At 59.4% G+C, this 55,668-nt stretch carries 59 protein-coding genes (1 of these 59 only partly in view); 28 read left to right on the top strand and 31 right to left on the bottom strand.

The window, feature by feature from the left end:
* The 4 genes from B2P82_RS02735 to B2P82_RS02720 all read right to left on the bottom strand — a co-directional run.
* A protein-coding gene (locus B2P82_RS02735; protein ID WP_290494979.1) for a hypothetical protein crosses the window boundary here: on the bottom strand, positions 1-262 show its beginning. Its footprint begins 425 nt before the window's first position; the window shows 262 of its 687 coding nt (coding positions 1-262); the start codon lies at positions 260-262; its stop codon lies off the left edge, out of view.
* Positions 263-392: 130 nt separating this feature from the next.
* Complete coding sequence (locus tag B2P82_RS02730) at positions 393-887, bottom strand: MarR family winged helix-turn-helix transcriptional regulator (protein WP_233347660.1); 495 nt, start codon at positions 885-887, stop codon at positions 393-395.
* Between the two features lie 190 nt (positions 888-1,077).
* Positions 1,078-1,779, bottom strand: a complete 702-nt coding sequence (locus B2P82_RS02725; RefSeq protein WP_206992666.1) for a DUF805 domain-containing protein — start codon at positions 1,777-1,779, stop codon at positions 1,078-1,080.
* A 61-nt stretch (positions 1,780-1,840) separates the two neighbouring features.
* Positions 1,841-2,905 (bottom strand): enoyl-CoA hydratase/isomerase family protein, encoded by a 1,065-nt coding sequence (locus B2P82_RS02720; RefSeq protein WP_290494977.1) that lies wholly within the window; start codon positions 2,903-2,905, stop codon positions 1,841-1,843.
* Between the two features lie 184 nt (positions 2,906-3,089).
* Between B2P82_RS02720 and B2P82_RS02715 the strand changes: the two genes are divergently transcribed.
* The gene (locus tag B2P82_RS02715) at positions 3,090-3,350 is read left to right on the top strand and encodes a hypothetical protein (RefSeq protein WP_290494975.1); all 261 of its coding nucleotides are present in this window, start codon (positions 3,090-3,092) and stop codon (positions 3,348-3,350) included.
* 59 nt (positions 3,351-3,409) lie between these two features.
* Here the strand turns inward: B2P82_RS02715 and B2P82_RS02710 are convergent, their stop codons facing one another.
* The 3 genes from B2P82_RS02710 to B2P82_RS02700 all read right to left on the bottom strand — a co-directional run bounded on the left by B2P82_RS02710 (position 3,410) and on the right by B2P82_RS02700 (position 7,784).
* Entirely contained in the window at positions 3,410-5,914 is a 2,505-nt protein-coding gene (locus B2P82_RS02710) for a zinc-dependent metalloprotease (RefSeq protein ID WP_290494973.1), read from the bottom strand.
* A gap of 108 nt (positions 5,915-6,022) precedes the next feature.
* Complete coding sequence (locus tag B2P82_RS02705; protein WP_206992662.1) at positions 6,023-6,496, bottom strand: hypothetical protein; 474 nt, start codon at positions 6,494-6,496, stop codon at positions 6,023-6,025.
* 148 nt (positions 6,497-6,644) lie between these two features.
* Positions 6,645-7,784 carry an acyl-CoA dehydrogenase family protein gene (locus B2P82_RS02700; protein ID WP_290494971.1) on the bottom strand — a complete coding sequence of 380 codons (1,140 nt, stop codon included), beginning with the start codon at positions 7,782-7,784 and terminating at the stop codon, positions 6,645-6,647.
* Positions 7,785-7,844: 60 nt separating this feature from the next.
* On the opposite strand from B2P82_RS02700, the gene B2P82_RS02695 reads away from it, so the two are divergent.
* Together B2P82_RS02695 and hemB are read left to right on the top strand one after the other, a co-directional pair.
* On the top strand, positions 7,845-8,387 hold the full coding sequence (locus tag B2P82_RS02695) for a GNAT family N-acetyltransferase (protein ID WP_290478981.1): 543 nt from the start codon (positions 7,845-7,847) through the stop codon (positions 8,385-8,387).
* A gap of 30 nt (positions 8,388-8,417) precedes the next feature.
* Positions 8,418-9,413, top strand: a complete 996-nt coding sequence (hemB, locus tag B2P82_RS02690) for a porphobilinogen synthase (RefSeq protein WP_290494968.1) — start codon at positions 8,418-8,420, stop codon at positions 9,411-9,413.
* An 83-nt stretch (positions 9,414-9,496) separates the two neighbouring features.
* Here hemB and B2P82_RS02685 read toward each other — a convergent pair whose 3' ends face one another.
* Positions 9,497-10,387 carry a LysR family transcriptional regulator gene (locus B2P82_RS02685; RefSeq protein WP_290482300.1) on the bottom strand — a complete coding sequence of 297 codons (891 nt, stop codon included), beginning with the start codon at positions 10,385-10,387 and terminating at the stop codon, positions 9,497-9,499.
* 95 nt (positions 10,388-10,482) lie between these two features.
* On the opposite strand from B2P82_RS02685, the gene B2P82_RS02680 reads away from it, so the two are divergent.
* On the top strand, positions 10,483-10,839 hold the full coding sequence (locus tag B2P82_RS02680) for a cupin domain-containing protein (protein WP_206992658.1): 357 nt from the start codon (positions 10,483-10,485) through the stop codon (positions 10,837-10,839).
* Positions 10,840-10,904: 65 nt separating this feature from the next.
* Here the strand turns inward: B2P82_RS02680 and B2P82_RS02675 are convergent, their stop codons facing one another.
* Positions 10,905-11,510: a TetR/AcrR family transcriptional regulator gene (locus B2P82_RS02675; RefSeq protein WP_290478984.1), complete on the bottom strand. Its 606-nt coding sequence runs from the start codon at positions 11,508-11,510 to the stop codon at positions 10,905-10,907.
* Between the two features lie 68 nt (positions 11,511-11,578).
* Between B2P82_RS02675 and B2P82_RS02670 the strand changes: the two genes are divergently transcribed.
* Positions 11,579-12,436, top strand: a complete 858-nt coding sequence (locus B2P82_RS02670; RefSeq protein WP_290494966.1) for a metal-dependent hydrolase — start codon at positions 11,579-11,581, stop codon at positions 12,434-12,436.
* Positions 12,437-12,440: 4 nt separating this feature from the next.
* Here the strand turns inward: B2P82_RS02670 and B2P82_RS02665 are convergent, their stop codons facing one another.
* Positions 12,441-13,043 (bottom strand): TetR/AcrR family transcriptional regulator, encoded by a 603-nt coding sequence (locus B2P82_RS02665; RefSeq protein ID WP_290483634.1) that lies wholly within the window; start codon positions 13,041-13,043, stop codon positions 12,441-12,443.
* A gap of 159 nt (positions 13,044-13,202) precedes the next feature.
* Between B2P82_RS02665 and B2P82_RS02660 the strand changes: the two genes are divergently transcribed.
* The 3 genes from B2P82_RS02660 to B2P82_RS02650 all read left to right on the top strand — a co-directional run bounded on the left by B2P82_RS02660 (position 13,203) and on the right by B2P82_RS02650 (position 14,830).
* Complete coding sequence (locus B2P82_RS02660; RefSeq protein WP_206992654.1) at positions 13,203-13,757, top strand: carboxymuconolactone decarboxylase family protein; 555 nt, start codon at positions 13,203-13,205, stop codon at positions 13,755-13,757.
* A 104-nt stretch (positions 13,758-13,861) separates the two neighbouring features.
* Complete coding sequence (locus tag B2P82_RS02655; RefSeq protein WP_206992653.1) at positions 13,862-14,347, top strand: flavodoxin family protein; 486 nt, start codon at positions 13,862-13,864, stop codon at positions 14,345-14,347.
* Between the two features lie 120 nt (positions 14,348-14,467).
* A complete protein-coding gene (locus B2P82_RS02650) occupies positions 14,468-14,830 on the top strand; it encodes a hypothetical protein (RefSeq protein WP_206992652.1) in 363 nt (120 codons plus the stop codon).
* 138 nt (positions 14,831-14,968) lie between these two features.
* Here B2P82_RS02650 and B2P82_RS02645 read toward each other — a convergent pair whose 3' ends face one another.
* The 5 genes from B2P82_RS02645 to B2P82_RS02625 form a co-directional block, all read right to left on the bottom strand.
* The gene (locus tag B2P82_RS02645) at positions 14,969-15,406 is read right to left on the bottom strand and encodes an FKBP-type peptidyl-prolyl cis-trans isomerase (RefSeq protein ID WP_034813971.1); all 438 of its coding nucleotides are present in this window, start codon (positions 15,404-15,406) and stop codon (positions 14,969-14,971) included.
* Between the two features lie 152 nt (positions 15,407-15,558).
* Positions 15,559-16,935: an NAD-dependent succinate-semialdehyde dehydrogenase gene (locus B2P82_RS02640; RefSeq protein ID WP_290494964.1), complete on the bottom strand. Its 1,377-nt coding sequence runs from the start codon at positions 16,933-16,935 to the stop codon at positions 15,559-15,561.
* 87 nt (positions 16,936-17,022) lie between these two features.
* The gene (locus tag B2P82_RS02635; protein WP_290494962.1) at positions 17,023-17,457 is read right to left on the bottom strand and encodes a DUF1801 domain-containing protein; all 435 of its coding nucleotides are present in this window, start codon (positions 17,455-17,457) and stop codon (positions 17,023-17,025) included.
* Positions 17,458-17,481: 24 nt separating this feature from the next.
* On the bottom strand, positions 17,482-18,483 hold the full coding sequence (locus tag B2P82_RS02630; RefSeq protein ID WP_206992649.1) for a TIGR00341 family protein: 1,002 nt from the start codon (positions 18,481-18,483) through the stop codon (positions 17,482-17,484).
* Between the two features lie 6 nt (positions 18,484-18,489).
* A complete protein-coding gene (locus B2P82_RS02625; RefSeq protein ID WP_290494960.1) occupies positions 18,490-19,350 on the bottom strand; it encodes an NAD(P)-dependent oxidoreductase in 861 nt (286 codons plus the stop codon).
* A 132-nt stretch (positions 19,351-19,482) separates the two neighbouring features.
* On the opposite strand from B2P82_RS02625, the gene B2P82_RS02620 reads away from it, so the two are divergent.
* The 7 genes from B2P82_RS02620 to B2P82_RS02590 are packed head-to-tail and all read left to right on the top strand — an operon-like array spanning position 19,483 to position 27,395.
* Positions 19,483-20,172, top strand: coding sequence for a flagellar motor protein MotB (locus tag B2P82_RS02620; RefSeq protein ID WP_290478991.1), 690 nt, complete (start codon positions 19,483-19,485; stop codon positions 20,170-20,172).
* Positions 20,173-20,217: 45 nt separating this feature from the next.
* Positions 20,218-22,062, top strand: coding sequence for an SLC13 family permease (locus B2P82_RS02615; RefSeq protein ID WP_290494958.1), 1,845 nt, complete (start codon positions 20,218-20,220; stop codon positions 22,060-22,062).
* Between the two features lie 16 nt (positions 22,063-22,078).
* Entirely contained in the window at positions 22,079-22,837 is a 759-nt protein-coding gene (locus tag B2P82_RS02610; protein WP_206992646.1) for an arginyltransferase, read from the top strand.
* Between the two features lie 50 nt (positions 22,838-22,887).
* Positions 22,888-23,997 carry a TRAP transporter substrate-binding protein gene (locus B2P82_RS02605; protein ID WP_290494956.1) on the top strand — a complete coding sequence of 370 codons (1,110 nt, stop codon included), beginning with the start codon at positions 22,888-22,890 and terminating at the stop codon, positions 23,995-23,997.
* Positions 23,998-24,015: 18 nt separating this feature from the next.
* The gene (locus B2P82_RS02600) at positions 24,016-24,681 is read left to right on the top strand and encodes a TRAP transporter small permease subunit (RefSeq protein ID WP_290494954.1); all 666 of its coding nucleotides are present in this window, start codon (positions 24,016-24,018) and stop codon (positions 24,679-24,681) included.
* Positions 24,671-26,257 carry a TRAP transporter large permease gene (locus B2P82_RS02595; protein ID WP_290494951.1) on the top strand — a complete coding sequence of 529 codons (1,587 nt, stop codon included), beginning with the start codon at positions 24,671-24,673 and terminating at the stop codon, positions 26,255-26,257. Before B2P82_RS02600 ends, B2P82_RS02595 begins: the two co-directional genes overlap by 11 nt.
* 1 nt (position 26,258) lies before the next feature.
* Entirely contained in the window at positions 26,259-27,395 is a 1,137-nt protein-coding gene (locus B2P82_RS02590; RefSeq protein ID WP_290494949.1) for a pyridoxal phosphate-dependent aminotransferase, read from the top strand.
* Here B2P82_RS02590 and B2P82_RS02585 read toward each other — a convergent pair.
* From B2P82_RS02585 to B2P82_RS02575, 3 genes are all read right to left on the bottom strand, one after another.
* Complete coding sequence (locus tag B2P82_RS02585; RefSeq protein ID WP_034813982.1) at positions 27,380-27,703, bottom strand: hypothetical protein; 324 nt, start codon at positions 27,701-27,703, stop codon at positions 27,380-27,382. The two genes, B2P82_RS02590 and B2P82_RS02585, sit on opposite strands and share 16 nt — an antisense overlap.
* A 35-nt stretch (positions 27,704-27,738) precedes the next feature.
* Positions 27,739-28,302: a LemA family protein gene (locus tag B2P82_RS02580; protein WP_206992641.1), complete on the bottom strand. Its 564-nt coding sequence runs from the start codon at positions 28,300-28,302 to the stop codon at positions 27,739-27,741.
* Positions 28,303-28,378: 76 nt separating this feature from the next.
* On the bottom strand, positions 28,379-28,714 hold the full coding sequence (locus B2P82_RS02575) for an ArsR/SmtB family transcription factor (RefSeq protein WP_034813984.1): 336 nt from the start codon (positions 28,712-28,714) through the stop codon (positions 28,379-28,381).
* Between the two features lie 54 nt (positions 28,715-28,768).
* Here B2P82_RS02575 and B2P82_RS02570 point away from each other — a divergent pair, with 54 nt between their 5' ends.
* From B2P82_RS02570 to B2P82_RS02555, 4 genes are all read left to right on the top strand, one after another.
* Positions 28,769-29,215: an SRPBCC family protein gene (locus B2P82_RS02570; protein WP_290494946.1), complete on the top strand. Its 447-nt coding sequence runs from the start codon at positions 28,769-28,771 to the stop codon at positions 29,213-29,215.
* Positions 29,216-29,293: 78 nt separating this feature from the next.
* Complete coding sequence (locus B2P82_RS02565; protein ID WP_414652003.1) at positions 29,294-30,001, top strand: VIT1/CCC1 transporter family protein; 708 nt, start codon at positions 29,294-29,296, stop codon at positions 29,999-30,001.
* 95 nt (positions 30,002-30,096) lie between these two features.
* Positions 30,097-30,852: an SIR2 family NAD-dependent protein deacylase gene (locus B2P82_RS02560; RefSeq protein WP_349679720.1), complete on the top strand. Its 756-nt coding sequence runs from the start codon at positions 30,097-30,099 to the stop codon at positions 30,850-30,852.
* A 118-nt stretch (positions 30,853-30,970) separates the two neighbouring features.
* Positions 30,971-31,954, top strand: a complete 984-nt coding sequence (locus tag B2P82_RS02555; protein ID WP_290494940.1) for a hypothetical protein — start codon at positions 30,971-30,973, stop codon at positions 31,952-31,954.
* 1 nt (position 31,955) lies between these two features.
* On the opposite strand, the gene B2P82_RS02550 is transcribed toward B2P82_RS02555, so the two are convergent.
* Both B2P82_RS02550 and parC read right to left on the bottom strand, forming a co-directional pair.
* Positions 31,956-32,561 (bottom strand): hypothetical protein, encoded by a 606-nt coding sequence (locus B2P82_RS02550; RefSeq protein WP_290494938.1) that lies wholly within the window; start codon positions 32,559-32,561, stop codon positions 31,956-31,958.
* 93 nt (positions 32,562-32,654) lie between these two features.
* The gene (gene parC / locus B2P82_RS02545; protein ID WP_290494936.1) at positions 32,655-34,889 is read right to left on the bottom strand and encodes a DNA topoisomerase IV subunit A; all 2,235 of its coding nucleotides are present in this window, start codon (positions 34,887-34,889) and stop codon (positions 32,655-32,657) included.
* A gap of 127 nt (positions 34,890-35,016) precedes the next feature.
* Between parC and B2P82_RS02540 the strand changes: the two genes are divergently transcribed.
* Entirely contained in the window at positions 35,017-35,700 is a 684-nt protein-coding gene (locus tag B2P82_RS02540; RefSeq protein WP_290494934.1) for an extensin-like domain-containing protein, read from the top strand.
* Positions 35,701-35,716: 16 nt separating this feature from the next.
* On the opposite strand, the gene B2P82_RS02535 is transcribed toward B2P82_RS02540, so the two are convergent.
* The gene (locus tag B2P82_RS02535) at positions 35,717-35,902 is read right to left on the bottom strand and encodes a hypothetical protein (protein WP_290494932.1); all 186 of its coding nucleotides are present in this window, start codon (positions 35,900-35,902) and stop codon (positions 35,717-35,719) included.
* Positions 35,903-36,049: 147 nt separating this feature from the next.
* Between B2P82_RS02535 and B2P82_RS02530 the strand changes: the two genes are divergently transcribed.
* Entirely contained in the window at positions 36,050-36,664 is a 615-nt protein-coding gene (locus B2P82_RS02530; RefSeq protein ID WP_290494930.1) for a glutathione S-transferase family protein, read from the top strand.
* Here B2P82_RS02530 and recO read toward each other — a convergent pair.
* From recO to rpoZ, 8 genes are read right to left on the bottom strand one after another with little or no spacing between them, the layout of a single operon-like run.
* Entirely contained in the window at positions 36,661-37,392 is a 732-nt protein-coding gene (gene recO / locus B2P82_RS02525; protein WP_206992633.1) for a DNA repair protein RecO, read from the bottom strand. The two genes, B2P82_RS02530 and recO, sit on opposite strands and share 4 nt — an antisense overlap.
* Positions 37,389-38,336, bottom strand: a complete 948-nt coding sequence (gene era / locus B2P82_RS02520) for a GTPase Era (RefSeq protein ID WP_290479000.1) — start codon at positions 38,334-38,336, stop codon at positions 37,389-37,391. Before era ends, recO begins: the two co-directional genes overlap by 4 nt.
* A complete protein-coding gene (gene rnc / locus B2P82_RS02515) occupies positions 38,333-39,088 on the bottom strand; it encodes a ribonuclease III (RefSeq protein ID WP_290494928.1) in 756 nt (251 codons plus the stop codon). The genes era and rnc overlap by 4 nt, the downstream gene beginning before the upstream one ends.
* Positions 39,085-39,495 (bottom strand): holo-ACP synthase, encoded by a 411-nt coding sequence (gene acpS / locus B2P82_RS02510; protein ID WP_206992630.1) that lies wholly within the window; start codon positions 39,493-39,495, stop codon positions 39,085-39,087. The genes rnc and acpS overlap by 4 nt, the downstream gene beginning before the upstream one ends.
* Complete coding sequence (locus B2P82_RS02505) at positions 39,492-40,235, bottom strand: pyridoxine 5'-phosphate synthase (protein ID WP_290494926.1); 744 nt, start codon at positions 40,233-40,235, stop codon at positions 39,492-39,494. The genes acpS and B2P82_RS02505 overlap by 4 nt, the downstream gene beginning before the upstream one ends.
* Positions 40,235-40,816 (bottom strand): orotate phosphoribosyltransferase, encoded by a 582-nt coding sequence (pyrE, locus tag B2P82_RS02500; RefSeq protein ID WP_290485226.1) that lies wholly within the window; start codon positions 40,814-40,816, stop codon positions 40,235-40,237. Before pyrE ends, B2P82_RS02505 begins: the two co-directional genes overlap by 1 nt.
* On the bottom strand, positions 40,806-43,064 hold the full coding sequence (locus tag B2P82_RS02495) for a RelA/SpoT family protein (protein WP_290494924.1): 2,259 nt from the start codon (positions 43,062-43,064) through the stop codon (positions 40,806-40,808). Before B2P82_RS02495 ends, pyrE begins: the two co-directional genes overlap by 11 nt.
* A gap of 8 nt (positions 43,065-43,072) precedes the next feature.
* The gene (rpoZ, locus tag B2P82_RS02490; RefSeq protein WP_034814002.1) at positions 43,073-43,423 is read right to left on the bottom strand and encodes a DNA-directed RNA polymerase subunit omega; all 351 of its coding nucleotides are present in this window, start codon (positions 43,421-43,423) and stop codon (positions 43,073-43,075) included.
* Between the two features lie 154 nt (positions 43,424-43,577).
* On the opposite strand from rpoZ, the gene B2P82_RS02485 reads away from it, so the two are divergent.
* From B2P82_RS02485 to B2P82_RS02455, 7 genes are all read left to right on the top strand, one after another.
* Positions 43,578-45,044, top strand: coding sequence for a M20 metallopeptidase family protein (locus tag B2P82_RS02485; protein ID WP_290494922.1), 1,467 nt, complete (start codon positions 43,578-43,580; stop codon positions 45,042-45,044).
* 588 nt (positions 45,045-45,632) lie between these two features.
* The gene (locus B2P82_RS02480; protein WP_290494920.1) at positions 45,633-46,652 is read left to right on the top strand and encodes a DUF2804 domain-containing protein; all 1,020 of its coding nucleotides are present in this window, start codon (positions 45,633-45,635) and stop codon (positions 46,650-46,652) included.
* Positions 46,653-46,975: 323 nt separating this feature from the next.
* The gene (nadA, locus tag B2P82_RS02475) at positions 46,976-48,118 is read left to right on the top strand and encodes a quinolinate synthase NadA (protein WP_290485228.1); all 1,143 of its coding nucleotides are present in this window, start codon (positions 46,976-46,978) and stop codon (positions 48,116-48,118) included.
* A gap of 67 nt (positions 48,119-48,185) precedes the next feature.
* Positions 48,186-48,653: a hypothetical protein gene (locus B2P82_RS02470; RefSeq protein ID WP_290494918.1), complete on the top strand. Its 468-nt coding sequence runs from the start codon at positions 48,186-48,188 to the stop codon at positions 48,651-48,653.
* Positions 48,654-48,656: 3 nt separating this feature from the next.
* On the top strand, positions 48,657-50,195 hold the full coding sequence (locus B2P82_RS02465) for an L-aspartate oxidase (protein WP_290494916.1): 1,539 nt from the start codon (positions 48,657-48,659) through the stop codon (positions 50,193-50,195).
* Entirely contained in the window at positions 50,192-51,049 is an 858-nt protein-coding gene (gene nadC, locus B2P82_RS02460) for a carboxylating nicotinate-nucleotide diphosphorylase (RefSeq protein WP_290494914.1), read from the top strand. Before B2P82_RS02465 ends, nadC begins: the two co-directional genes overlap by 4 nt.
* 50 nt (positions 51,050-51,099) lie before the next feature.
* Complete coding sequence (locus B2P82_RS02455; protein WP_290494912.1) at positions 51,100-51,909, top strand: SDR family oxidoreductase; 810 nt, start codon at positions 51,100-51,102, stop codon at positions 51,907-51,909.
* 6 nt (positions 51,910-51,915) lie between these two features.
* On the opposite strand, the gene B2P82_RS02450 is transcribed toward B2P82_RS02455, so the two are convergent.
* Entirely contained in the window at positions 51,916-52,995 is a 1,080-nt protein-coding gene (locus B2P82_RS02450) for a cell wall hydrolase (RefSeq protein ID WP_290494910.1), read from the bottom strand.
* A 424-nt stretch (positions 52,996-53,419) separates the two neighbouring features.
* The coding region (ppdK, locus tag B2P82_RS02445) for a pyruvate, phosphate dikinase (protein ID WP_290494908.1) at positions 53,420-55,668 on the bottom strand (2,249 nt) is incomplete at its 5' end.

Raw genomic sequence — 55,668 nt, 5'->3', positions numbered from 1 at the left:
GACGCAGCGTGGCGCGCCAGAACTCCTTGTTGAACTGGCTACCGACCTCATAGGCCACCGCCTCTGATTTTGCGGTAACCGTCCAGTTCGGTGCGAAGCCATGCTCGCCGTAGAGCGAAACCCGGTTTCCACGGACGCCTTCCAGCTCCTCTTCAGTGCCGACGGCCTCGGCATACCAACCTTCATGCGGTTGGGACCAAGGCCCTGCCGAAGCGGGTGCGGCCCATGCCAGCCCGAGAAAAAGAACCCCAAATCCCCTCATCGCAGAGAAACCTAGTGAAGAAATCTGGGGTTGAAAACCATTTTCTGTCTCGCGTGGAATCCATGAAAATGAAAAAGCCCCCGCCAAATTGGCGAGGGCTTTTTTTTAGTCGTCCATGTAATCCGCGCGCTTAGAGGCGGAACCGGATCTGGTCGGACCAGAAGCGCTCAAGGCGCGAAATGGTCTTGTTCAGTTGCGACAGGTCATCCGGACGCACGCTGGCCGTTGGCTCAAGCGCGCCGGCCTGCTTCTCGAAGAGGGCCTCGACCCGTTTGCGAACCTTCAGACCGCGCTCGGTCAGGCTGAGCGTGACGGTGCGCTTGTCATCTTCGGAGCGGGTCTGGATCAGATAGCCGCCTTCCTGGAGTTTCTTGACGTTGTAGGAGAGGCTGGTGCCAGCAAAGGCGCCACGAGCCCGAAGAACAGATGCGGGGGCTTCGCCTTCGCCAATTTCATAAAGCAACAATGCCTGAACACCGGTCAGCGACCTCTCGCCGCCGCGCTCCAGATCGTCCTTCACAACATCATGAAGACGACGGTGCGCCTGCTCAAGCAAAGACAAAGACTTCAGGAAAGACTCGCCCAACGAATTGTTCGCAGTATCCTGCGCTTCTGCAATCATCATTTTCATCACCACTCAACTATTCACTCAACTTTTGTTGTAGTTTGAGTAGAAATACACGAGCAATCCTAATGAATTGATAAGCATGCCCTTTTCTCAAGAGTAAAAGGTTAATATCCACGCGAATACATTAACCGTTACTATTACGTAACGATTTGGGCCTGCCAGACTTGGATATCATGAAAGTATTCGCTCAAGCGAACGTGTCGACCGTGCCGCGAATGCCGTATTTCGGACTAGGCCCATGCACGTTCGGCTCTGCACGACTGTCGATCAGCATGAATACGAAAACGATCAGGCCGCCGACATAGGGAATCAAGTTCAGCAGGTACATCCAGCCGGACAGATCCTGATCATGAAAGCGCCGTACGGTGACAGCTATACCCGGAATGATTGTATAAAGTATCCAAAGCGCGGTGAAGAGAGGGAGAAAGTATCCCTCGGAGTCGTCGACGCCAAATATTGATAGGGTGAGGATCGTGTCGACAACAAACGCCAAGATGAGCGCAAGTATCGAAAACAATATGTATCCCCAATACTCTTGGCGGCGTGCGCGGCCATTGAACTTGAAATAGCTGGATGACAGACATCTGAGAAAGTACGTCCAGATACCGTCACTCTTGACTGCCATGGGCTGCGCATAGGGTGCAGCCCCCGCATACCCCTGACTAACGGGCTGCGGCGGAACTGGCTGTGTAGAGGGTTGTCCGGTAGCCTGGAGCAAATAGATATCGCGCGCCTCGTCACCCATACCGACGAAATCGACAACATGTCCCTGGACGAGCCGATTGTTGTCCCGCACCTGTGCCTGGGAGAAATTGTAGCGCACACCATCGTCTCCGAGGATGAGGCCTAGCCCCTCCACAGAGTCAGCCTTCAATACTTGTCCGCGCATACATGCTCCTGAATCGCCCCAACTTTGAGTGTGGCCACTATTTCAAGGCCTTGGCTCGCGCTCAATCCCCAAAGGTCAACTCATCGTCGCCCAAAGGCTCGAAATATCTCGCCACGTCCGCATCGCTGACCTCTTCCAGCGTGGCCGGCTTCCATTTCGGAGCATTGTCCTTGTCGATAATGACCGCGCGAACGCCTTCAAGGAAGTCATGACTTTGCACTTTGCGCCAGCCAACGCGGTATTCCATCCGCATGTTCTCTTCAAAGTTATCAAGTTTGGCGCCATCTCGAACCTGACGAAGAGCAACCTTCACAGTCTCTGGGGACTTCGTTCGAATGGTCGCCGCCTGCTCGGATGCCCACTCATTGTCAGCCGCGTCCAACGCAGCAACAATCTCCTCGGCGGTGTCCTTTGCAAAGCAATCATCAATCAAATCGCTATGCGCCGCAAAGCTGCCCACTGGCACAGGATGGGTCATGCCGCGCAGGATCTCGTTCAGCATCTCGGCGGCACCGACGGAAAAATCCGCACCTTCGATCTGCTTTTTCAGGTTCGGCACCAATTCCGATGGCAGGAAATGCGTCGCCACCCGGGCCGCAACGACATCTGCGCCCTTCAAACGCGCCCCCGTCAGCGCCAACCATGTACCAAGATAGCCCGACAGGCGCGGCAGGAACCAGCCACCCCCCACGTCCGGGAACAGGCCGATCCCGGTCTCCGGCATGGCGAACAGCGTGCGCTCGGTCGCAACCCGGTGAGAGCCATGCACAGACAGGCCGACCCCTCCGCCCATGGTCACACCATCCATGATCGCCAGCACCGGCTTGGGAAAGGTCTTCAGCGCGGCATTCATCCGATATTCGACATTGAAGAAAGCGCGCGCCTCGCTCGCATCCCCCGCGCCGCTATCGGCCAGCATGCGAATGTCACCGCCAGCGCAGAACCCGCGCGTTTCTTCTTCATGGTCGATCATGACCAAATGAACGGTCGGGTCTGCCGCCCAGCGTTCCAAGGCGGCCAAGATGGTGTCGCACATAGGTGCGTTCAGCGCATGCAACGCCTTTGGCCGCGTCAGCGTAACTCGTCCCACACCGCGATGGGTCTCCACCGATACGTCATTCGACATGCTTTATCCCTTTGTCTCAGGCGCTTTACGCCGATCATTATCTGTTTCGTCTACCCCTACATTCGACGCCTCGCGGATCAAGCCCGACTCGTGCGTCAGGACGTTAACAGTCCGCAAATCCCGATTGGAAATTCCTGGCAATACCAAACCGCGAATGTTTACTCGTTGAGACTATTCTTCGCCTATGAGACAGACCGACCTTCCCGGCGCAGAGCTGCGCGGACGCCGCACTCCGGTGATCGCCAAAGGTATTCTGAAACTGGGTCTCTTGCGCTCGGTGCCGTGCGATATTCGCAACATTTCATCCGGCGGAGTCCGCTTTGCGACCCGCAAGGAAATCAATCTGCCAGAAACCTTCTCGATCCGTCTGCCCAACAGTAAACAACCGCGCCTGTGTCAGCGGCGTTGGCAACTCGGTCGCGAGACCGGTGTCGAGTTTATCTGATCCATTCCCTTTGTAGCGGCAGGGTGAGGAGGCAGGAACTTCTCAAATGACCCCTCCGCCTAGCGTGGTAACAGCGCCGTATCGCAATGCCAGCAAGCTTCGGCGCTGCCTGCGCCAATGGGGCTGCCGGGCGGGATATCGACTTCAGGTGTGGACGGCATGACGGGTAGAGATGGCCTGTCGAGATGGGCTGTAATACGACGGGAGAGCTCGTCCCGCACTGCCACATCCGCTGGATCAGCTCGCCGCGAACGGGACACAATCCGGCGCGCCAGAGCGCTGAGATATGCATTGGTCTGGATCACCGTTTCAGGCGTCGCATTTGTGTTTGCGGCAAGGTCTATCAGTACGGAAACGTACCGCACTTGCTCGCGCCGCAGGATACTCGCCTGACGTGGCGTGTCAGCATCTTTGAACAGCGCCTCCTCCACTTCGCGCAAGACATCACCATAGCTCAGCGCGTTCGCGTCGCGGCGTTCAGTCTCGATCAGGCGTGCAACGCGCTGGGGATGCAGCAAGGCGCCCAAGGTTTGTGAGGCCGATGTGTCAGCGGCTGTCAGAAGATCAAACATCGCCCCGGTTTCGCCTGGGAAATATTCCGCCCCCGCGCCCGCCCCACGGAACGACACCAGCGGCGGCGTCAACAGGTCGAGCGTCCGGTCTGGCAGATCAAGCACGGCCGGATCCAGCGTTGCCACCAGCGCACTGAGCGCGCCGCGTTGCTGATCTGCCGGCACAGGCGCTCCGCCAATATTGGCCTGCCCCGTTTCGGCATAGTGGAAATCATAACCGCCGATCATCTTCGCCGCTGCGTTCACCTGATAACGATGATAAAGATAGACCGGCACGATCACCGCCCGCAGACGCGAGGTCGGCTCGCCTGGCTGCAGCGCGCCGAGGCCGAACCGTTCAAGCGCTACTTTCCGTACCCGCATCACCTCCGTCAGGGAGGCGACAGGGTCTGTGCCATTGTCCCAGACGCTCGCATAGGGATGCGCGGTACCCACGCCACGCCCCTGCGGATCATCGATGTATCGCAGTCCGCTTCCCCAGGCCGATTCCAACAGTTCGTCTCCTGCAGCATTCTCGTCCGTGCCATCAGGATATTGCCGGTAGAGCCACATTGCAGACACTATGTCCCACTCACCGATTCCGACATCATAGGCAGCTGAGAAATCCAGCTCCCCATTCTGGCCGACCCAAACAAGCGGTGCCGGATAATCCATCACCGACGCGCGCTCATTCGAGGACGCCGCAAAATTGTGGGCAAAGCCAAGCGTGTGGCCAACTTCATGCGCAGCCAATTGGCGAATACGGGACAGAGCGATCTGGACAGGATCATCCGCCGCGCCAGTGCCGGTCTTTGATGCGCCCGCCAGTCCTTCAAAAATCATCCTGTCCTGGCGCACACGCTGACTACCCAGAATAACGTTGGCTTTCAGCATTTCACCCGTACGCGGATCGGTCAGTCCACCACCATAGGACCAGCCGCGGGTCTGGCGGTGCACCCACTGGATCACATTATAGCGGACATCAAGTGGATGGGCGCCTTCGGGCAGGACTTGCACGCGATAGGAGTCCGGAAAACCAGCTGCCTCGAACACTTCGGCCCACCAGGATGCCCCTTCAATCAGGGCGGCACGGATTTCCTCTGGCGCACCGGAATCGACATAGAAGACAATCGGCTCTTTTGCGGGGCTGCTCGCGGCAGTGGGGTCCTGCTTTTCCAGCCGAAAGCGGCGTGCGAAGGACTGCCCGACCTGTCCGCTCAGGGGCGCGGAAAAATCATAGTAGCCGACGTCAATCGCACCGCTGCGTGGATCGAACATGCGGGGCGTGTAGCCGTCATCCGGCAAGCGCACGAGCGATGTGTGCTGCACCAGCGTCACAGAGCGCGCATCGGCTGCCGTGGCCCAGACTTCCGCTTTCGGTTCGTCACTGCTCAGCGTCAGAAAGGCGTCAAACTCGACATTGTCCGGAAAGGCCAGCGCCGCCGAAACGTCCGGCATGGACAAGTCCTTCGATATCTGGAACGCGCCGCCCTTGGGATGCTGTTTCAGCCGCGCGCGCACATCCATCGTGTCGCGCGTCAGATAGGACGACAGGTCCACCAACAATTCGCCCTCCGGTCCGGTGCCGAGAATTTCACCCGACCAGACAAAGCTGCGCGCAAAGGAATCCCGCACGGCTTTGCGCTCCAGCGGATTGTCGGCGCTGGCGCGATAGGTCCAGTTCTCGATCTCCGCGATGACCTTGTCGCCTACCTTGCGGAAGGCCACGATCTCACCGGCATTGGCGCGGCCCCGGTCCAGCCCGATCGGATTGGACCCGAGTCCCGCCGTCAGCCCCGTCGCCTGGATCGCGCGCAGGGCAACGCCCTCCGCGTCCGGCGCAGGCAGCGCGACCAGAACGCGCCCGCCATCCGCATCCAGGTAGAGGTCAACAAATCCCTCCTTGTGAACAAGCGATCCGGTTTCCTCGGCCCAATTCCCAGACTGCGCCCACGCCAGTGGAAGGACGAGCGTCGCCACCATCGCCAAAACCAGACTCTTCAATCCCCGCACAAGCGCACCTCTTCCGATCAGCTGAACCACAGCCGCACGGTGCCGCATATCGGATTGAGGTTCAATCGCTTTCCGGGCTGACAGCCCGTCAGGGCTCAATGTGCCACCTTACCCGTCACAAGTCTGGGTATCGCGCATGATGCCGACCTTGGTGACCTTGCCGCTCTTGTTGTCGACGCCGAAATAGATGTCGCTATAGTCGTACAGCGTCTCATCGCCCTTGGTGACCACGCATTTCGGCTTGCCATAGGCCCCACGCGCCAGGATTTGCTCCGCGCCGGTCCCCACACCGATATCCGTGCGATACCGCGGGTCACGCGCGATGATCCAATAGACATTTTCATCCGCTGCGATGATGAGTCCATCGTAGGTGTAAGTCGTTGCCCGCGTGCCTTCGATCGGCGTTGTGTGGCGCGGCGTACCCATCACGGCGAACAGTTCGATCAGGCTCATACCCAACTCGACCTCGCCGACGCGCTCACCCCGGACGATTTGATTGTCATTCAGATTGGGCGGCGCACTGGCGCACGCGCCCAGCACAGCGAATCCGGCCACAATCGACAGCTTACGGACCATACGCATCGCCAGTCCTCCTTCTCTTGCACTCTACCAGAATGAAAGAACAGCGCAGCCACCGCCGCTTGTCCAGATACGGACGGCATGAAAACCTTCCCCGCACCCGCGAAAACGCTATAAATATCGGTAATGTTTGAGAAATTGCCCGAAAGGCCTAATCCTTGAGCATGTCCCGCGAGATGATGACGCGCATGATCTCGTTCGTACCCTCCAGAATCTGGTGCACGCGCAAATCGCGCACGATCCGTTCAACACCATAATCGGCGAGGTAGCCGTATCCGCCGTGTATCTGCAGGGCGTCGTTCGCAACCTTGAACGCAGTATCCGTGACAAAGCGCTTGGCCATCGCGCACCAACGTGTCGCGTCCGGCGACTTGCCGTCCAGTCGTCCGGCCGCCTCGTACAGCATGACCCTTGCGGCCTGAAGCTCGGTTTCCATATCCGCCAGCTTGAACGCCGTGTTCTGGAAGGTCGCAATCGCCTTGCCGAACTGTTCGCGCTCTTTCGCGTAGGCCACCGCCTTGTCGAGCGCGAGTTGCGCACCGCCGAGGGCACACGCCGCAATATTCAGCCGCCCGCCATCCAGCCCTGCCATCGCAAATCGGAAGCCGTGACCTTCCTCGCCAATTCGGTTTGCCGCCGGCACGCGAACGCCGTCCAGCATCACCTGCCGCGTGGGCTGGCTCTTCCAGCCCATCTTGCGCTCATTCGCCCCAAAGCTCAGCCCCGGCGTGTCCTTCTCGATAATGAAGGCCGACACGCCCTTGGCGCCGTCGTCGGAAGTGCGCGCCATCAAGACGTAAACGTCAGACGTGCCCGCGCCGGAGATGAATTGTTTCGTGCCGGAGATGACATAATCATCGCCATCCTTCACTGCGCGCGTCTTCAGGCTGGCAGCATCCGATCCCGCACCGGGTTCGGTCAGGCAATATGATGCGATCAACTCCATACGCGTCAGCCGCGGCACCCACGCCTGGCGCTGCGCGTCCGATCCGAACGTGTCGATCATCCAACTGGCCATATTGTGAATGGAAATGAATGCCGCCGTAGAGACATCCCCATAGGACAACTGCTCGAAGATCATGGCCGCATCGGTGCGCGTCAGAGCGCTGCCGCCAACTTCTTCAGAGACATAAATGCCCGCAAAGCCAAGCTCGGCCGCCTGCTTGATAACATCGACCGGGAAGTGGCTGTCTCGGTCCCATGCTTCCGAATGCGGCAGCAATTGCTCCTCGGCAAATTTGCGAGCCATGTCCCGGATCATCAATTGTTCGTCGGAAAACAAAGCACTCATTGTTAATTCCCCGTTTTTTGGCGTAAGAGGTTTCCACGGGAATTGAATGGGCAGCGCGCAATGTCAATGCAACACGCCAGCACACGCTATGGAATCGATGATGCGGACGCGTCAGAAGTCGGCGTGTTGGCCGAAGTGGACCGCGCCGCCAGCGCCCTGTTTGCTCCAACCGGCCTATTGTCCGCAGAAGCCCTGAAAGACCATGTACCCATCGACATCCTTGCCAGCGCTGCAGAGAATGGCGACCTGTTCACCGCGCGGCTGGACACCGGCGCGCCGGTAGGATTCGCGCTGGTCTCCCTGCGCGGCGGCATGCTCTATCTTGACCAGATCAGCGTCCATCCGGATCAGGGCCAGCGCGGCATTGGCGCGGCTCTGCTGACCCGTGTGATCGACGAAGCGAAGCGTCGCAAGCTGCGCCGCGTTGCGCTGTCCACTTTCCGCGACCTGCCCTGGAACGCGCCGTTCTACGCCAAGCATGGCTTTCGCGAGATCAGACGCAGTGATATGGCCGAGTGGATGCTGGAACTGGAACGTATCCAGGCCGAAGAACTCGACGTTTCCAAACGCTGTTTCATGGTGCGTAAAATTGGCTGGTTGTAGCCATCCGGATTTTGGACCAATGAGGCTCACATGACCCAATTCCCCCAAGCCTTCCCCGCCACCCGCATGCGCCGCTTGCGCCAGGCCCCATGGATCCGTTCGCTCGCTGGCGAAAACGTGCTGACGCCCGCTGATTTGATCTGGGCCGTCTTCGTCCATGATGGCGAAGATCGCATGCCCGTCGGCTCCTTGCCCGGCATTGATCGGCTGAGCGTCAAGGACGCCGCCAAGGCCGCCATTCGCGCGCGAGAGCTTGGCATTCCGGCCATCGCGCTGTTTCCCTATATTGGCGCAGACGGCAAGGACGAGACCGGCTCCGGCGCGCTGGACCCGGACGGGCTCGTGCCGCGCGCCCTGAAGGCGATGAAGGATGCTGCGCCCGAAGTCGGCCTGATCACGGATGTGGCGCTCGACGCCTATACCAGCCACGGGCATGACGGCCTGCTGGACGAGGACGGTACCATCCCGAATGATGCGACCACGGAAAAACTGGTTCAGCAGGCGCTGGTCCATGTCGGCGCGGGCGCCGATATCGTCGCCCCGTCAGACATGATGGATGGCCGCATCGGCGCGATCCGTTCGGCATTTGAGGAAGAAGGCTTCACCAACCAGATGATCCTCGCCTATGCCGCCAAATATGCCAGCGGCTTTTACGGCCCCTATCGCGACGCCATCGGCTCAGCCGCCGCGCTGAAGGGCGACAAGAAAACCTATCAGCAAGACCCGGCCAATTCAGACGAAGCCCTGCGCGAGGTCGCGCTCGATCTGGCCGAAGGCGCCGACATGGTCATGGTCAAGCCCGGCCTTCCGTATCTGGACATTGTGCAACGCGTCAGCTCCGCCTTCGGTGTGCCGACCATCGCCTACCAGGTCTCGGGCGAATACGCCCAGATCAAGGCCGCCGCCCAGAATGGCTGGATCGACGGCGACCGCGTCATGATGGAGTCGCTCATGTGCTTCAAACGCGCCGGCGCGAGCGGCGTGATCACCTATTTTGCTGAAGAGGCGGCGGTAGAGCTCGGATGATCAAGCCCGTACCTACCGCTGTCCGGCAGCACCTGCTCAGAGCAGTCACGGTACGCAACGAATTTTCAATGCAAGTTGCCGCGTCAGATTTCTTCACGCAGGAACTGCATGAAGGCCTCCACTTTGTGAGGTACATAGCGCCTTGACGGATGAACCATCCAGGCTGCCGTTCCGAATTGATTTGCGGCGCACTCGAAATCGGGAAACAGGTCTACCAGATCACCAGCTTCCAGCTCCGGCTTGCAGAGCCAATCTGGTAACAATGTTGGCCCCAACCCGGCCAGAGCGCATTGGGTCATCGTCAGACCATGCGAGACGAGTAGCCGTCCATTGACCGGAACTTCAAAAGCTTCGCCTGCGGCGTCACGAAACAGCCAGTGCGTGCGATATCCGGGGAGCGGAAACAGGACACACTCACGCTCTGACAAATCTCTTGGGTGAAGCAGCCCGCCATTGCGCTGGATATAAGACGGGCTCGCACAGATTTGAAATTTTCGCGGAACCAGTTTGGTGGCGCACATCTCGCCGTCCGGTTCGGGACCGAACCGAATCCCGAGATCGATCTGATCGGCGACGAGATCGACTTGTGAATCAGTCAGTACCAGTTCGAGTGACAGCGCCGGATAACGGTCCATGAACTTCTTGAGAAGCGGCGCGATTACGCGCTGCCCCAGCGACGTACAGGCTGTGATCCGCAGCAGGCCCTGAGGCTCTGTCGCCAGATCCTGCGCTTTCTGCCGCGCGTGATCGAGATCTTCGATAAGGTTTCTTATCTGCTCAAAATAGCTCTGACCAGCTTCCGTCGGTGCCAGCTTTCGCCGACTTCGCTGAAATAGTCGAAATCCCAACTCTTCTTCCAGTCCGGCAATCGCGCGGGACACTGATGATGGGTCGACGTCTCGGTAGCGGGCCGCATTGGCGAAACTGCCAAGCTTCATCACATCGACAAAGGTTTGAAGCGCCGTGATCTGCATGATGCAATTCCTGCATGAATATGATGCAACTGGCTAGGTTTATCTCGATAACTGCACGATCCATACTTTGCGCCTCAATGCTAGGAGCGCTTCGTATGTCAGTGAAATTTCACCATCAGTTCTTTTCGTCGCTTTCCGAGGTCATGGAAGACGTGCAACGAAATGGAACCTGGCCCACAACCTTCGTGTCTCCACCATCGGCTGGGTTGGACCCACATTGGCATTCCGAAGAAGTGCACGCCTACATCATGGAGGGGGAAACAGACTTCCTGGACGCGGGGACAGGTGTCCGCACAACCGTCGTGGCAGGCGACAAGGTCATCGTACCGGCCCGAACCCTGCACGCAGAAGGCGCGGTGAAAGATAAGGTCGTTTACATACTGGCCCTACCCGAAGCGCTGGATTCGGAGAGCTTCCTGAAAATGCGAGAACCGAACGACCTGCAATCGTAGTCCACCTTGTTGTCTGCCCGCCCGCGCTCGTGCTTCGACTTCGCTCAGCATGAGTGCTCACCTCTTTACCCCGCCAGCTTTTCGAAATAGCTCATCAGCATCTGCAGGGTCAGCTCCCGTGCGCGTTCGGGGGGCTTGTCGATCAGTGTGCCGAGGGACGGGCCGAACAGGCCGGTGCCGAGAGCGAGGGTCACGCTCATCAGGATCATGTCCTCGGCAAGCTCTGAGGGGATGCCGCCCTGCGAGATCTTTTTCTGCGCCACTTCCTGAACCGCCTCGCGCACCACGGTCAGGCGGCTGGTCTCATCCGTCAGTTCCAGCCAGGCAGCCAGCCGCGCCGCGCCGCGCGACTCCAGCGCATCAAACAAGGTCTTCAGGCCTATGGCGCGCGCCTCTGCCGGGGCATCGGCGGGAATTTCGATTGCCATGATCGCGTCCACGAGATCGGCAATCATCCGCTCCATGAGGGCCTGCTGAACGGCGTCGATGGATCCGAAATGATGCAGCACGGTGGCATTCGCCACGCCCGCCGCCTTTGCCACATCCGCAAGGCGCAGCGTCTGCGGCCCCTGTTCGACCAGCAGCGTCTCCGCCGCTGCAAGGATATTGGCGCGCGATTCCTCCGGCGTTCGACGGATTCTGGGCGAGGGTTCTTTTTTCTTTATTGACATTTTTGTCAGTAGTGTTACCTGTTGCGACAAGACGATTGCCAGTTCTGTACCAGAAAGCAGTAAACACAATGACGCGCAAACGCACCCCCGAAGACATCACCATTGAACCGCGCGACCTGCGCTTTGACATGTCCGCCGCCGATGATGGCCGCCCCTGGCTGGACGGCAACCCCGTCGCCACCGCCGTTTACAATGCCATGTCGCTGACCTTCCCGGACGGCGAACGCATGTTCATGGATGCGGTGAAAGCCTATCGCGGCGAGGTTTCGGGCAAGCTGGCCGAGGATGTGAAGGATTTCATCACGCAGGAAGCCATCCATTCGCGCGAGCATCACCTGCTGAACAACAAGATCGACCGCGAAAAATATCCCGTTGCAGAGATTGAGGCGGAGATCCTGGAGCGGGTCAATTTCGGCCGCGCCGGCGGACCGATGCGTATGCTGATGGCCACGATCTGCCTCGAGCACTTCACCTCCATGATGGCCGATCTGATGTTCGATGCCGAGATCGATGGTGTGGCGATGTTCAGCAAGACAGACCCGGCGCTGGAGCGCCTCTGGCGCTGGCATGCGATGGAAGAGACTGAGCACAAGGCCGTTGCCTACGATGTCTTTCTGGAGGTCACCAAGGGCTGGTCACCGCTGAAATGCTATTTCCGGCGCAGCCTGTCCATGTTGCTGATCACGAAACACTTCACTGCCAATATCGCCAATTTCTCCGCCAAGCTGCTGGAAGCCGACGGCTATACACGCGAAGAGGCCGACCGCGCCGTGAAGCAATTCCTCTGGAAGAAACCGGCCCTGTTCGGACGCGGCTGGAAGGTCTGGCTGTCCTGGTTCAAGCCCGGCTTCCACCCATGGGACCATGACAATCGTCACGCCATGGATGACTGGAAAGAGGCGCTCACGCCCGTCCCGGCAGAATGATCCGTTAGCTGGCGGTCTCTTCCGCCAGCCGATCGAACGGCTCTACCAAATCCTCGACAAACCCGGCCAACTCTTCGCCGGACAGACCTCGTTGTAACTCGACCTGCAATGATGTCAGTGCCGCTTGGTATCGTCGTGCCAGACGCGCGGTGTCTGCCGCGTCCGGAAATTCGCCTACGGCCCGCGCAGCGGAGAACCCCGCTTCGAACTCGCCCTTCATCCAGTCCAGATAGTCTCGCGCAGGATCGGCAATCTCGGAATCCGTCGTTGTCGCCTCCAGCAATGTCTTGAGTAGCAGGCAGGCATGCACCCGCACGCTGGATCCATCCTCTGCATAGGCGCGCAGAAAGCTGGTCAGGCCATGCAGAGGCGAAGCTGCCTCTGCCATGTGCGCGCGAAACCCGGCTTGCATCTTCTCGAAGTATCGCTCCATCGCCGCAAGGAACAGGGCCTGCTTGCTCTTGAACGCGGCATAGATGCTACCCGGCCGCATATTCAGGGCGTTTTCGAGATCCTTGAGCGAGGTCGCATGATAGCCCTTCGCCCAGAACAGGCGAATGGCGGCTTCCAGCGCGGCATCACGATCATAGGCAGGCATACGTGTCATGTTCTCAAGATAGGGCCGCAAACCGGTCTTGTCTCGCCTTTCCGCTCACATTTGAGTGATCGCTCAAAAAAGATCTTGGTTTCACAGCGCGGCCTCCCAGATGAGGTGGGCCCCGACGAACGGGCACACAATCATCCAATGCAAGGAGCCCCCCCCCGGATGACCGAATTTACCCGCCACACCGAAGACACCGCCCCCGCAGAAAGCCGCGAGATACTCGCCGGCGCCAAGAAAAGCATGGGCATCGTCCCGAACCTCTACGCCGTCATGGCCGAGGCACCGGGCCTGCTGAAAGCCTACAAGGAACTGGGTGATCTGTTCCAGGCATCCAGCTTCGACAAGGATGAGCTGACCGTTGTCTGGCAGGCCATCAATGTCGAGCATAACTGCCACTATTGTGTCCCGGCCCACACCGCCATCGCGGGCAGCATGGGTGTCAGCCAAGACATTACTGATGCCCTGCGCAACGAAACGCCCCTGCCAAGCGACAAGCTCGAAGCGCTCCGCACCTTCACGCTCAGCGTCGTGCGCAATCGCGGCAATGTCGATGACGCCGCCGTGCAGGCTTTCCTTGATGCGGGCTACACCCAGCGCCAGATCCTCGAAGTCGTGCTGGGCGTCTCCCAGAAGACCATCTCGAACTACACCAATCATCTGGCGCAGACGCCGGTGGATGCGCCATTCGCAAAATTTGAATGGCACAAGGCCGGTTAACCCGCCGCCTTGACCTGGCCGGTGCGGTCCCCCTCCCGCACCGGCCCCTTTGTTCCTGGCCTCATGCCCCTTGCCCCACAGCGCAACGCTTGGAATGTAGGGGCATGACCAAGCTTCTCATCATCTATCATTCCCGCACCGGCGGCACGCGCCAGATGGCCGAGGCCGCCGCAGGCGCTGCACGCGACGAAACCGACACATTGCTGAAGCGGGCGGAAGACACCGGCCCAGAAGACCTGCTGACCGCTGAGGGTTATCTCTTCGCAGCGCCGGAAAACCTCGCGGCCTTGTCGGGCGAAATGAAGGAATTCTTCGACCGCTGCTACTATCCCGTCCTCGGCGAGATCGAAGGCCGGCCCTATGGCCTGATGATCTGCGCCGGTTCGGATGGCGAGAACGCAGCGCGTCAGGCGGCCCGCATTGCCACCGGATGGCGGCTGAAACAGGTCCAACCACCCCTGATCATCTGCACGCACGCCCAGACGGAAGCGGAAATCCTCGCGGAAAAGACGATGCCCGAAGAAGACCTCGCCAAATGCCGCGAGCTTGGGGCTGCCCTCGGCGCAGGGATCGAGATGGGGGTTTTCTGACTGCCGCTGTGCCCGTCCAAGGCTCCTGCTATCCCCCAAACCAGCCGCACAAACCCTTGAAATTGCTGGCGATCAAAAAACTTTATCCCACCCCTCCGTGCTCGGCCTATAATGCACGTCATGACAGACCCGCGTCACGCCCGCTATTATGCCTTTGTCTGGCCACTCTTCTGGCCCTGGCTCTGGCTGAATCTGCGCCGGCTTGAAGCCTGGCAGGAGGAGACCGGGCGCACTGTGCTGCTGCGCATTGACCGCTTCGGCAACATCTACATAACGGCGATGGCGGATGCGCCCAACCCACAGCGCTATCAATACACCGCGCCGGTGATGCCGGCATGGGAGCGCCCGTTACGCTGGAGCGATCTGCCCGAAAATCTCGTCACGGGCCTGGTCCCGCTCGCAAAATGCTGTGTGGCAGCGGTGACACAGGCGAAAGCCGTCACCATCTCAGGAACCTCACCTGTTGCTCCCGACACATCCTGATACGGATGACCTGACCAAATTCAAATCGACCCAACCGGAAGGCCACCGCCTCGCCTGCCATTCCTGCTGCCTGAAACGAAAAACGGCGGACACCCACTCTGGGTACCCGCCGCTTTGAATTCGAGAACTCGGAAGAAATTAGGCAGCTTCGCCGATCTTTACCAGTTCGATGTTGAAGGTCAGGTCTTCGCCGGCCAATGGATGGTTGGCGTCCAGCGTTACAGATTCCTCTTCAACGGCAGCCACTGTCACAGGGATCACTTGCCCGTCCTGGGTCTGCATCTGAAGGCGTGAGCCAACTTCCAGCGGAATCTCCGCCGGAATATCTGCGCGAGGCACATCCTGGCGCATGGCCGGGTTCATCTGACCATAGGCGTCATCACACGCAACATTAACGGTCTTCTTGTCGCCAACGGTCATGCCCGGAATGGCAGAGTCGAGGCCAGGTATGATTTGGCCGGATCCGACTTCGAATGTCAGCGGCTCGCGCCCTTCTGAACTGTCGAATGTGGTGCCGTCATTGAGGGTGCCGGTGTAATGGATGTGTACGGTATCGCCCGTTTTCACTTGCGTCATGGTCTCGCTCCAATCGTGGTGGGTGGAATTTCAGAGGCCGCGTCGCGCGCACGGGTGCTCCGTTGAACTGAGGCCATACCTAGGGCTTCTGAGACATATGTAAACCCGCCAAGCAGCAAATGGCCCGGCGGCGTGCCGGGCCAGTACATTGATCAGTATACGAAAACTGCTTTGACGTTGACGAATTCCTTCATGCCAAAGCCGCCATGTTCCCGGCCAAATCCGGAATCCTTCACGCCCCCAAACGGCATGTTTGGAGCGGCAATGCCAAACCCGTTGATCCTCACCATGCCGGTGTCGAAATGATTACAGGCCAGCTCAATCGCGCGGTCTTCATTGCGCGAGAAAATGCCGCCGCCAAGGCCATACCGGCTGTCATTGGCAATCCGCATCGCATCGTCATCATCCTTGGCGCGGATCACCGAAGCCACGGGACCGAACAATTCGTCGTCATAGGCGGGCTGGCCCGGCGCCACATCGGTCAACACGGTCGAGGGATAATAGGCGCCCTGCATGTCAGGGATTTCACCGCCACAGCGAATGGTCGCGCCTTTTTCAACACTGTCCTTGACCTGGTCATGCAGAGTTTCACGCAGGTCAGCGCGGGCCATTGGCCCCAGATCACTGTCTTCGGCAAACGGGTCGCCGAGTTTGATGTCCGCCATTGCCTTCACGAATTTCTCGGTGAACTCATCATAGACTTCCTCAGTCACAATGAAGCGCTTGGCGTTCACGCAAGTTTCGCCGTTGTTGAACAGCCGCCCTTTCACGCATGTCTCGACGGCGAGGTCCACATCGGCATCTTCCAGCACCAGATAAGCGTCGTTCGAGCCAAGCTCCAGCACAGTCTTCTTCAACGCCTTGCCGGCTTTCTCACCCACCACGCGGCCGGCGCCGTCACTGCCGGTCAGGGTCACACCGCGTACAAGGTCATTCTCGATCACGGCATCGGACTGGTCATGCGAGATCAACAGAACGGTGAAGAGATGTTTCGGCAGGCCTGCAGCTTCATAGATATCGCGCAGCATCAATCCACTGCCCGTACAGGTCTCAGCGTGCTTCAGCAGAACACCGTTGCCCGCCATGAGGTTGGAGATGGAATAGCGGATCGCCTGATAGAGCGGGAAGTTCCATGGCTGGATGCCATAGACGATGCCAATCGGGGAATAGGTCACGATGCCTTTGCGACCCGACATGATATCGCGTTCTTCACTGGCCAGCTCTTTCGGGCCCTGCTCAGCAGTATAGTCGCAAATCCCGGCGCACAGTTTCACTTCTTCCTGCCCATCGCGATAGAGCTTTCCCATCTCCTTGGTCATAAGCTCGGCATAGTCATCGACATGCTTGCGCAACTCATCGCCGATGGCCTTGATGACTTTCGCGCGGTCTTCGAGACCGCGCTGGCGCCAGTCTTGGTAGGCAGCGTGGCACTGCTCGATAGCGAGCGCCATCTCGTCATCACTCATGCGGGGATAGGTCTTCAGCGTCTCGCCGGTGGCCGGGTTGATCGTCTTGAGAAGGTCGGTCATGCAGGGGGATCTCCAATCTTGCTTTCACAAGTTAAACGACCCGCCCCGCTGGCAGTTCCGATCACATTCCCGTTAGATACAGCCAGATTATTCCGGCCACGTATCGTAATTCTCTTTCATGTAAGAGAATCCATCCTCGACGATCTCGCGCAGGACCTCCATGTCGATGTCAGCGAGCTTGTTGATGTAAAGACAGCTCTTGCCGACCTTGTGCTTGCCCAGCCGGGCGAGCTTGTCGCTCATATCGCGATATCCCGGCATGATATACAGGACGAGATTGGCTTTGCGCGGCGAGAATCCGGTGATCAGCATGTCGCCTTCGCGACCGCTGTCATACTTGTAATGATAGCGGCCATACCCCACCAGGCTCGGTCCCCACATCCGGGGTGTATAGCCCGTGACTTCCTCGAACCAGCCCAGCAATTTTTCGCCATCAGCGCGGCGCGTGGGATGCTCGACCGCCGCGACGAATTCCGTTGGCGAAACTGGGGTCGGCTTGGTCTTGTTGTCCGGTTTGGCCATGTGCCCCTCCCTGACCGGACGAGCCTAGCCGACCGACACCTCAGCGCCAAGGTCCAGCCAAAGGATCAATGCGGTGGCAGCGGCCAGCAGCAGGATCGAAAGTCCCGCATTGATCCACACGGCCCGGTCGGCATTCTTCTGGTCTATCCAGGCACGCGGCCGGATCTTCCGCAGCCGGAACACGATCAAGGCCGCCAGAACCAGGGCCACCACATTCAGAGACAGGAGCAAGCCTGCCCGCAATGCCAGTGTCCAGTGACCTGCTCCCACAAAAAGACCCAGCGCCGCACCCGGCGGCAGCAAGGCAGCGGCGACCATCACGCCGACCAAAGCCGAGGCCTGCCCGCGCGTCAGGGACAGGGCCGCCGCACCACCAGCCGCCATGGCAAGAGCCAGCCCGTCCAGACGCACTTCAGCGCGTGACATCAGCTCCCGGCTTTGCAGGTCAATCTGGAGTACAAACGACAATAGCCATGCACAGACAAGCGCGATCGCGATTCCGGAACCCAGCGTGATCGAGGCCCGCTTCAGCAGTTTGAAATCGCCCAGCGCAGCGCCCATCGAAAAACCAAGTACAGGCCCCAACAGAGGCGCGATCACCATGGCGCCGATCACAGCGGCGATGCCGTCAGAGTTCAGGCCAATCGCCGCCACAATGGTCGACAGCACGACCATGATGATGAAATCCCGGTCCAGCCGCGCACCTGTGGAAACATCGGAATAGATCTCTTCCCGCGTCGCCTGAACCCGTTTGTCGGCCTTCTGGTCCGTCGCCTCTTCAATGTTTGGCGCAGTCGCCTCCACCGGAAGCACGGTGATCCGGAAATCATCGCACGTATCCAGCGCGGTCTGGATGTTGTCGATCAGTGACTGGCCACTGCCTTCCCGCATGAAGACAGAGATCAGCTTGCGATCCTTGCGCTCAGTGTCCTGAACATAATAATCGATCGGGTCGGCCGCTTTCACCGCCCGGATTACGGTATCGTAGCGTTCGTCATTCGGCAGGTGAACTTCCAACAGGCGCATGATTATCTACCCGCGCTTCAAGCGTGCGATCAGGCTGGACGTGTCCCAGCGCTGGCCACCCATGGCCTGAACATCTGCGTAATACTGGTCGACCGTCGCCGTCAGCGGCAGGCTCGCTCCGTTCTCCCTCGCGGCTTCCAAAGTGATACGCAAATCCTTGCGCATCCAATCGACCGCAAAGCCATGTTCGAAGTGGCCTTCGACCATCGTTTTCCAGCGGTTCTCCATTTGCCAGCTCTGGGCGGCCCCGCCGCTGATCGCTGCGATCACTTTCTCCGCGTCGAGCCCGGCCTTCTCGGCAAAGTGCAGGCCCTCCGACAAGCCCTGGACGATGCCGGCAATACATATCTGGTTGACCGACTTGGCCAGCTGGCCCGCGCCACTCTCACCGATCAGCGTCATATTCTTGCCGTAGGCCGCTATAACCGGTTCGGCAGAATTGAATGCCTTCTCCTCGCCGCCACACATGATGGTCAGCTTGCCATTGACCGCACCGGCCTCGCCGCCGCTGATCGGCGCATCCAGAAAGCGCGCGCCCTTCATACGGCAGCGCTCATCCAGTTCGCGCGCAAGATCCGCTGACGCGGTTGTATGGTCTACCACGATCATGCCCGCGCCGAGGCTGGGCTCCAACTGGTCGAAGACGGCACGAACATCCGGATCATCGCCCAGGCACAGGAAAACATATTCAGCGCCGAAAGCTGCGGCCGCCGGGTCCTTTGCGACCTCGCCCTTGTGCTGGGCGGTCCAATCCAGGCTCTTGGCCTCTGTCCGGTTCCAGACAGTAACTTGATGGCCCTTGGCCGCCAGATGCCCCGCCATATGGAAGCCCATCACCCCCAAGCCAAGAAACGCCGTTTTCGCCATGCCAGATCTCCGTGTGTCCTGCGGACCCAATTAGATTGAATTTCAGGGAAATCACACCCTTTGTTCTCAACGCCCATAAACCAAGACCTGCTACAAACCGGGTTCCTGTCAGAATGAAGGAACACGAAGCGCATGGCGATTGCCACCACTCATACGCAACGCTTTCCGGGCAGAAGGCCCGCTGCGCCCCGTCGCAAGATGGGGACATGGAAGATGGCTTATGCCGACTTCCTGACCGCGCTGATGGCCTTTTTCCTTATGCTCTGGCTGGTCAGTGGCGTCTCCCCGGATTCGCGGAGCATGATCGCCGACTACTTCACAGGCAAAGACACGGCCGCCGCAAACGGTCCGCTGGTGGAAATTCGCCAGTCCGAGACGTTTCGCCTTTACGAGACGCTGCGAACAGACGAGTCGCTCGCTGCCGCCGGAAACAATCTGCAACTAATTCAGGCACCAGACGGCATTCGTCTCAACCTGGTTGATACCGATGCCCGCCCCTTGTTTGCCAGCGAAAGCGGCGCCCTGACCGAAGCGGGCGAAGCGCTGACCCTTCAGCTTGGCCAGGCCATTTCTGGCCTTGCAGGGCCAATCACCATTGAGGGCCACACGGACGCATTTCCCTCGCTGGACGCGAATCGCACCAATTGGGACATCTCTTCGGAGCGCGCGAATGCTGCGCGGCGCATCCTCGCCTCGGCAGGCGTTTCCACTGATCGTGTACGCGCCGTAACAGGTTTGGCCGACACCAGACCTCTCAATCCGGGTGAACCGCACTTGTCAGCCAATCGCCGGATAAGCATATTGCTACATTCTGACGGCTAGTCGTTCTGGCGACGTGTCGGGGCGTGCTGATGAACCGGAGCCGTAATGCTATCTGAATTCGTCCAAACTTGGCCGATGTGGGCGAGCCTCGCCATCGTCTGCGCCGCGATCACGTTCTACATGCTCGACCGGTGGTCGATGGAGTTCGTGTCGGTTTGCGTGATGGCAGCCCTGCTGCTGGTTTTCATCATTCCCGGTGCACGCGGGGTCGACGGCGAAGCCATCAGCGCGGCAGACCTGTTGTCAGGCTTTGGCAACCCGGCCCTCATCACCATCATGGCATTGCTCGTGGTCGGCCAGGGACTGTTCCAGACCGGAGCGCTGGAAGGGCCGACCAAGGCCTTGCTCGCGGGATATGACAAGCGGCCCGTCTCAACTCTGATTCTGGCCTTCCTTGCGGTCTTCGTGACCAGCGCATTCGTCAACAACACGCCCATCGTCATCATGTTCCTGCCCGTGATGACCGCCATCGCCATGCGTATGAACGCGCCGCAGTCGCGCCTGATGATGCCGCTTAGCTTTGCGTCGATCTTCGCCGGCATGACCACGCTGATCGGTACATCGACAAACCTGCTGGCGGCCGAATCCTATGACCGGATCACCGGCCAGCAACTCGGTTTCTTCGACCAGACCCCTATGGGCCTGATCCTTGCGGCCGCCGGCCTGCTCTACATCCTGATCTTTTCCAAATTCCTTTTGCCGAACCGGCGCGGTCTTTCCGATGACATCGTCCAGCCCTCCGGCAAACAATTCGTCGCTCAGATCGAAGTGACACATGGCCATTTCCTGCTTGGCAAGAAGCCAGTCGCAGGCATGTTCGCTGACCTGCCCGACATGACCGTCCGCATGATCCAGCGTGGTGAACGGGCGATCCTGCCACCCTATGAGGATATCAGCCTGCAAGTTGGAGATCTGGTCATCATTGCCGCGACACGCGCCGCGCTCCAGAACGTGCTGGCGCGCCAACCGGATTTCCTGCAGCAGGTCTGGCAGGCGTCAGGCGCTGGCCTTGAGGATTTCTCGCGCCCCGGCTCGCTGGCCCTCACCGAGGCCGTCATCGCCCCCGGCTCGCGCATGGTGGGCCGGACGGTCGAAATGCTCGGCTTTCGCCGCCTGACCCGCGCCGTGACGCTTGGTATCCAGCGCCGCAGCCGAATGATTCGGACGAAGCTTGGCGAAATCCGGCTGGAATCCGGTGATACGCTGCTTTTGTGTGGCCCGGTCGAAGCGTTTCGTGAGCTGCGCTCAAGCCGCGATCTGATCCTTCTGGAATGGTCCCAAACCGAAATCCCGCTCACAACCAAAGCGCTGGCAGCGCGGGTGATTGCCATCTCCATGGTGATCCTCGCGGCGACGGGCTTTGTGTCGATCCTGCACGCATCCGTTCTGGCCGCCGTCGCCATGCTGATCGCGGGCTGCCTGAACACACGCCAAGCCAGCCGGGCACTCGATCTGCGCATTTTTCTCGTGATTGGTGCGGCGCTGGCCATGGGCATGGCCCTGGAAAAGACCGGCGCGGCTGACCTGATCGCCCATTCGGTCGTCAATCTGGCTTCGCCCTATGGCACGCTGGCCGTCCTGTCGGCGATCTTTCTCGCGGTCGCCTTGCTGACCAATCTCCTGTCCAATGCGGCGACAGCCATCCTGTTTTCGCCAATCGCCTTGTCAGCCGCCGCGGAGCTGAAGGTCGAAGACCCGTTACCCTTCTTGCTGGCGGTTATTTATGGCGCCAATTGCTGCTTCGCGACGCCGATTGCATACCAGACCAACATGCTGGTCATGGGTCCCGGGCACTACAAGTTCGGGGACTTCATGAAGTTTGGGGGGCCGTTGGTGATCATACTTTGGGTCGTCTTTACCATATTCGCCCCTTGGCGGTTCGATTTGTAAGTGTATCGTCGCACTTATGAAGTTCACTGACTCCCAGATCCTGCCCCCGGGGCTCGAGCGCTCGCTTCGGTTCTACGTGACCAATCCGAGCCCTTGCCCCTATCTGCCGGGCAAGAAAGAGCGGAAAGCGTTTACCAATCTGGCCATCGGGGAAGCAGATCTCGTCCACAACTCCTTGAGCCAGGCCGGGTTTCGGCGCAGTCAGACGATCGCATATCGCCCGGCTTGCCCGCGCTGCAATGCCTGTCGCAGCGTGCGCGTGCCAACGCGGGATTTCGAACTGTCACGCAATGACCGGCGCACCCTGAACCGCAATGCTTCTCTGATCCGCCGCCCGGTCGAGGCCCAGCCGAGCCGCGAGCAATACCGGCTGCTGAAATCCTATGTGAAAACCCGTCATGATGGCGCCGGCATGTCCGACATGTCTTATCGGGATTACAGCGCCATGGTTGGCGGCAGCCCGGTGCAAAGCCTGATCTTCGAATATCGCGATGGCGTGGAAGAGGACGCGCCTCTGGTCGCCGCCTCGATCACAGATGTGCTCCGGGATGGCTTTTCGATGGTCTACACGTTCTTTGATCCGGAGCTGACCTCAAGGGGACTCGGCCATTACCTCATCCTCGATCACATTTTGCACGCGCAGGATCTGGGCCTGCCGCACGTGTATCTTGGCTACTGGGTGAAGGGCAGCCAGAAGATGGACTACAAGCGGCGCTACAAGCCGCTCGAAGTGCTTGATGGCGACGTGTGGCGTCCGCTGGGCGACGATGAATGACACGGTTTAGCCTTTAGCCCGGCCAAGACCGGGGAGGCATGGGGAGATAGATGATCCATAGACGCAACCTGCTGGGTGCAGGCGCACTCGGCCTTGCCGGCGCTGCTGCTGCTTTTGCCAATCCCGAAAAGACGGCCGATCTCGCTGCGCCTGCAATTGCGCGCAATCGACGCCGATTCAACATGGTCACCACCTGGCCCAAGGGCCTGCCGGGGCTTGGCGAAGCGGCCGAGCGCGTAGCCCAGCGCATCCAGCAAATGTCCGAAGGCCTGATGGAAGTGAAGGTCTATGCGGCCGGCGAACTCGTCCCGCCTTTTGAGTGCTTCGATGCCGTCTCGAATGGCTCGGCCGACATGTATCATGGCGCCGAATACTACTGGACGGCCAAGTCCAGCGCCTATCCGTTTTTCACCGCTGTTCCCTTCGGAATGACCGCACAGGAACTTATGGGCTGGATTGATTTCGGCGGCGGCCAGAAATTATGGGATGAACTGTCAGCCCAATTCGGAATCAAATCCATCCAGGCCGCAAATACCGGCCATCAGATGGGCGGCTGGTTCCGCAAGGAAATCAACACGCTGGATGATCTTGTCGGACTCAAGATGCGCATTCCGGGTCAGGGCGGCGACGTACTGCGTGCACTGGGCGGCTCCTCGGTCGCACTGCCGGGCGGGGAAATCTATCAATCCCTGCAAACCGGGGCGATCGACGCGACGGAATGGGTTGGCCCCTGGAACGACTATTATCTCGGCTTTCACCGCGAGGCGCCATATTACTACGGACCCGGTTTCCACGAACCGGGCGCAAGTCTCGCAGTTGGCATGAACCTCCGCGTCTGGGACGGTCTCACGCTTGGCGAACAACAGATCATCAAGGCCGCCTGCGAGAGCGTGAATCACACATCGCTTGGCGAGTTCACCTACCAGAATGCGGTCCATCTGGACCTGCTTAAACGCGAACGTGGCGTCCAGATGCGCAGCTTTCCAGACGAAGTCGTCAGCCGTATGGCCGAAGCCGCCTGGGATGTCCGCGCGGCCTCCGGAAGGGATGGGATCGAGAAGCGTATCTATGAGAGTTTCGAGGCAGGCTTGAAGTTGATGCGTGGCTGGGCCGACGTGTCCGAAGGGCCGTACTACGCCGCCCGCAATTCGAACAAATAGGCCGGGGGCGGGCTGGGTATGTCTCCGGAGATCTTCCTCACCCTTGGCGGGGCATTGAAATGGCTGGGGCTTGCCCTGTCGCCGTTGCTCTTGCTGCCACTGATCGTCACGATCTGGCCAGACCCAGTCGAGCGGATCGCCAAATGGTTGAGCGCGCGCATTGATGCGGTCTCTGGCTGGGCGCTTGGCGGCGCGATCGCCGGCGCGATCATTCTTGTGGGCGCGCAATTGCTGGTCGTGCTGCTGCGCTATGCCTTTGGCCTCTCATTCACCTGGTTGAACGAGATCGTTATCTATGCCTTCGCCGCCATGTTCATGCTCGGCTCGGCCTCAGCTCTTCGAGACGATGCGCATGTGCGGGTCGATATTCTCAGGCCCCGCTTTGGCGCGCGCAGGCGCAACTGGATCGAACTGGCGGGCATATATCTGTTCCTCTTCCCGATCTGCATCCGCCTGCTGGCGATGACCGAACAAGGCCTTGCCCGCAGTTGGGCACTGTTCGAAGGCTCGCGGGAATCCGATGGCTTGCCCCTGCTCTTCCTGTTCAAGACGCTGTTGCCAGCCTTTGCCGTGCTGATGCTGGTTCAGGGCTTGTCAGAAGCGCTGAAAGCCGCTCTGCGCCTGACCGGAAAGCTGGAAGATGTGGCCGAGGACGAACCCCATGGAGGCGTCCATGGAACTTGAAGTCATCCTGGCCCTCTCCATGTTCGTCTGCGCCATTCTCGCACTATTGGCAGGGTATCAGGTCGCGCTGACGCTTGGCGGCATAGCGTTGCTGTTCGCGCTGGTCGGAATTGGTCTTGGCGTGTTCGACGAGGCATTCTTGCGCAATCTGCCAAGCCGCATATTGGGCGGCTCGATCATGCAGAACCAGACCCTGATCGCGGTTCCACTTTTTGTGTTGATGGGTGTGATCTTGGAGCGCTCGCGTGTCGCGGAGGACCTGCTCCATATTGCCAGCCGTCTATTGGGGAAGGTGCGCGGCGGGCTCGGCTATGCCGTGGTACTGGTGGGCGCCTTGCTGGCGGCGTCCACGGGCATTGTCGGCGCGACGGTCATCACGATGACGCTGATTGCCCTGCCCACCATGATCCGGCAGGGCTACGACCCGCGTCTCGCCACCGGCACGATTGCCGCGTCGGGTACACTAGGCCAGATCATCCCGCCTTCCATTGTGCTCATCCTGCTGGCCGATGCGATTTCGAACGCCGCCAGCCAGGCCAGCCAAGCCACTGGCTCTGCTGGCTCTTTTGTCGTGTCGGTCGGAGACCTGTTCGCAGGTGCGCTGATCCCGGGCTTCCTGCTGGTGGGCCTCTATCTTGGCTGGATCGCACTGACCGCCATTCGCCACCCGGAGCGCTGCCCGCCGGTGAAGGATGATGACAGTCCGCCGCTGACCACGAAGGAAGTTGCTTTCGGGCTCGGCGCGCCGCTCCTGTTGATCGTGGCCGTGCTCGGCGCAATCCTTGGCGGGGTGGCCCCGCCCACCGAAGCCGCGGCCATTGGCGTGGCCGGAGCGGTGCTGCTCGCAGGGCTGCGCCTTGCCGATGACGATCATGAGCGCCGTATCACATGGCTGCTCATGGCGGGCCTCGGCAGTGTCATCGCGATCATTCTGCTCCGAAACCTGTTTGATCTGCGCACCGGCGTCGCCACGATTGGCCGCACGAACGAGATCGGCATCCTCCTGACAATCCTTGCCTCAATCGTTTTCTTTGCCGGGGTCGCCACCGGTCTCATTGTGCTGCGCCGGATGCGCCAGCTCCTACCCGCCCTCAAAAGCGCGACGCAGATCACCAGCATGGTGTTCCTGATCCTGATCGGCGCGTCGCTGTTCAGTCTCGTCTTCCGCGGCTATGGTGGCGACGACATCGTGGCGGACATCCTGCATTCGATGCCGGGTGGCAAATGGGGCGCGCTGGTGATGACCATGATCGTCATGTTCGTCCTCGGATTCTTCCTCGACTTCATCGAGATCGTCTTCGTGGTCGTGCCGCTGGTCGCGCCACCGCTGATTATCCTCGGCTTTGATCCTGTCTGGCTGGCCATCCTGATGGCGCTGAACCTGCAAACCAGCTTCCTGACGCCGCCTTTTGGCTTTGCCCTGTTCTATCTGCGCGGCGCGGCCCCGGCGAGCATCAAGACCCTGCAGATATGGCAGGGCGCGGTGCCCTTCATCATCCTTCAGCTTTTGTTGATCGGGCTGGTCGCCGCAATTCCCGCCTTGGCAACCTGGTTGCCGGCGGCTATCGCCCGATAGTATGGGACAAGACATTGATCCGTTCCGCGCGATTTCGGTCAGCAAGCGCGCACATGATTTGAAGACCGAGGGCCGCCGCATCCTGCATATGGAGTTCGGCCAACCCTCAACACCTGCGCCCAGAGGCGCGATTGCGCGAGCCCATGAAGTGCTCGACACAGACCCTATGGGGTATTGGGAAAGCCGTCCGCTCAAGGAACGCATTTGCCAACACTACAAGAATAAGTATGGTGTCGACCTGACGCCGGGGCGGGTGACGCTGACCTGCGGCGCCTCGCCCGCGCTCGTACTGGCGCTGTCAACGGCATTCAATCCAGGTGACCGCATCGCCCTCGCACGCCCCGGCTATGTGGCCTATCGCAACACATTGCGCGCGCTCAATCTCGACCCCGTGGAAATCGCTTGCGGCGCGGACGAGCGCTACCAGCTGACGGCCGACGCGCTGGACGCCCTCGACCCGGTCCCAGCAGGCGTCATCATCGCAAGCCCCGCCAATCCAACCGGCACAATTATTCCCGAGGATGACCTTGCGGCTATCGCCGCCGTCGCCAACGCGAAAAACATCCGTATCATCTCGGACGAAATCTATCATGGCCTCAGCTACGGGCCGGACATCCGCTCCATGCTGGAATTTGATCCGGATGCGTACATCGTAAACTCATTTTCCAAATACTTCTCCATGCCAGCTTGGCGACTGGGCTGGCTGGTCTCGCCCAGGGATGGGGCCGCGCGGACCAGCGCCTATGTCGGAAATCTGTTTCTGACGCCGCCATCCCTGTCCCAGCATGCTGGCCTCGTGGCGATGGACAGCGCGGAGGAACTGGACGGCCATGTCGAGGTCTACCGCCGCAATCGCGAATTGATGCTTGAAGCCCTGCCGCGCCTCGGGCTTGAAAAGATCGCGCCGCCGGATGGAGCGTTCTACATCTATGCCGACATATCGAAGTATACCGATGACAGCTTGGCCTTCTGCCTGAAACTGCTCGAAGATACCGGCATTGCCACAGCCCCCGGTGTCGATTTCGATCCGGTTGAAGGCCATCGCTTCATGCGGTTTTCATTTGCGCTGTCGACAGCACAGATCGAAGAAGCGCTCAGCCTGCTGGAGCCATGGTTCGCGGCTCAGCCGCAATCATAGTCGGCCACGGCGCCGCCATCTGCGCTGCGCTCCAGAGACACGAAATTGCAGCCCTCCGGCGCTGCAGCCCTGGCAGCCTCGACCAGCGCATCTTCGGTCGGCGCTTCGGCCACGCCGAATGTGCCATCAGTCTTGACCGAGAATTTGAGTTTGAAGCCCTGACCCTCGGCCGGTGAGGCAAAGAAGCTGTAGCCGCCCCCCGCCACGGTGCGATCCGGCAGGCCGCTCCAGGTGGATGCACTCCACCCGGCAGAATTTGCGGCGCAAGCCCCAAGGACAAGCGCCGCACTGATCGTAAGATATTTCATGGTCCCACCTCCTGATCCGGAGGCAGCAGTATAGCCTAGAACTTGACTTCTGGCACCGTGGACAAGGCTTCTCGTCCTTCGACACCAACATCGAAGAATTCGCGACCTTCGAAATTGAACATGCCCGCCACGATGGATCCGGGGAATTGTTCGCGGGACGTGTTGTAGTCCTGAACAGCCGAATTGTAGAAGCGGCGCGCGGCGGCGAGCTTGTCTTCGATGGAGGACAGTTCCGACTGAAGTTCAAGGAAGTTCGTGTTCGCCTTGAGGTCCGGATAGGCTTCGGCGAGCGCGAACAGCTTGCCGAGCGATGCGGTCAGCATGCCTTCGGCCGCGGACATTTCCCCCGGTGTGCTCGCGCTTTGTGCGGCATTCCGCGCCGAAATGACGGCATCCAGAGTTTCCTTCTCATGGCTCGCATAGCCCTTCACGGTCTCCACGAGATTCGGGATCAGGTTTTGACGCTGCTTCAGCTGGACATCCACGTCCGCGAAGGCCTGATTGACCCTCTGACGCTTCATCACAAGGCCGTTGTAGATCAGAATGACAAAGCCAGCGATCGCAACGATTGCGGCCAGAACTACTAGAATGGGGCTCATCGGGCGTACCTCCATAAGAACCAGATTTAAAAGGGGTATCCGGGCCCGGCGCAGAGTGCAAGGGACGCTGCGATGCTCACGCGACCGTTTCAGTTTCCAGATCAGTTTTCAGGCGGTCCAGCAGGGCGACCGCACCAGAAGCATAGCCCCCGATCCAGCGCTCATGAATATGTTTGATCGGCAAGGCATTGAGATAATTCCAGCGCTGGCGACCAACCCGACGCACGAGCACAAGGTCAGCTTCTTCCAGCACTCCCAGATGCTGCATCACCGTGCACCGGTTGAGCTGGCTGAACTGCGCGCAGAGGTCACCCGTCGTCTGAGGTGCATCTTTCAGCGCATCCATAATGCTCCGCCGGACCGGCGCGGCCAGCGCCCTGAAAATCAGGTCAGTTTTATCATCGCTTGACATGTTGTCTTTTTATAACATTTACTTGGATCTGGCAAGCGATAGCGGGAGGCTGCGATGAACCTGAAATTCGAAGTAAGCGGGCGTATCAACCGACCTGTCGAGGACGTGTTCGAGGCCGTCGCAGACCCCAAACAGCTATCTGGCTATTTCACTACTGGCGGTGCGAAAGGCCGACTGGAGGCTGGCGCGACGGTCATATGGGATTTCCACGACTTTCCCGGTGCCTTCCCCGTCAATGTGGTAGACGTGGAGGAAAACAAACGCATCGTCCTGGAATGGGATGGAGATGAAACAGATGGCGCCAAAACAACCGTCACCATTCGGTTCGAACCGACCGAGGATGGCCGCACCATCGTCTCCATTTCAGAAGAGGGGTGGCCGTCAACGGATCAGGGCCTGTCGAATTCCTACGGCAATTGCATGGGCTGGTCACAAATGATTTGCGCCATGAAAGCCTGGCTCGAGCATGGCATCAACCTGCGCGACGGCATGTATACATAGCGCCTCCGATCTGATCTGCGTCAAGCCGGAGGCTTGACCCCCTTGCCTATTTGTCGCCTGATTTCCCGGAACCAGGAGATGATCATGGCCTCACCCTTTCCGCTCGGCGAGCATCATTACAGCCACCGCATCGGCTGGCTGCGCGCCGCGGTGCTTGGCGCGAATGACGGAATATTGTCGACCGCCAGCCTGATGATCGGCGTTGCGTCCGCTGCAGCCTCCACCGGCGCGATCCTGACCGCAGGCCTTGCAGGCTTGGTGGCGGGTGCGATGTCGATGGCAGCAGGGGAGTATGTTTCTGTCTCGTCACAGGCTGACACTGAACAAGCCGACCTCGAGATCGAGCGCGCAGCGCTGCGGGACCATCCCGAAGCCGAACTGGTTGAACTTGCGCACATCTACATGAATCGCGGTGTCGAAAAGGACACCGCTTATGAGGTCGCGCGGCAGTTGACCGAAAAGGATGCGCTGGAAGCCCATGCGAGAGACGAGCTTGGCATCAACGAAATTGTAGCAGCGCGGCCCATTCAGGCAGCTGTCAGTTCTGCGCTCAGCTTTTCCGTAGGCGCGGTCCTGCCTCTGTTGGCAGCCGTGTTCTCACCGGCGGATCTGGTCACACCTGTTGTGGCGGGCGTGTCCCTGCTAGCGCTGGTCCTGCTTGGTATGGCTTCGGCCAAGGCGGGCGGCGCGGGCAAGTTCAAAGCCATTGTGAGAATCGTATTCTGGGGGGCTGCTGCCATGCTTGTCACCGGCTTGATCGGTGCAGCCTTCGGCGCGGTCGTTTAGAAATTCGCGTGCTTCTTCCCAACGGCCCGTCTTTACAAATTCTTTCAAATCTTTAGCTGCTAGTGAGGGGAGGCGCAGACAGTAATGCATAGAAGATGCTCATGACGGATTCAGGCCAACTCGCACGCATGATTTCAGACGCCCGCCGGGTGATGGTATTCACCGGAGCTGGCATCTCCACCGAGAGCGGCATTCCGGATTTCCGAAGCCCTGGTGGCGTTTGGAGCAAAATGTCCCCGATCTATTTCCAGGATTTCGTCGCCTCACGCGATGCGCGCCGGGAATCCTGGCGGCGCGTATTTAGTCGCGCCGAAGGTTGGACCGGTGCCAAACCGAATGTGGGCCACTATGCCATTGCCGATCTGGTGAAGCGCGGGAAGGTTAGCTCCGTAGTCACACAGAATGTTGACAACCTGCATCAGGATTCCGGTGTGCCAGACGATCAGGTCATCGAAATACATGGCAATGCGAGCTATGCCAAATGCCTGCAATGCGGAAAGCGCTACGAATTCGAGACGCTGAAGCCTCGCTGGGAACAAGACGAGGATCTGACCTGCATCTTCTGCACGGGCCTGCTCAAGAATGCGACCGTCTCATTTGGCCAGTCCATGCCCGAAGACAAGATGCTGCGGGCCAGCGAGGAAGCGTTACTCTGCGACCTTGTGATCGTGCTCGGTTCGTCACTTGTGGTCTACCCGGCCTCGGCCATTCCGATGGAAGCCAAGCGCAACGGCGCGCGCATGGTGATCGTCAATCGTGAACCGACCGATCAGGACCCGTTCGCCGATCTCGTCCTTCATACCGAGATCGGCTCGCTGATGACGGACACAATGGCCTTGCTCGACCGGTAAGACATCTGCCCACGGTGTTTCCTTTCGGCCAAAATGGAATTTCAGCCACCCCGTCAACTCAATCGAAACTCTAGATTGCGATAGATCCAGAAGAAACCTTCATGGTGGGAGGCCTGGAATGCGCAATACTGTGCTGGCAACAACCCTTCTTTTCGCATCCGCATGCGGCAATGCGGGCGGCACATCCATCGAGGCCTCCACACCGCTCGTCATCGCGGAGGGGCAGGCCCCGGTCACCTATGGACAGGTCACAACAGGCACGCCCTCGCTGAGCCCATCACTCCTTCCCGCCCAGCCGGAGGCCGTGCGCACGAATGCATCCTGCCGGACTCCTAAGGCCGGCAACAATGCGCGTGCGGCCTATGTCTACACGTATGGTGGCGGGGTCCGGACGCCGCTGCACCATATCAACCGAAAGGACACGCCAGAAGCGATTGCCGAGCGCAAAGCCATGATCCGGGAGAGGACAAAAAACGCCAAGACGGCCGTGCAGCGCGAAGCGCTCGGTATGGCTATCGGAAATGCGGTAAACAACGCCCGCCAGATCGACGTCCTTGTGACGGAGAGCGATACCCCGGTTTTCCTGTACCTCACATCCTATGACTCCGTTCTCTGGAACATTCAGCGCGCCCCCGGTGTGGAAATCGACGGTGTGGTCATCAACTCCTATGAAGCGGGTGCCATTGCCAATGGAGTGGATGCTTCGCGAACGGGGATCATCTCCTTCGACAATTCTCCAACCAGGAAATGTTACGTCTCAGCTCCGGGCCGCGTTATCCCGGTTGAGGATCGGGTCGCGTCAGCCCGGAAACTCAATCCGAACGTGGACCTCAGCCGGTACAAGAAACAATGGCAACAGGAGTACCGCGACGCGAAACGGTTTTACGGCCAGGATATCAAGAAGCTGACCGGCAAGCGACCGGAGTGGATCCTGGACAATGCGAGAGATGGCGAGTTCAACGCTATACTAGTCGGCCCGAAACCTACGGCGCCGTTCGAGGCCCAGGCGATCACCCGGCTGCAGATCCCGTCCCACATCACCCCGTTCTGGGGCACCCGCAAGGACGCCTATAAGGCTTTCGGCCTGAATGCGGAGAGCTGAGTCAGGATTTTAGTTCGGCAATCCCGTCCAGCACCTGCTGATGCAGGTTCAGCCACTCCGACCGGGGGTATTCCCCATCGAAGAAACTGTATTCGTACTGCTCGCCGGAATGCCCCAGCCACCAAGTGAAGCATCTGCGTCCCCTTGGCTCGCTATCGTAGTAGCAACTGAAAGCCACAGGGTTGCCCATGAGGGTAAACATCGTTGGGCTATCCTGTAGAAATATGTCGGCCGCTCCCATACCGACTGATCCGTTGCGCGAAGAGATAAATCCGTTTCCGGCATCCTGCATCTCGAACTTGGTCCAATCACGCGTCAAAGACAGGTCTTTGGCCCCATCACTTTGGGGAAAAATTCTCAGCTGGATGGAAACGTCAAAGTGATCAGCCGTCAGCTGCCTGCGGGGTGGCGTGTGGATTTCAAGCTGGGAAGCGGTCAGCACCAGTCCGTCCGCATTAGGACATAGCCTTTCAGAGGGCTGTTCCACGTCGGGAGATATGGTGTTTGGCTTATCCGGTGAATAAACCCGCACGCCCAGAAGACGGGAAGATAAGTCAAATCTGGCTTCGGCGATTACGACGGTACTTGCACCCTCCGTTTCGCACATTTCCACTCCGGGCTCCTGCTCGGAACCGCATGCAGCGACCAATGCGATCAGAACTGGCAGGAGGCCAAGCCGCCTCATGGGCATGCCCTCCGCCTAGCCGCCGAACGTGCCGCCGCGCGGGAAGCCCTTCGGTACGGCTTTGCCAGCCTGTGAGCGTTTTCCGATCCATTCTTCCCACTCCGGGAAGGCGCGGTGGCGACCGCCCGTCATGACAATCAGTCCGTCACGCTTGTCGAAGGTCATCAGGTCACGCAGCTTGAACTTGCCGCTATAGGACTGCAGCTTGTTGCCCTTGCCGCGCGCCATCTCCGGCAACTCATCCAGAGGGAAAATCAACAGTTTCCGGTTCGATCCGACCACGGCCAGCATATCACCCTCAACCGGCACGCAGATGTTCAACTCGCCCTTGCCGGTGTTCACCGCCTGCTTGCCTGCCTTGCGGTTCGATTCCAGCTCTTTCTCTTCGACGACGAAACCATAGCCCTCGCTGGAAGCGACGACGCGTTTGCGGTCCGGCTCAAAGCGGAACATCGTGACAATGTCGACACTGTCTTCCAGATCAATGGACAGGCGGATCGGCTCGCCGTGTCCGCGTCCACCCGGCAGCTTGTCCGCCGGCAGCGTAAAGGCCCGTCCGTCGGATGCCATGAGGATAATCTTGTCCGTACTCATCACTTCTTCGGAAAGGTAGAGTTCGTCACCATCCTTGAACTTGGCTGATTCCGGATCGAGCCCGTGCCCCTTCATGCCGCGGATCCAGCCCTGTTGGGACAGCACAATTGTCAGCGGCTCCTTCGGCAGTGTGGCTTCCAGAGCGGCTGCGAGATCCACTTCTGCCATTTCGCCAAACGTCGCGCGGCGGCGACCGAGTTCAGAGTCAGGGTCGAAGGCCTCGCGGGCTTCTTTCAGCTCCTTGGAAACCTTGCTCCATTGGCGCCGTGTCGAGCCGATCAGCTTGATCAGGTCTTCGCGCTCTGCGCTGAGCCGGTCATGCTCGCCGCGAATTTCCATCTCTTCCAGTTTGCGCAATGCCCGCAAACGAAGATTGAGGATGGCTTCAGCCTGAATGTCCGTCAGACCGAAGGTCGACATCAACACAGCCTTGGGCTCGTCCTCATACCGGATTATGCGGATCACCTCATCAATGTTGAGATAGGCGATCAGATAGCCATCAAGCAGGTGCAGTCGCTTCTCGATCTTGTCGAGACGGAACTCGGCCCGGCGCACAACGACTTCGCGGCGATGATCGAGATAGGCCTGCAGCACATCCTTCAGGCCCATGACTTGGGGAGCGCCCTTGTGCAGCACGTTCATGTTCAGGCTGAAGCGAGTTTCAAGGTCACAGACCTTGTAGAGGCTCTCCATCAAGACTTCTGGCTCGACGGTTTTCGAGCGCGGGACCAAGACGAGCCGCACATCTTCGGCGCTCTCGTCGCGCACGTCGTCGAGCAGGGGCAGTTTCTTCGCTTCGATCAGCTCGCCCAGCTTTTCGAGCAGGCGCGACTTCTGAACCTGGTAGGGAATCTCGGTGACGATGATCTGATAAGTGCCACGACCAGTGTCTTCGACTTCCCAGCGCGCGCGCATACGGAAGCTGCCGCGACCGGTCTCATAGGCCTGAAGCATGGCTTCCTTGGTTTCGACGATGATGCCACCGGTCGGGAAGTCTGGTCCCTGGACGAAATCCATCAGTTCCGCCGTCGTCGCCTTGGGCTTTTCGATCAGCAGACGCGCCGCATCGATCAGCTCGGCAGCGTTGTGGGGCGGGATGGAGGTGGCCATGCCAACCGCGATGCCGGTCGCACCATTGGCGAGCAAGTTCGGGAATCCGGCTGGCAAGACAACCGGCTCTTCATCATTCTCGGCATAGTTGGCGCGAAAATCGACTGCGTTCTCGTTGAGGCCATCCAGCAACAGCTCGGCGGCAACCGTCATGCGCGCTTCGGTGTAACGATAGGCTGCGGCGCTATCGCCATCAATATTGCCGAAATTGCCCTGGCCATCGACCAGCGGATAGCGAACGGTGAAGTCCTGCGCGAGACGCACCAGCGTATCGTAGATCGAGCTGTCGCCATGCGGGTGGAAGTTACCCATCACGTCGCCAACGATCTTGGCGCATTTGCGATAGCCGCCCTCGGGGTCAAGCTTCAGAACGCGCATACCGTACAGGATACGGCGCTGGACGGGTTTCAGGCCGTCGCGCACATCAGGCAGCGCGCGGGACGTAATCGTCGACAGCGCGTAAGCGAGATAGCGCTTGGAAAGCGCCTCGCTCATCGGCTCGTTGATGATCCGGTCTTCCGGCGTTCCGTCAATCAAATCGGACATTCTGGCCTCTTTGCAGTTCGTGCCACATTCTGGTGCAGGCCCTTGATTAAAGTCAGCGACTCAAGGGCCGGAGCACGTTAACACAAACGTCGCTTTGGTTAAGGAAAGGAAAAGGGCGCAGCTGCTGATGAGTGCAATCCGGGCATGGATCCTGTTGATAAGCCTGCCGGCGCTGGTGTTGCTGACCTTCTTCTGGCTGGCGCCTCCGCGCCACAATCCCTTTGCGCCGGTCGATTTGACCGAAACGCCCGGCATCGGGACATGGCACAAGCTGACCCGCACCAAGCGAAACCGCGAAGTGTGTTTTGCCGCGCTGGACGATGCGGGCGTGCTGTACACACCGCTGGAAGACCAGAAGCTGGACGGCGGTTGCGGGCTGACAAATGCCCTGACGCTGGACCAGACGCTGACGCCATATTCGGCGACGTTGCGCATGACGTGTGGTCAGGCGGCCGCGCTGTATTCCTGGGAACGCCATATTGCTCGCCCGGCGGCAATCGAAATCCTTGGCTCGCCGATTGCGCGGATCGAGACCTATGGAAGCTTTTCCTGTCGCAACATCGCAGGCACACGACGAATGTCCCAGCACGGGCTGGGCAATGCGATTGATGTATCGGGTTTCCGCCTTGAGGATGGCCGTCTCATCAGCGTGAAAACGCATTGGGATGCAGGAGGGGCGGAGCAGAAATTCCTGCGGCGTCTTCACAAGGGTGCGTGCGATTTGTTCTCGGTGACGCTGGGGCCTGAATACAATGCCGCCCATGCCGATCATTTTCATCTCGACATGGGCGGGGGGAAAGTATGCCGGTGACTAGCGCCGCAATGGGCTAGTCAATGCATTTGAAGCCGTCTTCAGTGACTTCCTTCACGCGGCCTTCGCCGCCGCAGACGCGGAGCGCAGTTTCGGTATTTTCATACATGGCGTCGCGACCGTGTTCGTCGGCATCGACGTGAATGCAGCCCGCAAGAGTAAGCGTGGCAATGGCGGTTACGGCAAAAACAGTTTTCTTCATGGCATCAGCCTTTTCGTTTGCACGGAACGCCCCAGTCCTCACCGGCCACCTAACACATCAGAAAATGAACGGCTTCTGAATATGACAGCCCTTGCGCGCGTTATCTCGCCGCGCAACAGTCAGCGCCACAAGAGGGAAGGAAACAGAATGAAATTGTATAATTCCGTAGGCCCGAACCCGCACGTGGTGCGCATGTTCATGGCGGAACGCGGCATCGACCTGCCCAAGGAAGACATCGACCTGATGGCCGGAGAAAACCGGCAGGCGCCCTATACGACCAAGAACCCGGCTGGCCAGCTGCCCGCTCTTGAGCTTGATGATGGCAGCATCCTGACCGAGATCACTGCCATTTGCGAGTATCTGGACGAAACCCAGCCCGGCGACCGCCTGATGGGGGATACACCCGAAGCGCGCGCCCAGAACCGCCGCTGGACACGGTGGGTGGACCTCAAGATCGTTGAGCCGCTGACCACAGCTTTCCGCGCCGCCGAGGGCCTGCCCATGTTCCAGGACCGGATGCGCTGCCTGCCGGAAGCTGCTGATGGCCTGAAAGCCTGCGCACAGGATGGGCTCGTCTTCTTGGACGAACAGATGGCTGACGGCCGTGAGTTTGTGGCAGGCAAGGCATTCGGCCTGGCTGACATACTGCTGTTCTGTTTCCTGGCTTTTGGCAGTCAGGTGGGCCAGCCCCTCAACCCCGATCTGAAACACATCGGAAACTGGTATGCGCGGGTCAGCCAACGCCCAAGTGTGAGGGCCTAGGGCCGCTTCAGCATGCGGCCCACCAGTCGCAGGCGCTCTGCTGGAACGCCCCGATTGAGCCCCCCAAACAGGCGCTCTTCCAGAAAATAGCCGGTGAGCTTCAAGCCATCGGCTATATCGGACGGCGCAACATGGGCCGTGGATTCGACAAGAAAGAGTGGCAGGCGAAGGAGGCGGTCGACATATTCCTCGGCCTCAGACCCTCTCACGGCCCGGCCGGTCTTTGGAGATACATGGGTCAGGCCATCATTCGCGCCGGACAACGCGCATGCGTCCAGATCAAGCCCGAAACCCAGCGCGGAGAGCAGGCCCAGTTCCCAGCGCACATAGAGCGCCGGCCAGATTTCCTGCGCCTCAATCTGGTCTAGCAGAAGCTCGGTGGCCTCAAACAGTGCCGAACCGGCTGCATCGCCTTCGTCCAGTCCGCCGCGCAGGATCGCGGTAATAGCCGAAATGGCGGCGAGGGCAGCTGGATCGTCCAATACACGCGCCGCTCGCTCCCGACTGGCCTCGGCCACATCAAACCGGCCCAGAGCCTCTTCAAGGCGACCGGTCCAACTGAGGGAAACAGAATTTCCGGCTTCATATTGCGCGCGGCGCTTGCGCGAGGAACCGCCATAGACAAGACCGGACCGACGCCCGCGCGTGCGGGTGAGAACGTCGAGGATGAGGCCACCTTCTCCAAAGCGGCGTGCGCCCAGGATTATGCCGTCATCCGACCAGTTCAAACATCGAACTCCAGGCCAAGCCCCTGATAACTCTCTCGGCGTTCCTGCCAGCGTTCATCCACCTTCACGAACAGGAAGAGGTGCACTTTGCGACCGAGCATTTCAGAGAGTTCTTCGCGGGCCTTGCGACCAACATCCTTGATCGCTGCGCCGCCCTTGCCGAGCACCATAGATTTGTGATTGTCGCGGCCGACGACCACTACCTGTTGCACACGGACGGAGCCATCCTTTTTCTCTTCCCAGCTCTCTGTTTCGACCATCAGCTGGTAAGGCAGTTCCTGGTGCAGGCGCAGCATTAGCTTTTCCCGCGTCACTTCGGCGGCAAGCAGGCGCATCGGCAGGTCGGCGATCTGGTCCGGCGGGTAGAGCGCCGGGCTTTCGGGCATCCGTTTCGCGAGCGCCTTTTCCAGCGCTTCGACGCCTTCGCCATTTTCGGCGGAGATCATGAAGACCTCTTCATAGACGCCCGTCTCGTTCAGTTCCGCAATGATCGGCAGGACCTGATCATGGGGAAACAGATCAATCTTGTTCAGAGCGAGGAAAGCTTTGCGGCCAATCTGCTGAAGTTGCTCGATGACCCGGCGGTCATCTTCCAGAGATTTTTTCTGCGCACCATCTACCTTGCCTTCGCGCTCCGCGACCCAGGCCGAAGCGTCGATCAGGTGCACAATGGCGTCCGCATCGTCAGCGCCACTCCAGGCCGCCTTCACCATGGCGCGGTCGAGACGGCGCTTGGCCGCAAAGATACCCGGAGTGTCCACAAGCACGATCTGCGTGCCGTCCACCTGCGCGACGCCGCGCACCGGGAAGCGCGTCGTCTGCACCTTGTGCGTGACGATTGCCACCTTAGTGCCGACCAGACGATTGGTCAGCGTGGACTTGCCCGCATTCGGCGCGCCGATAATGGCGGCAAATCCAGCATGGGTGATGGGGGTGTCTGTCATGGGGTTCCGGTCAGGCTTTCTAGGAGAAGGGCGGCAGCATTACGCTCAGCATCGCGCTTTGACGACCCCGCGGCAACAGCCGCACCCCGGTCGGCCACTTTAACTTCAACCTCATAAGTGGGTTCATGGTCCGGTCCCGACCGGCTCAGCACGTCATAATCCGGCAGTGGCAGGCCCTGTCCCTGGGCCCATTCCTGCAGCAGCGTCTTGGGATCCTTGGTCTGGGCCGGAGCCGCCTCGAATTGCGGCGCCCAACCTTTCTCAATGAATTTCCGGGCGGTGGAGAGCCCGGCATCCTGGTAGATTGCGCCTATAATGGCTTCGCAGGCATCGCCAAGGGTCGATTCCCGTTCGCGCCCACCGGCAGCTATCTCGCCATCCGACATGATAACGAATTCCGAAACGCCAAGATGGCGCATGGCATCCGCGCAGGCCCCCTTGCGAACAAGACTGTTGAGACGCGGAGCCAGATCGCCCTCACTCTCCATCCGGCGTCGGACAATCAAGCGTTCGGCGATCACGAGGTTCAGGACCCGGTCACCCAGAAATTCGAGGCGCTGGTTGGACAGGCGGACTGACTCCGCAGAAGTTACAGCGCTTGGATGTGTCAGCGCACGGATTAGCGTCTCCGGGTTTTTGAATTTGTGGCCAAGAATGGACTCCAGTGTCCGGATATCCGCTTCGGCCAGTGAGGGCTGGCTCGCTTTTCCCTTCGACCGGAGGCGCGTGCGTTTGGGTCTTGCCGGTGTCATGCTGGCGTCACCGGAAGAGCTTCGATGATGACCTGGGCTTCAGCCCAGGGGTAATCATCCGTGATGGTCAGGTGAATAATCGCTTCGTGGCCGGCGGGCATCATCGTGGCGAGGCGCTCCGCCGCGCCGCCAGTCAGCGCAAGAGTTGGCTTGCCCGTTGGCAAATTCACAACGCCGAGATGCTTCCAATGAACGCCGCGACGCGGCACACCCGTACCGAGCGCCTTTGCACACGCCTCTTTGGCCGCAAATCGTTTGGCATACGTCTCAGCAGTCAGGCGACGGCGGCGCGCCAGCGCGATTTCGACATCGGTAAACACGCGTTTCTCAAACCGCTCACCAAATCGGGCAAGTGTCTTTTCCACACGCTCAATATTGCAGAGATCATTCCCGATACCGATGATCATGCGCGGGCCTCATCCATCAGTCGACGCATTTCCCGGATTGCGGCATCAAGACCGATAAAGATGGCCTCACCAACAAGAAAGTGACCAATGTTCAGTTCTGCGATCTCGTGGATTGCCGCCACGGGAGCAACGTTCTCAAATGTCAGGCCATGTCCGGCATGCGGTTCGACACCGCGCTTGCGCGCTTCTATCGCCGCGATCTTCAGCCGTTCGAGTTCTGGCGCCGCGGCCTCTGCACCGCCTTTGATCCATAGCTCAGCGTATTTGCCCGTATGGAGTTCGACCACAGGTGCTTGGAGCACTTCCGCAACCGCAATCTGAACAGGGTCGGGTTCGATGAAGAGTGACACCCGCGCGCCAGAATCATTGAGGCGGCGAACCACGGGCGCAATTTGGTTGTGCAGGCCCGCGACATCGAGCCCGCCTTCAGTCGTACGCTCTTCGCGCTTTTCAGGAACAATACAAGCTGCATGCGGACGGAACTTGCAGGCAATCTCCGTCATCTCGTCTGTCGCAGCCATTTCGAGATTGATCGGAAGGCTGGAAGCCGCACGTATGGCTTCGAGATCTCCATCGCGGATGTGGCGCCGATCCTCGCGCAAATGGATCGTGATGCCGTCTGCGCCTGCCTGAGCCGCAATCTGCGCCGCGCGCATCGGATCGGGATGATCCCCTCCGCGCGCATTGCGGATGGTTGCAACGTGATCAATGTTCACACCAAGGCGCAACGGGCTTGCCATCAGGCGAGGCCCCTGGAGCCAGGCTTGACGGCCTCCATCGCGGCAAGATCTGGTGGCAAATCATTGGCGTCATAGTCTGGGAAATCGACCGCCGCGAGCGAAATTAGCTTGCAGCCAACATCAGCGCGGCCGTTCGACCGGTCGATGATACAGGCACCACCCACGACCTCGCCGGGCAGCGCATCCAGCGCTTCGACGGTTTCACGAAAAGACAGCCCCGTCGTGACGATATCTTCCGCGATCAGCACACGTTCGCCTTCGGCAATGGAGAAGCCCCGGCGGAACTGAAGCTGGCCATCGACCCGCTCGGCAAAGATCGACCGTGCGCCAAGCTGGCGCGCCAATTCATAACCCGGAATGATGCCGCCGACAGCTGGCCCAGCCACAACATCAATCTTGCCGAATTCGGCAGTCAGCTTCGCCGCAAGGGCCTTGCACAATTTTTCGGAGAGCGTGGGCTGGGAAAAAACGAGGGCCTTCTGCAGGAAAACAGGACTGCGACGACCAGACGACAAAATGAAATGCCCCTCCAGCAAAGCCCCGGCCTCGCGGAATACATTCAGCACATCATCATTCGTCATCTTCGCCCTCCTGGTCGCGCACAGCTCTGTCGACCACAGCGATCGACCGGAGCGCGGCCAGTATCTGCGTCAGACGCTTGAGGTCTTCAACCTCAATTTCCATCAAGATTTCCGTGAAGTCCTCGTGGCGGTCTACCGTATGTATGGCTGTGATGTTGCCGCTGGCCTGTGCCACGGCAGCGCAGAGCTTGGCCAGTACGCCGCGCTCATTGGAGGCATTGATACGAATTCGGCCAATAGCCACCGCACCCGTGCGCGCCAGTTCGGTCCAGCGCAGGTCCACCCAGAGCTCGGGTTTATCGTCATATTCGGCGAGCTTTGGGCAACTCGCGACATGGACCACAATGCCCTTGCCCGGTTCATGAACCCCCATGATACGGTCCCCAGGCAACGGGCAGCAGCAATTTCCGAGATGAAGCGTCACGCCCGGTGACAGCTCAGTGCCGGATACCATGAGCGGCGTATGCTCACTGTCCATGCGGACCTTCGTGGGATCGTCCTCGCGTTCCGGCCGGTAACCCGGAAAGGCCGCCTGGATCACATCGTTTGACGAAATTCGACCGCGCCCCAGCGCTTCGGACATGTCTTCCATATCCTCAAAACCGGCGAGGCGGGCCGTATGGTTCATCTTTACATCAACCGGATCAATACCTGCCCGTCGCAGCGCCATATTGATCAGCCCCTGACCGAGGCGCCGGAACTCTGTTGTTTCCTTGTCGCGCACAAGCTTGCGCATCGCAGAGCGCGCGCGCCCGGTGATCGCCAGCGCTTCCCAGCCATGAATGGCGTGAGGCGCTTTGCCCCGGATGATCTCGACAACGTCTCCATTTTTCAGCGGGCGGCGTAACGGCTTCACCTCGCCATTGATCTTGGCGCCAACACATGTGTCACCCACCGCCGAGTGCACCGCATAGGCAAAGTCCAACGGCATGGCGCCGGCTGGCAGGATGATCAACTTGCCCTTCGGAGAGAAAGCAAAGACGTGCTCGCGATACATTTCGAGCTTGGCGTGCTCCATGAACTCGCTCGGATCGCCGCCATCCTGAAGCAATTCTGCGAAGGCTTCGAGATTGGCGGCAGGGTCAAGACCGGCAGCACGCGCCGAATCGATGTCAAAGCCGTAGGCGCGGTTCTTGTAGCCCCAATGCGCAGCCACGCCGAACTCGGCGGTGCGGTCCATCTCTTCAGTGCGTATCTGGAGTTCGACACGCCGGTTGCCGGAAGCGCGTACGGTTGTGTGCAGGCTGGCATAACCGTTCGGCTTGGGCACGGAGATATAGTCACGGAAACGGTCAGGGATGCAGGCCCAGAGTCTGTGGATTTCTCCCAGAACCCGGTAGCAATCCTCAACACTCTCCACGATCACGCGAAAAGCGAACAAGTCAGCGACATCCCGAAAGGAAATCGATTTCTTCTCAAGCTTGCGCCATAGCGAATAAGGTTGTTTCCGACGCCCCTTGATGCGGCAAGGAATTCCGGAAACCTCCATCAATTGCTCAAGGTCACCCCGGATACGCTCAAGATCATCGGCATTTTCGAGCGCAAGTTCGTCCTGACGATAGAGAATGGCACGACGCGCTTCTGGATTGAGCTCCTGGAAGGCCAGGTCCTCCATCTCTGCGGCAATCTGGTAAAGACCGACACGACGAGCGAGCGGGCCGTAAATGTCCATGGTTTCACGCGCGGTGCGTTCGCGGCTGGATGCTTTCTTCCGAAAGTGCAGCGTGCGCATATTGTGAAGCCGGTCGGCCAGCTTCACCAACAATACTCTGATGTCGCTGGTGGTTGCGAGAATGAACTTCTGGAAGTTCTCGGCCTGAGCCAATTCCTTGGAGCTGTATTCAAGCTTGTCGAGCTTCGTGACCCCATCGACCAGTTCGGCCACATCCGCACCAAAGCGTACTTCGACATCGCCAATATCGATCTCGGTGTCCTCGACCACATCGTGAAGGAGGCCCGCGACGATGGTGATCTCGTCGAGCTTGACGTCAGCCAGAAGGCTCGCGACTTCGACGGGATGCGAATAATATGCATCGCCCGAATCGCGCATCTGTTCGCCATGATGCGTCTTGGCAAAATCGTAAGCGGCACCGAGAAGTTCGGATTTCACCCGAGGGTGATAAGCGCGAACCTTATCGATCAGCTGCTGCCGGGTCAGGACATCTTTAGGTTTTTCCGCAGCCGGTCGCTCTGTGCCAGCCCTGTCGCCAGCCCCTTCATCCTTTGCGGATAGGGTGCTGCCGTCCATCTGGCCTCCTACAGCCGGTCGTCCCGTCCGGACTCCAGCTCGGCCTGATAGGCCCGCATGACGTCTTCTTCGGTTGCAGCAGGTGCAGATTCCAGAGCCAAACGGTCGGCTTCGCGCTCGTTCTCTTCGCCTGGACGAATGTCCTGCAGATTGGAGATCAGCGCTTCCTTGACCACTTTCAGATCAATCGACTCGTCAGCAATCTCGCGCAGCGACACAACTGGGTCCTTGTCATTATCGCGGTCCACAGTAATCGGCGAACCTTCGCGGATCATGCGGGCACGATGTGCAGCAAGCAGGACAAGCTCGAAACGGTTTGGAACCTTTTCGACGCAGTCTTCAACGGTAACGCGGGCCATGAGCAGATAATCTCCTTTGGACCGCCCCTTATATGCAGCGCAGCACGCCGACGCAACCCGGCGATTGCCGTAGAATGCAGGACATTTTCGCCCCCTTGGCATCGCTGAAAACGCCGCTACGGTGCCTTCTTACCTTAGCCGGAGGTCGAAACCCATGTTCCGTAATGTTGCCATCTCTTCTCTCGCGCTTGCGCTCGTTGCTTGCGGAAACGGAAATGACGCCGCTGAAACGCCGCAACCGGTCGCCTCCGACACGGGCGCAACGACCGAGGCCGAAGCATCGAATACGGTCGCCCCGGCCTCATCCGCGGCCACTCCTTCAGCAGAAACCAACTTGCCAAAGGCTGATGCAGAACTGATCGAAATCTACAAACAACTTCACGCCAATCCGGAACTTTCTTTCAAGGAAGCCAAATCGGCCGCTCTGATGGCCTCTGAACTTGAAAATCTCGGCTTCGACGTTTCCACCGGCATTGGTCAGGCCTGGGTGGTTGCCAAGGCAATGAAAGATGTAGGTGAGGTCAGGGATGGCGTCGGCGGACACGGCGTCGTTGGCGTATTGCGCAATGGGGATGGCCCGACCGTCATGATCCGCGCCGATATGGATGCCCTGCCCGTTCCTGACCAAACGGGTTTCCCGTTTGCCTCAGAGGTCCAGTCAACCACATGGACTGGCGTCGAGAGCCCGGTCATGCATGCCTGCGGCCACGATATCCACATGACCAGTTGGATCGGCACCGCCCGCGCACTGGCTGCCCACAAGGATCAGTGGAGCGGCACACTTGTAATGATCGCCCAGCCAGCCGAAGAAATCGGCCTTGGCGCCCAGGCCATGCTGGCCGATGGTCTATATAGCCGCTTCCCTCAGCCGGACTACAATTTGGCGCTGCACGTTTCCGCAGCCGCGCCCGCTGGCACGGTTGTCTATACGAAGGGCTATGCCATGGCGAATGTCGACAGTGTCGACATCACCGTGAAAGGCGTCGGCGGGCATGGCGCCTACCCGCAGACAACACGCGACCCGATCCTGATCGGATCTCACATCGTCGTAGCTCTGCAGAGCCTCGTCTCGCGTAATACGAACCCGCAGGACTCTGCCGTTGTTACAGTCGGCTCGTTCAAGGCCGGCGCAAAGCACAACATCATTTCCGACGAAGCAACGCTGCTCCTGACGGTGCGCTCCTATGACGACGCGACCCGTCAAATGTTGCTGAGCGGCATTGAGCGCATTGCCAAGGCGCAAGCCGAGGCCTTCGGCGCACCTGAGCCAGAGATCACGATCGAGCAGGACTATACACCATCGCTCTTCAACAACGCCGACCTGGCCGAAACAGCCATGGCGGCCATTGCGGACGCAATCGGTGAAGACAATGTCAAGGAAGTGGCCCCGGTCATGGGCGGCGAGGATTTCAGCCAGTTCGGACGGACGGATGAAAACATTCCAGGCCTCCTATTCTGGGTCGGCGCAGTGGAGCCTGCGCGCTATGAGGCCGCCAAAGACAGTTCCCTGCCCCTGCCCTCACTGCATTCGCCATTCTTCGCTCCGGATTACGATCCGACCATTGCCACAGGCGTCGAGGCTATGACTGCGGCCGCGGTGGAACTGTTCAAGGAGGGGTGAGCCTGCGCCCCTAGCCGGACACGCAGGTGCGGCCCAGCAGGTGCTCCTCGATTTCGCACAGCTAAACCTGAGTCCTCCTACGCCTCGTCCAACTTGGCATGCACTAGGCAAGGGAGCGCTGTCGCGAGCGGCGCGGGAAGATCGCCAGCTCCACGCCGTCCGGCAGGTCCGCCACAATTTTCGGCCCCCGCGCCTTCAAAGGCGCAAATACGATATGCAGCCTCGTCGCGAGTAGGACTATCAGCTGCCGGACAACCTGTTCCACCTGCTTCACCCGTCCATTCGCCTTCGCCCGCCGCTAGCGCGACATCTTTACCGGATGCAGCTACAAATCGTCGCCCGCGATTACTTCAATCAGCGCGCGGCACGCCTGCTGAAGGCTAAAGGAGAGGAAGTCTGTGTCCGCGCAAATGTGGAAGAGTATGAGGGCACAGATTCTAAGACGAATTCGCAAGGCACTTTCCCATGCGGCACAGGAAAGACGATATGGAGTGACCTAACATCGAGGGTAGAAGGCACGCCCACCTTATCTTTATATGTCTTCCAAAAGCTCCGAAATCTCAGAAATCCGGCGCGACAGGAGGAAGAATGCAACACAGAATGGGCGAAGGCCCTCTACTTGATGCGCGGGGGCGATTGGTCGAACGAGGATATGCGACCAGCGAGGTCAGGACTTATGATCGCTCTGCCATCAAAGCGGGCGCCCTACGCATAAAGGAGTGGGACTATTACTGCATCCTGACACCCCGGTTCGGGCTGGCTCTGACTGTCGCTGACAATGGCTATCTTGGGTTCCTAGGCACATCCTGGCTCAACCTGGAACACAAAACAGCCACCAATCATGGAGCTATCATCCCGTGGTCGATGGGCAAGATGAAGTTGCCAGCCAGCGCCGATAGTGGCGACATTTCCCAGCGCAAGAGCGATCTGGAATTGAGCTTTCGGCATGAGGCAGGAGGGCGGCGCCTGACGGTGAATGATCCGGCTTTCGCCAACGGAAAAGGACTGCACGGGGAATTATGGCTCGATCAGCCCGATATGGACCGGATGGTTATTGCGACACCGTTTCCAAATGCCCCGAAGGCTTTTTATTACAATCAGAAAATCAACTGCATGCCCGCGCGCGGGAAGATCACCCTAGGCGAGGAGACGTATCAGTTCTCCCCTGAGAGTGCCTTTGCTGTACTGGATTGGGGCCGCGGCGTCTGGACGTATAACAACACATGGTATTGGGGCTCTGCTTCCGGCCTGGTCAAGGGGCGACCGTTTGGGTTTAACATCGGCTATGGGTTCGGCGACACATCCGCCGCCAGCGAAAACATGCTGTTCGTGGATGGTAAAGCCCACAAGCTCGACCATGTCACATTCCATATGCCTGAAGGTGCGCCTGATTCCGCGCTATGGAAATTTACCAGCAATGACAATCGATTTGAGATGGATTTCGCTCCCATCATCAATCGTCACCAGACGACCGACCTTGGCATATTAAAAACTGCGCAGGACCAGGTCTTTGGCCTGTTCTCAGGACGTGTCATCCTTGACGATGGCAGCCAGATGACCGTGAAGGACTTGCCCGGATTTGCCGAAGAAGTGCGAAATCGTTGGTGAGCGGAGAGCAGGCAAGGTGGCGTTGAGAGCTGTCATAGGGCGGATCATGACGCGACCATCGCAATGGTTGTGGCGGCCATGGCAACCGCCGCGCTGGCACTGTTTGACGAAAGCTGACGCGGGGTTCACGCGTGTTTGAACTTGCCGGACGAGGCTGAAAGCGCTACTCCCCTTTTGCTCAGACTGCGCAAAAGCTTCAAGCTGCTGTCACAAGAGCCACCTGTCTGCGGACGTTTGAAGGCCAACCCCCTTGAAACGCGAGGCTTCAGGCCCATATTATACTCAGATCGAGCATAAGTCGGTCTGCTACGAAGGAGGACGACATGGCACGTCTTATTGATTCCGGCCCCGGCTGCCCCACGCCAACTCCGCTGCGCGGAGCTTCTGCCGCTGAAGCGCGCGGCCTCGTCTATGATGACGCGGTGAAAATGGAGACCGATGACCTGTACCCGCTGGTACAGGATTTCATCACTCCGATGGAATGGCCAGCCATTGCGCCCCTCGTGGCGGCAATCAATCGGCTCAAGAAAGAGAAGAACGCCGTTATCCTGGCACACAATTACATGACGCCGGACATCTTCCAGCTTGTCGGCGATTTCCGTGGTGACAGCCTCCAGCTGGCCCGTGAAGCTGCCAATGTGGATGCCGATATCATCGTGCAGGCCGGAGTGCACTTCATGGCCGAGACCTCGAAGATCCTCGCGCCTGAAAAGACCGTCCTTATTCCGGACACCCGCGCGGGCTGTTCGCTCGCCGCCTCGATCACGGGCGCCGATGTGCGCCTCATCAAGGAGAAATTCCCGAATTACCCGGTCGTGACCTACGTAAACTGTACCGCTGAGGTAAAGGCCGAGTGCCACATCACCTGCACCAGTTCGAATGCGGCGCAGGTCGTCGAAGCCATCGCTGCTGAATGGAATACTGACACGGTTATCCTCGTGCCGGACCAATACCTTGCCAAGAACGTGGCTGCCCAGACCGGCATCCGCGTCATGACCTGGCCGGGCGCGTGTGAAGTGCACGAGATGTTCAGCGCCGACGATGTCGAACAGTTGCGCGAAGCCCACCCAGGCGTCGTCATCCTGGCTCACCCGGAATGTCCGCCGGATGTACTGGAAGCCGCCGACTTTGCCGGCTCGACGTCCGCGCTGGCCAATTACGTTGCCGAGGAAAGCCCGAACAAGGTCGTCCTGCTGACGGAATGCTCGATGAGTGACAATGTGGCGTCAGCCAATCCGAACGTGAACTTCATCCGTCCATGCAATCTCTGCCCGCACATGAAGCGTATCACGCTGGAAAACATCTATGATTGCCTGGTCACGGGCGAGTACGAGGTGCTCATCCCTGAGGATGTCCGCGTGCGCGCCAAGGAAGCCCTCGACGCCATGATGGCCCTGCCGAAAATGGTCAAGCCGCTCGCGTTCAAGACCGGTTTGAAACCACTTGAGCTTGAAATGGTCGTCTAGCAGCCAGACAGGTTGTGCAATCGCGGGGGAGCGGCGTAATGTGTCTCTGGGCGCAAGGAGAGGTAGAATGGTCCGAGGCATATACGGTCTCGCGGCAATGGCGATGGCAGGCCTTTTGGTCTGCACTCCCGCTCATGCCGACAGCAAACGCGAGGGAGATTCATCGGATGTCCTTGGCACCTGGAGCTTCCAGACAAAACCCTATCGCAATGGGGAGTGCATGATGTCTGGCACCATGTATCTTTCTCCGCACCCGGATGAAGGCCAATATAGCTGTGAGCTCACAGCGGTTGAAGTCTGCTCAATGTGGGGCCGGTCGGTTGTACGCCAATCCTGCAAGGCTCGCCGCTTCGGAGACCAAATTTCGATTCGGTCCCAGATCGAGGAAATGCTGGAAGCCAAGGTCGAGGGCCTGATCTATGTACCAGACAATTTCACGCTCACCATCCAATCCGCTGATCGGATGTTTGGCGCGCTGGTGTCTGCCGTGACCGCACCGGCGGAATTCCGCCGCGCGAATGACGGCATCTCCTGATCCGTGAGTGCCTCCATTCCGCAAACCCTGACGGCCAATGGGCCAGTCGATGATGACGTTCTGATCGTAGGCGCCGGCCTTGCTGGCCTGTTCCTGGCGCTGCAACTGGCGCCGCGCCCCTGCACCGTCATCTCCCCGGCTCCGCTTGGCCAAGCCGCATCCTCCGCATGGGCGCAAGGCGGCCTGGCCGCTGCCATGCACCCCCTGGACAGCCCCGAACAACATGCCGCAGACACCGTTGCGGCCGGCGCGGGACTCGTCGACCCAATCATCGCCCGCCTCATTGCAGAGGAAGGCCCGGCCCGGGTTCGCGATCTTGTCGCGCTGGGCGTTCCGTTTGACCGCACGCCGGATGGCGCATTGGCCTTGTCGCTTGAAGCCGCTCATTCTCACCCGCGCGTGGCACGCGTTGCCGGAGACCTTGCGGGCAAGGCCATCATGGATGCGCTGGTCGCGGCCGTTGCCGCCGCGCCACATATCACCATCATCGAAGGCGTCCGCGCCACCGGCCTGATGCAGGATGCCAATCTTCAGGTGGCAGGCGTCATATTGCGGGACAATGCCGGAACGCTCTCCACACGGACCGCGCGGGAAACAGTGCTGTGCACCGGCGGTTCCGGCGGCCTGTTCCAGGTTACCACCAACCCACCCGAAGCGCGCGGCGACGCGGTTGCGATGGCTTGGGAAGCGGGTGCACTGATCGCAGATCTCGAATTCGTTCAGTTCCATCCCACGGCGATAGATATTGGCCGCGATCCGGCTCCCCTTGCGACCGAAGCCCTGCGCGGTGAAGGCGCCACGCTCCATAATCGCGACGGCACGGCCTTTATGGCAAGCTACCATGAATTGGCCGAACTCGCGCCGCGCGATGAAGTGGCGCGCGCCGTGCACACAGAGCGCTTGTCTGGCCGAGGCGCATTTCTCGATTGCCGCACGGCTGTGGGTGAACACTTCCCGGACCATTTCCCAACAGTATTTGGGACCTGCAAATCAGCCGGCATCGACCCACGCACCGACCTGATCCCGGTTGCTCCAGCGGCGCACTATCATATGGGCGGCATCGTCCCGGATTTCTGGGGGCGTAGCAGCCTTGATGGACTGTCCGTCTGCGGCGAATGCACATCGACCGGCGTACACGGCGCAAACCGCCTTGCATCCAACTCCCTGTTAGAGGCTGTCGTGTTTGCCCACCGCATTGCCGAGCGCCTGCGTGAAGCTGAACTCGGCACCCCGAACGCCTCTACAGGTCACGTTCCAAGCGCATTGCCCGTTCCAGCCCTGCAGGAATTGCGCGGCGCGATGTCCGAAAAATGCGGAGTTGTACGGGACGCCACCGGCATGACCAGCATGCTTGAACTGATCGAGCGCTTAAACACTATACATGGGCCGGCTCGCGCCCTGACCACTGCAAGACTAATCGTTCAGGCCGCGATCAACCGCAAGGAAAGCAGGGGCGGACATTTCCGGTCTGACTATCCAGACATGATCGAACCTGAACGCCAGTTCCTGTTGAGAGATTTTGAGGAGACCGTCCGCGCATGAAACTGCTTCCCCCGCCCCTGCCCGCGATCATCCTCGATCCCATCGTTCGGCTTGCCCTGTCAGAAGACCTTGGCCGCGCAGGTGATCTGACCACGGACGCAACCATTGCGCCGGAAACCCAACTCAGCGTCGTCATTGCAGCGCGCCAGCCCGGCGTGATCGCAGGTCTCGACGCTGCGGCCCACGCGCTTACCCTGATCGATCCAAGCGTGAAGCTGGATGTTCAGATGGATGATGGCACGGCAGTGAAACCCGGCGATGTTGTCGCGCGCCTTGACGGCAGCGCGCGCTCTATCCTGACGGCTGAGCGCACGATGCTGAATTTTATTGGGCGCCTGTCAGCGGTCGCCACGATGACGAGCAACTACGTCGCCAAGATTTCCCACACGCCTGCAACAATCGTCTGCACCCGGAAGACGACCCCTGGCCACCGGGCGCTGGAGAAGCGCGCCGTTCGGTGCGGCGGAGGCACGGCACATCGTTACGGCCTGGATGATGCCATCCTGATCAAGGACAATCACATCGCGGCTTGCGGTGGCTCCGTGGCGCTCGCACTGGAACGCGCCAAGGCCTATGCAGGCCACCTGCGCATGATCGAAATTGAAGTCGATACACTCGACCAATTCGAGGAAGCGCTGAAACATGGACCGCATGCCGTCCTGCTCGACAATATGGATACCGACACCTTGCGCCGCGCCGTCGAAATGAATCAGGGCCGTGTAACGCTCGAAGCATCTGGCGGAGTCAATCTGGGTACCGTGGCGGCAATTGCTGAGACCGGTGTGGACTTTGTTTCCGTGGGGGCGCTAACGCATTCTGCTCCCAATCTTGACGTGGGTATGGATGTGGCCTGACACTGCTGCAAAGGGCGATCAGTCCCTGATATCAGCAGGAGGAAATGCCCATGACGCGAGCAAGCGGGCGAAAGAGTATCTTCATTACGGGCGCAGCATCCGGCATCGGAGCAGAGACCGCGCGCTATTTTGCAAAACGCGGCTGGTTCTGCGGCCTTTATGACGTGAACACTGCTGGCCTCGATGCCGTCGAAGCCGAGATCGGATCCGAGAACTGCCTGAAAGCCAGACTTGATGTTCGCAGCCGCGAGGACTGGGCCGCTGCCACCAAGGAATTCAGCGAAGCCACTGAAGGCGCAATGAACGTGCTCTTCAACAATGCAGGCATTGGACGTCATGGCTGGTTCGAAGACATCACAGGCGAGGATAACGACGCGATCATCGACATCAATGTGAAAGGTGTAGTGAATGGCGTACAGGCTTCGCTCCCCCTTCTGAAGGCGACATCAGGCGCACGCATTGTGAACACGGCCTCTACCGCGGGAGTTGTCGGCTCACCACAACTGGCTGTTTATTCTGCAACCAAGTTCGCTGTGCGTGGTCTGACCGAAGCGCTCGACGCCGAATTTCGCGATCTCGACATTCGCGTCACCAGTCTGATGCCGTGGTTCATTGAAACGCCGATCCTCGAAATGGGGGATCGCGACGGCTCGAACCACAAGATGTCTGACCAGCTCAAGGAAAACGGCATGAATGTGTATCCGGTTTCCATGGCTGCGGAACGCGCCTGGGACGCCGCTCATGGCAAAGATACACATTTCATGGTTGGCAAAGATGCTGAGCGGGCACGTTTCATGGCGCGCTGGTTGCCAGGCGCTATCCAGAAGCGCGTGAAGGCGGGTGTGCCCCCACGCGACTGATGTTTCCTAGTTCATGGCGCCGGCGGCTGAAGCGGAGCTTCTTACCGCCGCCTGCGTCACCTGGGCTGCCGTATAGTCGGAGACCTCGGACGATTTACGCATCGTGTTGAACTTCGGGGCACCATTCGTGATCGTGCGCGTAGACGTGGTCACAGAGGCCGGCGACAAAGTTGGTGCCGGGGCAGTCATGGCCACTTTCTCAACCTTGGCGTCGTCGGTGGTCTTGATCACAGACGTCGCCGCAGCATTCACATCAGCCTCAGCTGCAGCCGTGATGACGCGCTCGCGCTTGCGATTGTAGTTCTGGCGCACTTGGGCCCATTCGGCGCCGCGCGGGAACCGATAGAAGATGTGCAAACCAATCTTGTCGGTCTTAATGAGGCCAGCGCTCCAGATCGGGTCAACATAAGTGGCGTGATAATGCGTCGCGCCGCCTGTGCGTTCCTCGTTGAGGTTCATCAGCACGTGTGCTGCGACCTTCTGGGCAGTATCCCAATTACGACCGCGTGGCTCGCGGGTCATGGCACCGTCACAGGTGAAGGTGAACTGGCAACCGGTTGTGCGAGTCGCACCCTGGAATACGACGTCACAGACGCTGTCAGGATAGCGATGGTCGCGAACCCGATTCGCGATGACTTCGGCAACGGCCATCTTGCCGCCCAGCGATTCTGTTCCGGCCTCATAATAGATAGCCTGGGACAGACACTGTGCCTCGTCGTTAATCTTTTCGGCGCGCTTGATGTGCTCCGGACGGAACGAAACCAGCGATGAAAGTGCAGCACCATCGCGGTCGCGCATCGCATAACGGCTCATTGAAGCGCCGGTATCGCGCTTGAGAGTGTACTCGACGGTACGGATCCAAGGCGTATCCAGCAGGCTTGGCGTCATCGGATCAGCGCGCACGGTGACGCCGCCGTCTTCAATAGAAGCCAGGCGTACCGCTTCCGCATGGAAATCAGCTTCGGCGCGCTTCTCCATCTGGAGTTCGCCAATCAGGGGAAGAGTTACAGTCGCAGCCACAGCGCAGACCGCAACGGTCGCCCCGCGAATGACAATATCTCTCTGCTCTTCGTTCGTCATAGCCATCCACCAACGCTTGAGCTGCTCTTGGAGCCCACGCATTGGCGATAGAGTCGCCCTTCGTGGTTGAAGAACCCTTAACATCACCGCTCCCCAATCCCCCGGCAGACGGTATATTCCGTCCTACGAACCCCGGGTGTTGTTGGTTTGACTAAAAATTATGAGACCGTTTCTGGCCCCGCTTCGAGTTGGATATCCATCTCTCCCGGTACCTAGCAAGAAGCTGGCCAGATACGTGAGTGACTTTTCTGTCAGGATAGATACGCCCCCGATTTTTGATTTAAACCGTTACATCAGGAAAAACCGGCCAAGCCTCTGTAATACAGTGGAATATTTCTGCAAATTTCGTGAAATATTTCGCACTGCACAAAAATGGGTGTTGCCCGGAAGCAACACCCAAATCCTGCCGGTTTCTAGCGGACAGTCGTCTTTACTTGGCTTTCAACGCCGCATGTGCCGCAGCGAGACGCGCGATTGGCACACGATACGGAGAGCACGACACGTAATCGAGTCCCGCCAACTGACAAAAGTTAATCGAAGCCGGGTCGCCGCCATGCTCACCGCAGATTCCGAGCTTGATTCCAGGACGTGATTTACGACCCCGCTCAGTAGCGATTTTGACCAATTCTCCTACGCCGACCTGGTCGAGCGTCACGAATGGGTCTTTTTCGTATATGCCCTTGTCCTCATAAATCTTGAGGAAACGGCCTGCATCATCGCGCGAAATGCCGAGTGTCGTCTGGGTCAGGTCATTCGTGCCGAAGGAGAAGAACGCGGCGGATTGTGCAATTTCAGCAGCCTGAAGCGCCGCGCGTGGCAGCTCGATCATCGTGCCGACCATATAGTCCAGCGTGACACCCGTCTCGGAAAACACCGATTGGGCAACCTCGTCCACAACCGCTTTCAGGATTGCGAGTTCCTTGTGCGTGGCGACCAGTGGGATCATCACTTCCGGAATTGGCTTGCGACCCGTCTCCTTTGAAACATTAACGGCGGCTTCGAAAATCGCGCGCGCCTGCATCTCATAGATTTCGGGATAGGTGATGCCGAGACGGCAGCCGCGATGGCCCAGCATGGGATTGCTCTCATGCAGTTCTGCAGCCCGGCGGCGCAACTCATCCGCGCTAACGCCAGAAGCCTTGGCCACTTCGTCCATGTCCGCATCTGTGTGCGGCAGGAATTCGTGGAGCGGTGGGTCGAGCAATCGGATCGTGGCTGGCCGATCTTCCAAAATGCGGAAGATTTCCTCGAAATCGCTCCGTTGCATCGGCAGGAGTTTGTCGAGCGCAGCGCGACGGCCACTTTCGCCATCCGCAAGGATCATCGCCCGCACTTCGGGGATACGCTCTTCTTCAAAGAACATGTGCTCAGTGCGGCAGAGGCCAACCCCTTCGGCGCCAAATTCAACCGCCGTACGCGTATCCAGAGGCGTTTCAGCATTGGCGCGCACTTTCAGCGTGCGCACCTTGTCAGCCCAGCCCATCAGCAAACCGAAATCACCCGACAGATCAGGTTGGCGCATTTCGACGGCGCCCATCATCACCTGACCAGTCGCCCCGTCCACAGTGATCACGTCGCCTTTCTTGATTTCACGGCCCATCACGCGGAACACGCCCGCCTTGGTATCGATCTGCAGGCCACCGGCGCCGCAGACACACGGCCGGCCCATGCCACGGGCCACAACGGCGGCGTGGCTGGTCATGCCGCCGCGTGCCGTAACAATGGCGCGGGAAGCATGCATCCCCTTGATGTCTTCCGGGCTGGTCTCGATGCGCACGAGGATCACGTCCTCGCCCTTTTCAGCCATGGCCCACGCATCTTCTGACTCAAACACGACCTTCCCAACGGCCGCGCCGGGACTGGCGGGAAGGCCCATCACGATTACGTCGCGCTTGGCATCTTCAGAAATGGTTGGGTGAAGCAACTGGTCCAGCTGAGACGGTTCAAGGCGCAGGATGGCCTCCTCTTCCGTCACCAGGCCTTCGCGTGCCATGTCGACAGCGATCTTGAGCGCTGCGGCAGCGGTACGTTTACCGTTACGGGTCTGCAGCATGTAGAGGCGGCCATCTTCGACCGTGAACTCAAGGTCCTGCATATCCTTGTAGTGTTGCTCCAGCGTGTTCGCGACGTCGCGCAGCTGGGTATAGACTTCCGGCATCGACTCTTCGAGCGGCGCATCGGTCGAGCCCAGCGTATCTGCGCGCTCGCGGGAGATCGGCGCGGGCGTACGGATGCCCGCCACCACGTCTTCGCCCTGAGCATTAATCAGGTATTCGCCATAGAAGACCGGGTCGCCATTCGATGGGTCGCGTGTGAACGCAACGCCTGTGGCAGACGTCTCGCCGAGATTACCGAACACCATGGCCTGCACATTGACCGCCGTGCCCCATTCTTCAGGAATATCGTTCAGCTTGCGATAGGTAATCGCGCGGTCATTCATCCACGAACCGAACACGGCCGTGATGGCACCCCAGAGCTGTTCCTTCGGATCATCCGGGAAAGGGCGACCAAGATTGTACTGAACCGCGTCCTTGTAGAGCGAGATGATCTGCTTCCAGTCATCGGCCGTCATCTCGGTATCGAGATCATAGCCCTGACGGTCTTTGTAATCGTCCAGAATGTGCTCAAACTCGTCATGGCTGATGTTCAACACGACATTGGAATACATCTGGATGAAGC

Origin of the sequence: Hyphomonas sp. UBA4494 (assembly GCF_002388935.1) — a bacterium.
In the GTDB taxonomy this organism is placed as follows: domain Bacteria; phylum Pseudomonadota; class Alphaproteobacteria; order Caulobacterales; family Hyphomonadaceae; genus Hyphomonas.
Note: the sequence above shows the minus strand (reverse complement) of the source record. Positions and strands in the feature narration are given on the sequence as shown.

Bases quoted from the DNA above. Each gene is read 5' to 3' on its own strand.
- B2P82_RS02645 (WP_034813971.1), bottom strand. From the start codon at position 15,406: ATGACGCAAGTGAAAACGGGCGATACCGTACACATCCATTACACCGGC.
- B2P82_RS02620 (WP_290478991.1), top strand. From the start codon at position 19,483: ATGGCGATTGCCACCACTCATACGCAACGCTTTCCGGGCAGAAGGCCC.
- B2P82_RS02550 (WP_290494938.1), bottom strand. From the start codon at position 32,561: ATGTGCGAAACGGAGGGTGCAAGTACCGTCGTAATCGCCGAAGCCAGA.
- B2P82_RS02590 (WP_290494949.1), top strand. From the start codon at position 26,259: ATGGGACAAGACATTGATCCGTTCCGCGCGATTTCGGTCAGCAAGCGC.
- pyrE (WP_290485226.1), bottom strand. From the start codon at position 40,816: ATGACGAATGATGATGTGCTGAATGTATTCCGCGAGGCCGGGGCTTTG.
- B2P82_RS02505 (WP_290494926.1), bottom strand. From the start codon at position 40,235: ATGGCAAGCCCGTTGCGCCTTGGTGTGAACATTGATCACGTTGCAACC.
- B2P82_RS02540 (WP_290494934.1), top strand. From the start codon at position 35,017: ATGAGTGCAATCCGGGCATGGATCCTGTTGATAAGCCTGCCGGCGCTG.
- B2P82_RS02675 (WP_290478984.1), bottom strand. From the start codon at position 11,510: ATGTCAATAAAGAAAAAAGAACCCTCGCCCAGAATCCGTCGAACGCCG.
- B2P82_RS02725 (WP_206992666.1), bottom strand. From the start codon at position 1,779: ATGCGCGGACAAGTATTGAAGGCTGACTCTGTGGAGGGGCTAGGCCTC.
- B2P82_RS02640 (WP_290494964.1), bottom strand. From the start codon at position 16,935: ATGACCGACCTTCTCAAGACGATCAACCCGGCCACCGGCGAGACGCTG.
- B2P82_RS02715 (WP_290494975.1), top strand. From the start codon at position 3,090: ATGAGACAGACCGACCTTCCCGGCGCAGAGCTGCGCGGACGCCGCACT.
- B2P82_RS02700 (WP_290494971.1), bottom strand. From the start codon at position 7,784: ATGAGTGCTTTGTTTTCCGACGAACAATTGATGATCCGGGACATGGCT.
- B2P82_RS02530 (WP_290494930.1), top strand. From the start codon at position 36,050: ATGAAATTGTATAATTCCGTAGGCCCGAACCCGCACGTGGTGCGCATG.
- B2P82_RS02455 (WP_290494912.1), top strand. From the start codon at position 51,100: ATGACGCGAGCAAGCGGGCGAAAGAGTATCTTCATTACGGGCGCAGCA.
- B2P82_RS02580 (WP_206992641.1), bottom strand. From the start codon at position 28,302: ATGAGCCCCATTCTAGTAGTTCTGGCCGCAATCGTTGCGATCGCTGGC.
- rnc (WP_290494928.1), bottom strand. From the start codon at position 39,088: ATGACACCGGCAAGACCCAAACGCACGCGCCTCCGGTCGAAGGGAAAA.
- B2P82_RS02585 (WP_034813982.1), bottom strand. From the start codon at position 27,703: ATGAAATATCTTACGATCAGTGCGGCGCTTGTCCTTGGGGCTTGCGCC.
- B2P82_RS02570 (WP_290494946.1), top strand. From the start codon at position 28,769: ATGAACCTGAAATTCGAAGTAAGCGGGCGTATCAACCGACCTGTCGAG.
- B2P82_RS02595 (WP_290494951.1), top strand. From the start codon at position 24,671: ATGGAACTTGAAGTCATCCTGGCCCTCTCCATGTTCGTCTGCGCCATT.
- era (WP_290479000.1), bottom strand. From the start codon at position 38,336: ATGACAGACACCCCCATCACCCATGCTGGATTTGCCGCCATTATCGGC.
- B2P82_RS02600 (WP_290494954.1), top strand. From the start codon at position 24,016: ATGTCTCCGGAGATCTTCCTCACCCTTGGCGGGGCATTGAAATGGCTG.
- B2P82_RS02535 (WP_290494932.1), bottom strand. From the start codon at position 35,902: ATGAAGAAAACTGTTTTTGCCGTAACCGCCATTGCCACGCTTACTCTT.
- B2P82_RS02660 (WP_206992654.1), top strand. From the start codon at position 13,203: ATGACCGAATTTACCCGCCACACCGAAGACACCGCCCCCGCAGAAAGC.
- B2P82_RS02555 (WP_290494940.1), top strand. From the start codon at position 30,971: ATGCGCAATACTGTGCTGGCAACAACCCTTCTTTTCGCATCCGCATGC.
- B2P82_RS02615 (WP_290494958.1), top strand. From the start codon at position 20,218: ATGCTATCTGAATTCGTCCAAACTTGGCCGATGTGGGCGAGCCTCGCC.
- B2P82_RS02495 (WP_290494924.1), bottom strand. From the start codon at position 43,064: ATGGACGGCAGCACCCTATCCGCAAAGGATGAAGGGGCTGGCGACAGG.
- B2P82_RS02470 (WP_290494918.1), top strand. From the start codon at position 48,186: ATGGTCCGAGGCATATACGGTCTCGCGGCAATGGCGATGGCAGGCCTT.
- B2P82_RS02630 (WP_206992649.1), bottom strand. From the start codon at position 18,483: ATGCGCCTGTTGGAAGTTCACCTGCCGAATGACGAACGCTACGATACC.
- acpS (WP_206992630.1), bottom strand. From the start codon at position 39,495: ATGATCATCGGTATCGGGAATGATCTCTGCAATATTGAGCGTGTGGAA.
- B2P82_RS02670 (WP_290494966.1), top strand. From the start codon at position 11,579: ATGACGCGCAAACGCACCCCCGAAGACATCACCATTGAACCGCGCGAC.
- rpoZ (WP_034814002.1), bottom strand. From the start codon at position 43,423: ATGGCCCGCGTTACCGTTGAAGACTGCGTCGAAAAGGTTCCAAACCGT.
- B2P82_RS02450 (WP_290494910.1), bottom strand. From the start codon at position 52,995: ATGGCTATGACGAACGAAGAGCAGAGAGATATTGTCATTCGCGGGGCG.
- B2P82_RS02665 (WP_290483634.1), bottom strand. From the start codon at position 13,043: ATGACACGTATGCCTGCCTATGATCGTGATGCCGCGCTGGAAGCCGCC.
- B2P82_RS02685 (WP_290482300.1), bottom strand. From the start codon at position 10,387: ATGCAGATCACGGCGCTTCAAACCTTTGTCGATGTGATGAAGCTTGGC.
- hemB (WP_290494968.1), top strand. From the start codon at position 8,418: ATGACCCAATTCCCCCAAGCCTTCCCCGCCACCCGCATGCGCCGCTTG.
- B2P82_RS02575 (WP_034813984.1), bottom strand. From the start codon at position 28,714: ATGTCAAGCGATGATAAAACTGACCTGATTTTCAGGGCGCTGGCCGCG.
- B2P82_RS02705 (WP_206992662.1), bottom strand. From the start codon at position 6,496: ATGCGTATGGTCCGTAAGCTGTCGATTGTGGCCGGATTCGCTGTGCTG.
- B2P82_RS02625 (WP_290494960.1), bottom strand. From the start codon at position 19,350: ATGGCGAAAACGGCGTTTCTTGGCTTGGGGGTGATGGGCTTCCATATG.
- B2P82_RS02480 (WP_290494920.1), top strand. From the start codon at position 45,633: ATGCAACACAGAATGGGCGAAGGCCCTCTACTTGATGCGCGGGGGCGA.
- B2P82_RS02485 (WP_290494922.1), top strand. From the start codon at position 43,578: ATGTTCCGTAATGTTGCCATCTCTTCTCTCGCGCTTGCGCTCGTTGCT.
- B2P82_RS02650 (WP_206992652.1), top strand. From the start codon at position 14,468: ATGACAGACCCGCGTCACGCCCGCTATTATGCCTTTGTCTGGCCACTC.
- B2P82_RS02605 (WP_290494956.1), top strand. From the start codon at position 22,888: ATGATCCATAGACGCAACCTGCTGGGTGCAGGCGCACTCGGCCTTGCC.
- nadA (WP_290485228.1), top strand. From the start codon at position 46,976: ATGGCACGTCTTATTGATTCCGGCCCCGGCTGCCCCACGCCAACTCCG.
- B2P82_RS02655 (WP_206992653.1), top strand. From the start codon at position 13,862: ATGACCAAGCTTCTCATCATCTATCATTCCCGCACCGGCGGCACGCGC.
- B2P82_RS02635 (WP_290494962.1), bottom strand. From the start codon at position 17,457: ATGGCCAAACCGGACAACAAGACCAAGCCGACCCCAGTTTCGCCAACG.
- B2P82_RS02720 (WP_290494977.1), bottom strand. From the start codon at position 2,905: ATGTCGAATGACGTATCGGTGGAGACCCATCGCGGTGTGGGACGAGTT.
- B2P82_RS02695 (WP_290478981.1), top strand. From the start codon at position 7,845: ATGTCAATGCAACACGCCAGCACACGCTATGGAATCGATGATGCGGAC.
- B2P82_RS02680 (WP_206992658.1), top strand. From the start codon at position 10,483: ATGTCAGTGAAATTTCACCATCAGTTCTTTTCGTCGCTTTCCGAGGTC.
- nadC (WP_290494914.1), top strand. From the start codon at position 50,192: ATGAAACTGCTTCCCCCGCCCCTGCCCGCGATCATCCTCGATCCCATC.
- B2P82_RS02610 (WP_206992646.1), top strand. From the start codon at position 22,079: ATGAAGTTCACTGACTCCCAGATCCTGCCCCCGGGGCTCGAGCGCTCG.
- B2P82_RS02565 (WP_414652003.1), top strand. From the start codon at position 29,294: ATGATCATGGCCTCACCCTTTCCGCTCGGCGAGCATCATTACAGCCAC.
- B2P82_RS02560 (WP_349679720.1), top strand. From the start codon at position 30,097: ATGCTCATGACGGATTCAGGCCAACTCGCACGCATGATTTCAGACGCC.
- B2P82_RS02730 (WP_233347660.1), bottom strand. From the start codon at position 887: ATGATGATTGCAGAAGCGCAGGATACTGCGAACAATTCGTTGGGCGAG.
- parC (WP_290494936.1), bottom strand. From the start codon at position 34,889: ATGTCCGATTTGATTGACGGAACGCCGGAAGACCGGATCATCAACGAG.